The following is a 55,300-nucleotide window of genomic DNA, read 5'->3' as shown; positions in this document are numbered from 1 at the left end:
TCCTTGATCGCCTGGTCGCGCAGCGTCGCGTAGTCCGGGATCGACGCCGCTCCGAGCTGCGACGGCGCGACCTGCCCCTCGAGCAGCTTCGTCCAGCCGCCGCCCTTGCTGACCGACAGCGTGTAGTACTGGCGGAACAGCAGGTTCTCGTCGTCCAGGCCGGTCACCGGACCGTTGTTGTAGAGGAACGTGTCGTTGCCCCGCCGGTCCTCCGTGCGGAACGTGAGCCGGTAACCGACGTCGGGCTTCGCGTTGCCGTCGGTGTCGATGTTGATGTCGTAGTTCGCGTCGGTGGCCCACGGGTAGAACGTGGGGCCGCCGTTGGGCTCCTGGAGCCCGAACCAGTTGGCGACGAACGTCACCGTGTCCGGTTGGTCGGGGCTGACGAACGCGTAGACGTCCGTGTTGTCCACGGCCGGGTCCGCGGCGATCAGGGGTGCCTCGCGGTGGCTCGAGGCAACCGCCGGACCTGCGCCGACGCCGGCCAGCAGCGCGGCGAGCACCACCGTGCCGGTTGCTGCGAACGCAGCTGATCTGCGACCTCGTGGTCGGGATGGACGGGACATGCGCTTCCCTCCATGGGCAGCACGGGACGACCGGGCACGACACGTCGTCCCGGTTGTCGGATGGGCGAGACCACACCGCCGGCAGCCGGCCCGCGCCGTGCGGGTCCGGGTCGTGCCGGTCTGCCCACGCCTTCGCACGACCCCCCGCGTGCGGTTCGCCGCCGTCAGGACGAGGTGATCCAGAAGCGCTGCGTAGGGTGGCTTCGTGGGAACCATCGTCTCCTTCCATGCGCACCCCGACGACGAGTCGATCGCTTCCGCCGGCACCCTCGCCAGGGCGGCCGCCGCGGGTCACCGGGTCGTCCTGGTCTTCGGCACCCGCGGTGAGCTCGGCGAGCCCGTCCCGGGTGTGCTGGAGCCAGGGGAGCAGCTGTCCATGCGCCGGTCCGCGGAGTGCTACGCGTCGGCCGCGGCGATCGGGGCCAAGCGCGTGGAGTTCCTCGGCTACACCGACTCCGGGATGATGGGCGAGCCGAGCAACGCCGCTCCGTTCTGCTTCTGGCAGGCCGACGTCGAGCACGCGGCCCGCCGCCTCGCGGTGATCCTCGACGAGGAGGAGCCGGACGTCCTCACCACCTACGACGACAACGGCGGCTACGGCCACCCGGACCACATCCAGGTGCACCGGGTCGGCAAGCGCGCCGCCGAGCTGTCGGCGGTCCCGGTCGTGGCGCAGCACACGATCAACCGCGACTGGATGATCCGAGGGATGCGCGGGATGGCCGAGTCCGGCCAGCTGCCGGAGGGCTGGCAGGGGCCGAGCCTCGAAGCGCCGACGTTCGGCAAGCCGGAGGCGGAGATCACCCACCGCGTCGAGGCCGTCGACTTCGTCGAGCAGAAGCGCGCCTCGATGCGGGCGCACGCGAGCCAGATGTCGCCGGAGCACTTCCTGCTCGCGATGCCCGACCCGGTCTTCGCGCTGGGGATGGGCACGGAGTTCTACATCGTCGACCCGGCGCCCAGCCCGGCGGCGGCGCCGGAGCTGTTCGAGGAGCTGTTCACGCCGCTCCGATAGGCGGCCTGCGCACCATCCCGCGGCACACCAGCTCGAGCATCAGCGCCACCGCCACCGTCTCGACGGCCAGCAGGAGCACCAGCACGAGCAGCTGCACGGCGCCGGCCTGCACCGGCGTGGCGCCGCCCAGCAGCATGCCGACGAACGCTCCGGGCAGCGTGACCAGCCCGACCGTGCGGGTCTGGTCGAGCGCAGGCACGAGTGCCTGACCCGCGCTCGGCCGGGCGATCTCCAATGCGGCGTCGCGCGGGAGGAAGCCGAGCGAGAGCGCGGCCTCCACCTCGCCGCGGCGCGCCGCCAGCTCGTCGAGCGTGCGCCGGCCTGCGAGCGACGTGGCGGTCATCGTGCCGCCGATGAGGATGCCGGCCATCGGGATCACCGCGACGCCGACCGGCGGCACGACGCCCGAGACCACGAGCAGGGCCGTGACCGGGAGCGGGGCCACCGCGATCGGCAGCACCGCCCACCAACCGCTGCGGTGCGGGGTGATGCGCCGCGCGGAGGTCCACGCCGCCACGGCCACCATCACCAGCACGAATGCGGCACTGAGCAGCACCGAGCCGACGATCGCGCCGATCAGCAGCGAGACCGCGCCGAGCTGGAGCGCCGCTCGCACACCGGCGAAGACGGTCGCACGGGCGGTGCCGAGGCTCGCCGCCGCTGCAAGCGCGGCCGCCGCGAGCACGCCCAGCGCACCGGCCACGGCCAGCGCCGGCCCGATGACCACCGTCGTCGACCCCATGGGGGGATCATCGCGCCCGGCCGCACCGCGTGTCCGCGCACGCACCGCGTGTCCTCCGGACGTGGGGCCCGCCACCCGGGCGCCGCCTTCGACGGCGGGTAGAGCTAACATCGCGAGCTGGGCCACCCGGCCCGCCGCTCTTGAAGTCGGCAGTTCCAGGAGGACCAGTGACCGCCGTCGCCCCCAAGCCGATCGCGCCGGAGTACCCGGCACGACAGTCGCCCAAGGGCTCGACCTTCCTGAAGATGCTGCGGACGACGGACCCCAAGGACATCGCGATCCTGTACATGGTCACGTCGTTCGGGTTCTTCCTGGCCGGCGGTGCGATGGCGCTGCTGATCCGCGGCGAGCTGGCCGTGCCGGGGATGCAGTTCCTGTCCACCGAGCAGTACAACCAGCTGTTCACCATGCACGGCACGATCATGCTGCTGCTGTACGCGACGCCGATCCTGTTCGGCTTCGCGAACTACATCGTGCCGCTGCAGATCGGGGCGCCCGACGTCGCGTTCCCGCGGCTGAACGCCTTCTCCTACTGGCTGTTCCTGTTCGGCGGGCTCACGGTGCTGTCCGGGTTCCTCACCCCGGGCGGTGCCGCCGACTTCGGCTGGTTCGCCTACACCCCGCTGTCGGACGCCATCCGCTCGCCGGGGGCCGGGGCCGACCTGTGGATCGTCGGCCTGGTCGTCTCCGGTCTCGGCACGATCCTCGGTGGCGTCAACTTCATCACCACGATCGTCTGCATGCGCGCGCCCGGCATGACGATGTTCCGGATGCCGATCTTCACCTGGAACATCCTCGTCACGGCGATCCTGATCCTCATCGCGTTCCCGGTGCTCACCGCCGCGCTGCTGGGCCTGCTGGCCGACCGCCACTTCGGCGCCCACGTCTTCGACCCCGCCAACGGCGGCGTGATCCTCTGGCAGCACCTGTTCTGGTTCTTCGGGCACCCCGAGGTCTACATCGTGGCGCTGCCGTTCTTCGGCATCGTCAGCGAGATCTTCCCGGTGTTCAGCCGCAAGCCGATCTTCGGCTACAAGACGCTGATCTACGCGACGATCGCGATCGCCGCCCTGTCGGTGGCCGTGTGGGCGCACCACATGTACGCCACGGGCGCGGTGCTGCTGGCGTTCTTCTCCTTCACCACCTTCCTCATCGCGGTGCCCACGGGCGTGAAGTTCGTGAACTGGATCGGCACCATGTGGAAGGGCAGGCTGACGTTCGAGACCCCGATGCTGTTCAGCGTCGGCTTCCTCGCCACGTTCCTGTTCGGCGGGCTGACCGGCATCCTGCTGGCCTCGCCGCCGCTGGACTTCCACGTCTCCGACACCTACTTCGTGGTGGCGCACTTCCACTACGTGCTGTTCGGCACGATCGTGTTCGCCACCTACGCCGGCATCTACTTCTGGTTCCCGAAGATGACCGGCCGGATGCTGGACGAGACCTGGGGCAAGGTCCACTTCTGGCTCACGTTCGTCGGGTTCCACCTGACGTTCCTGGTGCAGCACTGGCTGGGCAACGAGGGCTTCCCGCGCCGCTACGCCGACTACCTGCCGATCGACGGCTTCAACGTGCTGAACGCGGTCTCCTCGATCGGCGCGTTCGTGCTGGGCGCGTCCACCCTGCCGTTCCTGTGGAACGTGTTCCGCAGCTACCGCTACGGGCGCGTGGTCACCGTCGACGACCCGTGGGGCTTCGGCAACTCCCTGGAGTGGGCCACGTCCTGCCCGCCGCCTCGGCACAACTTCACCGAGCTGCCGCGGATCCGGTCCGAGCGCCCCGCGTTCGAGCTGCACTACCCGCACCTCGTGGAGCGCTTCCGCGCGGAGGCGCACCTCGGGCACGCCGACCCCGGCGAGCTGATCACGCAGGGCGTGGGCCGGGAGACGCAGCCGAACGACGATCCCAAGTCGCGCTGAGAAGATCGAGACAGCCACCTCCATGACCGGCACGGGCACCAGCGTCCTCATCACGGTCACGGGCCCGGACCGGCCCGGCGTGAGCTCCGTGCTGTTCGCGGCGCTCACCCGGCACGGGGTCGACCTGGTCGACGTCGAGCAGGTGGTGATCCGCGGGCGGCTCACCCTCGGGGTGGTCGTCGAGACCCACCGCGATCCGGAGGGCCTGCAGGAGGCCGTCGAGCAGGCGATGGCGAGCATCGCGATGCAGGTGCACACCACGCTCGAGGTGCGTGACGACCCGGCCGTCCGGCGGCACTCCACGCACGTCGTGGTGGTGCTCGGCCGGCCGATCACGGCACGGGCGTTCGGCGCCGTGGCGGCGGCGCTCGCCGACGCCGGTGCCAACATCGACTCGATCCGCCGGGTCGCCGACTACCCGGTCACCGGGCTGGAGCTGATGGTCTCCCCCGAGCCCGGTCGCGGGAGCGAGCACTACCCGCCCGGCACCCTGCGCGCGCGGCTCGTGGAGGTGGCCCGCACCGCGGGCGTCGACGTCGCCGTCGAGCGGGCCGGGCTCGGCCGACGCGGCAAGCGGTTGATCGTCTTCGACGTCGACTCGACGCTCGTGCAGGGCGAGGTCATCGAGATGCTCGCGGCGCACGCGGGCGCGGAGGCCGAGGTCCGGGCCGTCACCGAGGCGGCGATGCGCGGCGAGCTGGACTTCGCGGAGTCGCTGCGCCGCCGTGTGGCGGTGCTCGCCGGACTGCCCGAGACCGTGCTCGACGAGGTGGCCGCCCAGCTGGAGCTCACCCCGGGCGCCCGCACCACGATCCGCACGCTGAAGCGGCTCGGCTTCCGCTGTGGGGTCGTGTCCGGCGGGTTCACGCGGGTGATCAAGGGCCTCGTGGACGAGCTGGGGCTGGACTTCTGCGCCGCCAACGAGCTGGAGATCGTCGACGGCCGGCTCACCGGCGAGGTCGTCGGTGAGATCGTGGACCGGCCGGGCAAGTCGGTGGCGCTGCGCCGGTTCGCCGACGGCTTCGGCGTTCCACTGGAGCAGTGCGTGGCCGTCGGCGACGGCGCCAACGACATCGACATGCTCTCCACGGCCGGGCTCGGCATCGCCTTCAACGCCAAGCCGGCGCTGCGCGAGGTCGCCGACACCGCGCTCAGCCACCCCTATCTGGACGTCGTCCTGTTCGTCCTGGGCATCACCCGCGACGAGGTCGAGCGCGCGGATGCCGCCGAGGGCCTCCTGCGCCGGGTGCCGATCGCATGACGGGCGGGCACTGATCGTGGCCCGGTCCCGGCAGCGGCTCCTGGTCGGTCGCGGGGCGCCCGAACCGCCTGCCGAGAGCACCGAGGAAGCGCGGTTCGAGGCGGTCTGGACCGCCTACCGCGAGGTGGTGCGGGAACAGGTGGTGGTCGGCCACGAGGAGCTGATGCGGCTCCTCTCCGCCCGGGTGGGGCTCGACCTCTCGGATCCCGGCACGGAGCGGCTCGTCGACGAGGCCGAGGAAGACGTCCTGGACGACCCGACCGGTCCGGTGACGATGCTCGTCCCCGACGTCCTGGTGCACGCGCCCGCGCTGACCGACGGCATCGTGCTCACCCACCGGCTCTCCGCCGCCGAGCTGGCCGACGAGCACCTCGACCTCGACACCGACCTCGCCGGGTTCCTGCGCTGCCCCGACCCGCACGTCGACGGCGGGCCGCTGCACGTGGACGAGCCGGACGGCGACGAGCCGGCCCGGTGGGGCGGGCCGCCCGACTGGCTGGCGGGGTTGACCGCCGGTGCGCTGCTCGCCGTGCGGGCCACGCAGGGCGGCGCCGTGACGATCTCGGCGCTGGACGACGAGCCGGCCGCACCGGCGGAGCTCGTGGCGGCGCTGCGGGCGGTGTACGAGGCCGAGCTGGAGGAACCCGGTCTCCCGGTGCGGGCGGAGACGCTCGTCCTCGGCCTGCTGCACGGCGACCGCGCGGCCTTCGCCGAACCCCGCCCGCCCCTCACCGAGCTGGCCGCGGCGGCGGGCCTGCTGCGGCGCGGCGACGAGTTCGCCCACGACGAGTCGGTGTGGACGGAGGCGGAGGCGGTCGACCAGGCGTTCCGGTTGGTCAGCCGGGTCGAGACCGAGGAGCAGGGGGAGGCGGCGGTCCGGGCGTTCGCGCTGCTCGCCGACGCGCACGATCCGGCCGCGCTGCGGGAGGCGCTCGGCCTCATGCAGGACCCGGACGTCGTCGAATCCGTCGTCGAGGAGCTGCTGCGCGAACCCGACGACGACGGGGAGCGGGTGCGGGCCGCCGTCGCGCTCGCCGGCCGACTGGTCACCGTCGCCGGTCGGTCCCCCCGGGAGGCCGTGGCGCGGTGGGTCGCCGCGGTCGCCGCGGAGCGGGACGGCCGGGTGCAGGACGCAGAGTCGCACCTGCGGGCCGCGGCCGTCGCGGCGCCGGGCTGGCCGCTCGTGGAGGACCGGTTGGCCTGGTACGAGTCGGACCGCGGCGACGCCGCGGCCGCTGCCGCCAGGTGGACGGCGATCGAGGTGCCCGCCGACGATCCGGATCTCGCCGCCGTCCGGCCCTTCGCCGCCCCTGCCGGCCCCGAACCCGGCCGCAACGACCCGTGCTGGTGCGGATCGGGCCGCAAGTACAAGCAGTGCCACCTCGGCCGGCCCGCCCATGCCGAGCTTCCGGCGCGGGCCGGCTGGCTCTACCGCAAGGCGGTGATGTTCCTGGAGCGCCGCGGGGGCGCCGCCACTGCCGACCTGGCCTGGTGGGCCGACACGCTCGACGTCGACTGGGATGCGCCCGAGGTCGTGGACGCGGCGCTGGACGAGGGCGGCTGGGGCGAGAGGTTCCTCGCCGAGCGCGGGCCCCTGCTCCCGGCCGACGAGGCCGAGCTGGCGGCCTCGTGGGCGACCGTGGTGCCCGGCCTGTACGAGGTGGAGCGGGTCCACTTCGGCGAGGGCGTGACGTTGCGGGACCTCCGCGGCGACGGCCGGGCCGACGTCCGGCCCACCACCGGGGTGAGCCCGGGCATGGGCGAGCTGGTCTTCGCCAGGGCGCTGCCGGACGGCTCGGGGTCGGGTCATCTGCTCGTTGGAGCGGTGGCGGTGCCGCGGGGCGCCGAGCGCGAGCTGCTGGCGCAGCTCGGAGATCTCTGAGGGTCCCGCGGAAGCGGAGCAGGGGCGGATGCGTTGGTCCCGGGCGTGACCGAGGAACTGTCCGGGACCGGGCTCGCCGACCGGCCGGCCGTTGGTGTGCTCGCGCCGCTCGCGGCCCGCTACGCCGGGGGAGGAGCGCCGGTGTCGGACGGCATCGTGCGCGCGATGCCGGTCATCCTGCGTCTGGAACGCCCACCGGCCGCCCGCACGCCGGTGCTGGAGGCGGCGGCCGCCGCGGCGCTCGCCGTGTGCCTCGACCCGCGCACGCAGCCGGGGGGCGAGTGGCACGAGACCGTCGCGATCTGGGTGAGCACCCAGATCCGCAAGATCGCCCGCCGGGCCCGTGGCGCGCACTGGGCCGCCGTGCAGGAGCTGCCGGGCGTGACGTGGGAGGTGGACGGCGCGCAGGCGCGGGCCCTGCTCCCCGGCCCGGTCGACGACGTGCCGCGCGTGGTGTCGCGGCTGCAGATCGGCGGCACCGAGCTCGAACCCGACGAGCCGGGCCCGCCCCCGCAGGGCGTCCCGGTGATCTGGGTGAACGCCGGCCTGAACCTGACGGTCGGGAAGGCGGCCGCGCAGGTCGGGCACGCCTCGATGCTCTACGCCGCCGCCCACGGCCTCGCCGACGTGCCCCGCTTCGCGGTGCGGGACGCCGACGGCGACCGCTGGGCGCAGCTGTGCGCCGCGGTCGGGCGCGGCGAGGCGGTCGCCGTCCGGGACGCGGGCTTCACCGAGGTGGCGCCGGGCACGATCACCTGCATCGCGACACCTGGCTGAGGTTAGGCTCACCGCACTTTCTCCGAGGAGGGTGACGGTGAGGCTCGAGATCTCCGGGATCGTGGCGGCGCTGCTCGTGGTGGTGGGCTGCTCCGCGCCGTCGGACACCACGGCGCCCGCGGGAGCCGGACCCGCCCCCGGGTTCCCGGTCACGATCGAGCACGCGCTCGGCACCACCACGATCCCCGCCCCGCCCGCCCGGGTCGTCGCGCTCTCCTTCGAGGAGGACGTGCTCAGCCAGGTGGGCGTGAGCGTGGTCGGGCGCACCGAGAACTTCTACGCCTCCGGCTCGCTCTACCCGTGGCAGGAGGGCGAGGTCGATCCCGGTGTCGTCCCGCTGGGTGGGCCGGACGGGCTCGACCTGGAGCAGGTGGCGTCGCTGCAACCGGACCTCATCCTGGCCACCAACTACTACGGCCTCGAGAGCGAGTACGCGGGCCTGAGCGCCATCGCCCCGACCGTCGGGTACCGGACGGGCTGGGGGGAGGACACCTGGCAGGACACGGCTCGTGTGGTCGGCCGCGCGGTCGGCCGGGAGGCCGATGTCGAGCGGCGGATCGGCGAGGTCGACGGGTCGGTGGCCGCGCTGGCGGCCGAGCTGCCCGGCCTGTCCGGGAAGACGTTCAGCTCGGTCTTCCACCACGACGCCGGGCAGTTCAGCGTGGACACCAACCCCGATGGGCACACCGCGAAGTTGCTCGGCCAGCTCGGCATGGTGATGTCCCCGCGGGTCGTCGCCGAGGTCGTGAACCGCTCCCTCGGAGCCGAGCAGGTCGGTCTGATCGACGCCGACCTCGTGCGGCTCGGCTACGCCTCGGACGAGCTGCGCGCGCAGCTCGCCGCGAGCCCGCTGTTCCGGGCCGTGCCCGCGGTGCGCGACGGCCGGGTGTTCGAGTCCGACGTCTTCGGCGCGACGGCCGGCAACAACCCCACCCTGCTCAACGTGCCCTGGCAGCTGGAACAGCAGCGGGCCGTGCTGGAGCGGGTGGCGGTGTCCTAGTGTTCCGCCCGCGCGAGCACCGCCGCACGCGTGCCGGTGAGCTCCTCGGAGACCGCCCACAGACGTCTGGCGAGGTCCCGATCGTCGGCGGGCGGGCGCACCGGAAGGCGGGTGACGCGCATGGGTCCGCGGAACTCGGTGCGCGGCCCGACGAACGTGCCGCCATCGAGCTCCGGCACGGTCGCGGCGTACAGGATGGGCAGGGCGGCGTCCTCGGGGGCGCGGGCCACGACGCCGGCGACCGGCGAGATGAGGCGGTCGAGCAGCGTGTGGCAGCGGTCGGTGTTCATCGGGGTGCTGGCCATCCCGGGATGTGCGAGCACGCTGCGGACGGGGGAGCACGTCTCGCGCAACCTGCGGTCGAGCTCCAGCCCGAACAGCATGTTGGCGAGCTTCGAGCGCGCGTAGGCGCGCATGGGGGAGTAGCGCCGCCCGCCGGTCAGGTGGTCGTCGCGGTCCAGGTCGAGCTTCCCGTAGCGGTAGACCGCCGAGGCGACCGTGACCACGCGCGGCTCCCACCCGCGGCCGAGGGCGTCGAGCAGGAGCGTGGTGAGGGCGAAGTGCCCGAGGTGGTTCGTTGCGAACTGGCTCTCCCAGCCCTGCGCGGTGTGGCGCAGCGGCGTGCCCGCGATGCCGGCCACGTTGAGCAGCGCGTCGACCGGCTCGGCCGTGACGGCGGCGGCGAAGGCCCGGATGGATGCGGGGTCCATGAGGTCGAGCGGCAGGACGTCCACCGTGGCCGCCGGGTGCTCGGCCAGCAGTTCCGCGCGGTGCCGGCCGGCCTTGACGACGTCGCGGGCCGCCATCACCACGCGCGCTCCGCGCTTCGCGAGCTCGCGGGCGACGACGAGGCCGAGCCCGCTGCCGGCTCCGGTGACGACGACGCGCCTTCCCTGCTGATCGGGAACGTCGCTCAGGTCCCAGGCGCCCACAGGATCCCCCATCCTTGAGTAGCTCAAGGGTATGCTTGAGCTACTCAAAGAGATTGTCAAGGTTTACGCTGTGATCATGTCCGGTCCCCAGCCCGCTCCCCCGCTCGTCGAGCAGGTGATGGCGGTGGCCATGGCGATCGTGCAGGAGCTCAAGGAAGCCGTGCGCGAGCTCGGACTGGGCGAGTCGGTCGCCCACCTCGTCTGGGTGCTCGACCCCGATGCCGAGCCGGTGCCGCTGCGACAGGTCGCCGAGCGGTTGCGCTGCGACCCGTCCAACGTCACGCTGCTCAGCGACCAGCTGGAGAAGAAGGGCCTCGCCGAGCGCCGCCCTCACCCGGCCGACAGACGCGTCCGCACGCTCGTGCTCACCCCGGCGGGTGTTGCCGCCCGTCGCAAGCTCCTCGAGCACGTCCAGGAGCGCTCCCCGCTCGCGGCGCTCACCGAGCAGCAGCAACGGCAGCTGCGGGAACTGCTGGCGGTGGCCCTGGAGGGCCGCAAGAGCAGCTGATCAGGCTCCCCGCAGCCGACGCAGCGCGCCGTGCACCTTCTCGCGGTCGTCGGTGGCCCAGAACGGGGGCAGGCTCGCCCGCAGGAAGCCGCCGTAGCGGGCGGTGGCCAGGCGGGAGTCGAGGATCGCGACGACGCCGCGGTCGTCCATCCCGCGCAGCAGCCGGCCTGCGCCCTGGGCGAGCAGCAGCGCAGCGTGGGTGGCCGAGACCGACAGGAAGCCGTTGCCGCCGCGGGCGTCGGTGGCGCGCTGGCGGGCCGCGACGAGCGGGTCGTCGGGGCGCGGGAACGGGATCCGGTCGATGATCACGCACGACAGCGACGGGCCCGGCACGTCGACGCCCTGCCACAGCGAGAGGGTGCCGAAGAGCGACGTGGCCTCGTCGGCGGCGAACTTCTCGACGAGCTGCATCGTGGAGTCATCGCCCTGGCACAGCACCGGGGTTTCCAGCCGGCCCCGCATCGCCTCGGTGGCCTGTTTGGCCGCCCGCATCGAGGAGAACAGCCCGAGCGTGCGCCCGCCCGCGGCCTCGACGAGCCCGGCGATCTCGTCGAGGTAGGAGGGTGGCAGGCCGTCGCGGCCGGGCGGGGGCAGCCGCTTGGCGACGTACAGGATGCCGCTCTTGGCGTGGGCGAACGGCGAGCCGACGTCGAGGCCGGACCACTTCGGGGCGTCCGGGTCGGGCACGGGGTCGTCGGTCTTCTCCGCCGCCACCTTCTCCGGGGGCAGGCCCCACTGCCGGGCCAGCGCGTCGAAGTTGCCGCCGAGCGCGAGCGTGGCCGACGTCAGCACCACGGTGGAGCGGCCGAAGAGCCGCTCCCGCAGCAACCCGCCCACCCACAGCGGGGCCGCGTGCAGCGACTTGTGCCGCGTGGCGTCCGGCCCCTGCTGCGCTGATCCGCGTTCCGCTGACGCTCCACGCTCTGCGAGCCAGACGACGTCGTGCCGCTTGGCCGGGTCGGGCTCGTCGAACGCGCCGAGCAGCCGTACCGCCGTGTCGGCGACCTCGTCGAGGGAGGCCTGGGCGATCTTGCGGCCGGCTGCCGCCTCGGGGTCCTCCCTGCGGTCGGCGCCGAGGGCCTGCTTGCAGGCGCCCGCCGCGTCGCGGACGGCGGAGAGGGCCCCCGCCGCGGCCCGGGGCAGGGACTCCCAACGGCCCGGCGGCAGGTCGTCCAGCACGAGGCCGAGGCCCTCGCCCGCCTCGGCGAGCCGGTCGGCGACGGCCTGGTCCACGAGCTTGCCGAGCCGTCGGGCGGTGGCGGCGATCATGCCCGCGGTGAGCTCGGCCGTGGCCACGCCGGTGACGCGGTCGACCAGCTCGTGCGCCTCGTCGACGACCACGACGTCGTGCTCGGGCAGCACCGGGCGCCCTTCGAGCGCGTCGATCGCGAGCAGGGCGTGGTTGGTGACGACGATGTCGGCCTGGCCGGCGACGCCGCGCGCCTTCTCCGCGAAGCAGTCCTCGCCGACGGGGCACTTGGCCACCCCGAGGCATTCGCGCGCGGTGACCGAGACCTGGCGCCACACGGAGTCCTGCACACCGGGCACGAGCTCGTCGCGGTCGCCGGTCTCGGTGGTGTCGGCCCACTCGTGGATCCGCTTGACCGCCCGACCCATCGCCGAGATCGCGAACGGGTCGAACAGCTCGTCGCCCGGGTCGGTGTCGTCGCCGCCGTGCAGCTTGTTGAGGCACAGGTAGTTGCGCCTGCCCTTGAGGATCGCGAACGTGGGCGCGCGGCCCAGCATCGGCTTGAGTGCCTTCGCGAGGCGGGGCAGGTCGCGGTCGACCAGCTGGCGCTGCAGCGCGATCGTGGCCGTGGAGACGACGACCGTGGCGCCCCTCCCGACCGCGTGGTGGATGGCCGGTACGAGGTAGGCGAGCGACTTGCCGGTGCCCGTGCCGGCCTGCACGGCCACGTGCTCGCCGCTGACGAGCGCCTTGCGGACGGCCTGCGCCATCGCGTCCTGCCCATCGCGGCGCGCGCCCCCGACGGCGGTGACCGCGGCTTCCAGCAGCTCCGCAACTCCCGGGAGATCCGTCTCCTTCTTGCGGGTCGCGGTAGGCACCGGGCGAGGTTACCGGGCGACCCCGACGCCCCGGGGCGGAACGCCGCGATCCACCGTTGCGCGGTTCACACGTGATGAACAACTTCGCGTAACCCGCGGCCGCGGTCGCGGCGCCATCATGGGTGGGGTGACATCCACGCAAGTTCTGCTCCCCCCGACGTCCTACCCCGTGCTGCTCGAGCACGACGCCCGCTACAGCGACCTGGACCCGAGCCGCCGCATCGGCCGGGACGCGCTCGTGAGGTGGTTCGAGGACGCCCGTGTCGCCGTGGAGCGCACCCGCTTCGGCGCCGACCTGACCGGCCGCATGCGCCTGCTGCTCGCCTCCGTGCGCGTCGACGTGCTCGCTCCCCTGCGCGTCACCGGGAGCTACCGCATCGGCCTCGGTGTGACGCACGTCGGCACCTCGTCCTTCGCGTACTCCTACGGCGTCTTCGCCGACGACGAGTGCGTCGCGGCCGGTGAGTCGGTCAGCGTCCACGCCTCCGGTGGCCGGCCGGCCCCGCTGCCCGCGTCCGTCCGCGCCGCGCTCGAGGAGCTGCGGGTCGACGGGCCGCGCGTCGAGCGCCCCGAGCTCGACCCGGCCCGGCGCGTGCGCGAGGCCTACCCGTTCCGGCTCGACGTGCGCACCCGCTTCGGCGACCTCGACACCAACCGCCACGTGAACAACGTCCGGCTCGCGGGCTGGTACCTCGACGGCCTCGCCGAGCTGCACCTCGACGTGCTCGGCTACCCCACCGGCGGCCCGCTCGACGGCCTCGCGCCGAGCACCCTGTCCGTGCAGTACCTCGACGAGGTGCACTACCCGGGCATCTACCAGCTCCGGGTCGGGGTGGTGGACCTCGACGACACCACCGCGCGCTACGCCTGCGGCCTGTTCGACGGCCCCCGCTGCATCGGCCTGGCCGACGCGGTGGGCAACCACCGCGTGCTCGACGAGAACGGTGTGGTGGGAGACCTGGGCGCCCTCCTGGAACCGTTCCGGATGCGGCGGGTCTGACCCAGCGCCACTTCACACACCACCTGCCCGCTTCACACAAGGCCCGCCCTGTGTGAAGCGGGCACTGGGTGTGTGAAGTCCCTCAGGTCAGCTGGACGCCTGCCGCCTGCATCTCCTTCAGCGCGCGCTCCGTCGTCGCCGGGGACACGCCTGCGCACAGGTCGAGCAGCACCGTCGTCGTGAAGCCCGCCTTCGCGGCGTCCAGGGCGGTGGCGCGGACGCAGTGGTCCGTGGCGATCCCGACCACGTCCACGCTGTCCACGCCGCGGGCGCGCAGCCAGTCGGTCAGGCCGCTGCCGCCCGGCTCGGCGCCCTCGAACCCGGAGTAGGCGGCGGCGTGCTCACCCTTGCTGAACACGGCCTCGATCGGGGCCACGTCCAGTCCGGGGTGGAACGACGCCCCCGGCGTGCCTGCGCGGCAGTGCGGAGGCCAGCTGGCGACGAAGTCGGGGGTGGCCGAGAAGTGGGCGCCGGGGTCGACGTGGTGGTCGCGGGTGGCGACGACGTGGTCGTAGGAGGCGGTGCGCATGTGGCCGGAGATCGCGGCTGCGACCGCAGCACCCCCGTCGACGGCCAGCGAACCGCCTTCGCAGAAGTCGTTCTGCACGTCGACGACGACAAGGGCACGCATCGTCAGACCCCCTCGAACACGGTGGGAAGGGCGGGCTCGCCGCGGGAGAGCTTGAGGCCCTCCCACGGCACGGACACGAGCGCGGCGCGCAGGTGCTCGCGGGACTCCTCGAGGGTGGGCAGCCCTGCCACCTGCTCGCCATCCCGGACCAGCGGGATCGGCACGACGCGGTCGTGCGGCCCGATCCCCGGTGGCGTCGAGGCCAGGTGCACGACCTCCTCGATCGCGGTTCCCGTCGGCTTGTACCGGCGAACGGCCGACTTGCGCCCGCCGTGCGACTCCTTCGACTCGCTGCGCTTGGCGACCGGCCTGCCGTCGACCTCGACCAGCTTGTAGACCATCCCGGCGGTGGGCGCGCCCGAGCCGGTGACGACCGAGGTGCCGACCCCGTAGGAGTCGACGGGCTCGGCCCGCAGCGAGGCGATCGCGTACTCGTCGAGGTCGCCGGAGAGCACGATCTTCGTCTCGGTGGCGCCGAGCGCGTCGAGCTGGTCGCGGGCCTGGCGGGCGAGCTCGCCGAGGTCGCCCGAGTCGATCCGGATGGCGCCGAGGCCGGTGCCGGCGGCCTCGACCGCGAGCTCCACGCCGCGGCGGATGTCGTAGGTGTCCACGAGCAGGGTGGTGTCCGGGCCCAACGACTTCACCTGGCTGGTGAACGCCGACAGCTCGTCGTCGTGCAGCAGCACCCAGGCGTGCGCGGCCGTTCCGGCGGTGGGGATGCCGTGCCTGCGCTGGGCCTCCAAGTTGGAGGTGGTGGTGAACCCGGCGAGGTAGGTGGCCCGCGCGGACGCCACCGCCGCGGCCTCGTGGGTGCGGCGCGACCCCATCTCGATGATGGGCCGCCCCGCGGCGGCGGTGACCATGCGCGCCGCGGCCGAGGCTACGGCGCTGTCGTGGTTGAGGATCGAGAGCACGAGCGTCTCGAGCAGCACGGCGTCGACGAACGTGCCCGTGACGGTGAGGATCGGCGATCCGGGGAAGTACAGCTCGCCCTCGGGGTAACCGTCGATGTCGCCGGAGAAGCGGTACTCGGCCAGCCACGAGAGCGTGGCGTCGTCGACGACGCCCTCGAGCATCGCGAGCTCCTGTTCGCCGAACCGGAACCGCTCGATCGACTCGAGCAGGCGACCGGTGCCCGCCACCACCCCGTAGCGGCGTCCCTCCGGCAGCCGGCGCGCGAAGACCTCGAACACGCAGTGCCGCTGCGCGGTGCCGTCGGCGAGCGAGGCGGCCGCCATGGTCAGCTCGTACCGGTCGGTGAACAGGGCGGTGGACACACCGGCCGACGACGGACTGCCAGTCATGGATCGAGAGCCTATGTGCCGTGCGAGCCGAATGGGGGAGGTGTCACCATGGAGACCATGGCCGCCCCGCTACCCGCACCCACTCGCCAGGTGGAGCCGGACCTCGCCGAGGACACGACGGCCGACGTCCCCTGGCAGGCGATCGTCTGGAACGATCCCGTGAACCTGATGTCCTACGTCACATACGTGTTGCAGAAGCTGTTCGGCTACCCGGAGCCGAAGGCCACCGCCCTGATGCTCGACGTGCACCACAAGGGCAAGGCGGCGGTGTCGTCCGGGGACAAGGACAAGATCGAGACGGACGTCGCGAAGCTGCACGCCGCCGGTCTCTGGGCCACGATGCAGAAGGCATGAACGGCGAGCGGCAGTGAACGGCTGGAAGAAGGCGGGCCGCGGCGCCAAGGCGCGGCTCGCCGGCACGTTCGATCCCCAGGAGGCCGCGGTCCTGCGCGGCCTCGTGGCCGAGATCCGGCAGATGCTCGCCGGGCGCTCCGCCGACAACCCCGCCGACGAGCTGGCCGTCCTCACCGGGATGCGCACCGGCCCGTCCACCCGGCCCGACGACCGGGTGCTCGCCCGGCTGCTCCCGGACTTCTCCACCGACGACGCCGACCTCTCGGCGGGCATGCGCTCCCTGCACGAGCCCGAGCTGATCGAGGCCAAGGACGCCGCGGCAGTGCTGATGCTCGACACCCTCCCCGAGGCCGGGGGGCGCGTCGAGCTCACCCCGGATCAGGCCGACAGCTGGCTCACCGCCCTCAACGACGTGCGGCTCGCGCTGGGCACCGCGCTCGACGTCAGCGAGGACATGCCGGAGGACCTCCCGATCGACGACCCGCGGGCCGCGCACCTCGGCGTCTACCACTGGCTCACGTACGTGCAGGACTCGCTGGTGCAGGCACGGATGCAGGTGCGCGGCTAACGGCGGTCCGAGTGGCCGAGGCTGCGGTCGGGAGCCACGCGGTCGCGCACGAGCTGCTTGAGCCGCGACAGCTCGGGGAATCCGCCCTCGGTGGCGCGGTCCCAGAGCATGTCGTCGTCGAGCCGCACCTGGAAGACCCCGCCGGTGCCGGGCACCAGCGCGACCTCGCCGAGGTCGCCGGGGAACGTCGTGAGCAGCTCCTGCGCCGTCCATCCGGCGCGCAGCAGCCAGCGGCACTGCGTGCAGTAGGTGATCTCGAGGCGGGGGGCGGGCACGCAGGCGAGTCTGGCAGAGATGTGAGCCGCGCCCGGGGAAGTGCGTTCGCCCGTATCCGGAACGTAGGCTGGACGGGTGCTGGTGATCCGACGCGATCTCGTGGACGAGATCGTCTCCCACGCCCGCCGGGACCACCCCGACGAGGCGTGTGGCGTCATCGCCGGCCCAGAGGGATCCGACCGCCCCGAGCGGTTCATCCCGATGCTCAACGCCGCCCGCTCGCCCACGTTCTACGAGTTCGACTCGGGCGACCTGCTGCGGCTCTACCGCGACATGGACTCCCGTGGCGAGGTGCCCGTGGTGATCTACCACTCGCACACGTCCACGGAGGCCTACCCGTCGCGCACCGACATCTCCTACGCCTCAGAGCCCTACGCGCACTACGTGCTCGTCTCGACGCGCGAGCCCGCTGCGACGAACAGGACGGGCCATGAGTTCCGGTCGTTCCGGATCGTGGACGGCGTGGTCACCGAGGAAGACGTCGAGGTCGTGGAGAGTTACATGTTCTCGCACACGGGTGCTGACGACGTCCCGGACCACGCCTGACGTCCGTCCGCGTCCCGACCCACGACCGAACCACCTTGGAGCATCCGCATGGCCGTCACCGTGTCCGTCCCGACCATCCTGCGCACCCACACCGGCGGCGAGAAGGCCGTCGAGGCGAAGGGGAGCACCGTCGCCGAGGTGATCGACGACCTCGAGTCCCGCCACAGCGGGATCGCGGGGCGGTTGGTCAAGGACGGCAAGCTGCACCGCTTCGTCAACATCTACGTCGACGACGAGGACGTGCGCTTCGCCGGCGGCCTCGAGGCGCCGGTGGGCGAGAACTCCACCGTGACGATCCTGCCCGCCGTCGCAGGTGGCATGCGCTGACCCGAGCGCTACCCCAGGAGGCGTCATGGCCCGGTACGACTCCCTGCTGCAGGCGGTTGGCGACACCCCGCTGGTAGGCCTGCCGTCGCTCTCGCCCGCTCCGCACGTGCGGCTGTGGGCCAAGCTGGAGGACCGCAACCCCACCGGATCCATCAAGGACCGCCCGGCCCTCGCGATGATCGAGAAGGCCGAGGCGGACGGGTTGCTGACGCCCGGCTGCACGGTGCTGGAGCCGACGTCCGGAAACACGGGCATCTCGCTCGCGATGGCCTGCAAGCTCAAGGGCTACCAGCTGGTCTGCGTGATGCCGGAGAACACGTCCCTCGAGCGCCGCCAGCTCCTGGAGATGTACGGCGCGCAGATCATCTCCTCGCCCGCGGCAGGTGGCTCCAACCAGGCCGTCGCCATGGCGAAGGAGCTGGCCGCGGAGCACCCGGACTGGGTCATGCTCTACCAGTACGGCAACCCGGCCAACGCCGACGCGCACTACCGCACCACCGGTCCGGAGATCCTGCGCGACCTGCCGACCGTCACCCACTTCGTCGCAGGGCTCGGCACCACCGGCACGCTCGTCGGCACCGGCCGCTACCTGCGCGAGCACAAGCCCGACATCCAGATCGTGGCCGCCGAGCCGCGCTACGGCGAGCTGGTCTACGGCCTGCGCAACCTCGACGAGGGCTTCGTCCCCGAGTTGTACGACCCCGAGGTGCTCACCGCCCGCTACTCCGTCGGCAGCCGCGACGCCCTGCGCCGCACCCGCCAGCTCGTGGAGCAGGAGGGCATCTTCGCCGGCATCTCCAGCGGCGGCATCCTGCACGCCGCGCTCGCCGTGGCGGAGAAGGCGGCCGGAGCGGGCGAGACCGCCGACATCGTGATCATCATCGCGGACGCGGGGTGGAAGTACCTGTCCACCGGCGCCTACGCGGGCGAGCTGGACGACGCGGCCGAGGGCATCGAGGGCCACCTCTGGGCGTGAGCTGCCCGTATCAGCCCACGGCCGCGCAGGTCGAAGGGTCGACCTGCACCGGGGGTCGTCGCGCGTGACGTCCTGCAGGGGCTCGGTCACCGCCGGGTGTGCCACCCCGTCGGCGATGGTGCAGGGCCCCGCCGTGCCGTCGTAGTGGGGCGTGCCGCCCGTGGACGCGGCCTCGTCGAGCCTGGCTTGCACGTCGCGGAGCTGACGGCTGGGCGTGCCGGGCACGCACCCGTACTCACCGATGGCGGACACCCCGCCGCCCTCGTAGAGCCGCCACGGTGCGCCGCTCGAAGTGACGTGGCCCACATCGGTCGCGTCCGGACTCCACCTGCGTAACCTCGATGGCATGGCCGCCCCTGCGCCCGCCCCTCGCCGGACCGCCCGCGTGCTGCCGCGCACCCCGGTCACCTCGGCACTGTTCATGCTGCTGTTCACGGCCGGGCTGTACGTCGTCGAGGCGTTCGACGTCGTCAGCGGCCACATGCTCGATCGGAACTACGGCATCGAGCCGCTCGAGGCCGACGGGCTCGACGGAGTGCTGTTCGCCCCCCTGCTGCACGCCGACTGGGGCCACCTGGTCGCCAACACGGTGCCGTTCCTCGTGCTCGGGTTCCTGGCCATGGCCGGCGGCGTCCGCCAGTTCGTGGTGGTGACGGCCACGATCTGGATCCTGGGCGGGCTCGGGGTGTGGCTCACCGGCGGCTACGGCTCCGGCTACCACATCGGGGCATCCGGGTTGATCTTCGGCTGGCTGGTCTTCCTGCTCACCCGGGGTTTCTTCGCCCGCAGCGGCCTCCAGATCCTCCTCGCGGTGGGGCTGTTCCTCGTCTGGGGCGGCATCCTGTTCGGCGTGCTGCCGGGGCAGCCGGGCATCTCGTGGCAGGCCCACCTGTTCGGGGCGCTCGCCGGGCTGCTGGCGGCCCGGCTCGCCGCCCGCGCCGACCGCCGCGCCTAGACTTCCCGCGTGCCCCCCGGTCCCGACGCCCCGATCGGCATCTTCGACTCCGGCGTCGGTGGCCTCACCGTGGCGAGGTCGCTGATCGACCAGCTGCCCGCCGAGCAGGTCGTGTACGTCGGCGACACCGCCCACGGGCCGTACGGGCCGCTGCGCATCGCCGACGTGCGCCGCCACGCCCTCGCCGTCGGCGACGCGCTGATGGAGCGGGGGGTCAAGGCGCTGGTCGTCGCCTGCAACACCGCCACCGCCGCCTGCCTGCCCGACATCCGCGAGCGCTACCCGGTGCCGGTCGTGGAGGTGTTGCGGCCCGCGGTGCGCCGGGCCGTCGCCACCACCCGGAGCGGGCGGATCGGGGTGATCGGCACCAGCGCGACGATCGCATCGGGCGCCTACCAGGACGCCTTCGCCGCCGCACCCGGCGCGGAGGTCACGGCCGTCGCCTGCCCGCGTTTCGTCGACTTCGTCGAGCGCGGCATGACGAGCGGCCGCCAGGTGCTCGGGCTCGTGCAGAGCTACCTGGAGCCGCTGCAGCGGGCGCGGATCGACACGCTGGTGCTCGGCTGCACGCACTACCCGCTGCTCGCAGGCGTGCTCCAGATCGTCGCCGGGCCGGACGTCACGCTCGTCTCCAGCGCGGACGAGACGGCCAAGGACGTCGTGCGCGTGCTCATGGAGCACGACCTCGCCCGCGACCCCGCCGGCCCGCCGCCCGCTGCACACCGCTTCCTCGCCACGGGCGACCCGGAGCCGTTCCGCCGCCTGGGCCGCCGCTTCCTCGGCCCGGAGATCGGCGCGGTCGCAGGCCTCCGCACCCTTCCGACGAGCGGCGCGTTCGTCGGAACCTAGGCGACGAACGCGCCGCTCGTCGGATTACTCGGCTCGGGTAGCGTCGCGGCGTGATCGGCGCTCTCGTCGTCGTGGTTCAGGTCGCGCTCCTGGCGCTCGCGGTCTACGGCGTTGTCCTCACCGTGCTGAACCGGCCTCCGGACGTGTGGACCAAGCGCGCGGCGGGCGCCGTGGTCGCGCTGCTCGTGCTGCAGGCCGCGATCGGCGCGGTGCAGGTCTTCTCCGGTACCGCGCTGCCCGAGACCACCACGTTCCTCATCTACCTCGTCGTGTCCGTGTGCGTGCTCCCGATCGCCACGCAGTTCGCCACCGCCGAGCCGACGCGATGGGGCGGGGCCGTCGTGGCCGTGGGGGCGATCGCCACGGCCGTCGCGGTCTGGCGGTTGCAGGGACTGTGGGTGCCCGTTGCCTGAGCCCGCCCGCGCCACGTCGTCCGGGCCGGGGCGGGTGCTGATCGCCGTCTACGGGGTGTTCGCGCTCTCGGCCACGGCGCGCGCAGGCGTGCAGATCGCCACCCGGTTCGGCGAGGCGCCCGTGCCGTACCTGCTGTCGGCGCTCGCCGGTGTCGTCTACATCCTCGCGACGATCGGGCTCGCCGGTCACGGGCCCGCCGCTCGGCGGCTCGCCTGGGGAGCCGTGGTGTTCGAGCTCGTCGGCGTGCTCGCCGTCGGCACGCTGACGGTGTTCGACAACGGCGACTTCCCCGATGACACGGTCTGGTCGGTGTACGGGCGCGGCTACGGCTTCGTGCCGCTCGTGCTCCCGCTCATCGGCCTGTGGTGGCTGCGGCACACACGCGCGCGTTAGCTTCTCAAGCATGCGGCTGATCGTGCTCGGGTGTTCGGGCAGCGGGCCGGGGCCGGACGCACCGGCCTCCGGCTACCTCGTCGACACGGGGGACGCACGGCTCGTGCTCGACCTGGGCAACGGCACGTTCGGCGCCCTGCAGCGCCACCTCGACCCGTGGGAGCTCGACGCCGTCGCCTTCTCCCACCTGCACCCGGACCACTGCGCCGACTTCACCTCGCTCGTGGTGCACCGCCGCTACCACCCGCGCCCGCCGTACGACCCCGCCGCGCGCCCGCTGCCGGTGCACGCCCCGGCCGAGGCGCCCGACCGGTTCGCCGCCGCGTACGCGCCCTCCGCCGCCGAGCGGGCCGAGACCGACCTCACCGACGTGTTCACCTTCCACGCGCTCTCCGACGGCGGCACGTCCGACGTCGGGGCCGCCACGCTCACGGCTCGGCGCGTCGACCACCTCTGCGAGGCCTACGGGCTGCGCGTGGAGGCGGGTGGGCGGAGCCTCGTCTACAGCGGTGACACCGGCCCGTGCACCGCGCTCGTGGAACTCGCCCGCGACGCGGACGTGCTGCTGTGCGAGGCCACCTGGCCGCACGTCATGCCGCAGTGGGGGGACGAGCCGCCCACCGGGGTGCACCTGTCGGGACGGCAGGCAGGCGAGCACGCCGCGGCGGCCGGGGTCGGGCGGCTGCTCATCACCCACGTGCCCGCCTGGTTCGACGGGGAGGAGCTGCTGGCCGAGGCCAAGGCCGCGTTCGGCGGGCCCGTTGAGCTGGTGATCCCCGAGGGGGCGTACGAGATCTAGCGGGACGCGGGCTACTGGCCGATCCCCTGCCAGACGGCCATGGACCCGGCGTGCCCGATCCACACGACGATGGCGGTGACGGCGAGGCCGGCGAGCGCCGCCAGCGCGGAGAGCCCGGCGGCGACGCGGTAGCGCGAGGGGCCTGCGGCGGGCGCGGCGTGCGCCCCGACCTCTGCCCGCACGGCGGCCAGCTCCGTGAGCACGGCGGCGGCCAGCAGCACGAGGAACGCGAGGGCGACCGGCAGCAGCCACGAGGCCCGCTCGGCGTGGACGTCGATCAGCGGGTTCTGCACGCGCAGGGCCGTCCACAGCTCCGTGCCGGTGGTGGTGGCCACCGGGACCGCGCCGACGCCGACCAGCGCCAGCAGCAGGACCGGGATGCCGAGCGAGCGCCGCCACGAGCGCCGCACCGCGATCACAACGGAACCCAGCGCGGCGAGCGGCAGCAGCACGACGACCGCGTGCACGACGAGAGGGTGCAGCGGGATGCCGTCGATGACCCACATGTCCTGCTCAACGTTCAACCGCCGTGTCCGGTTCATCCCCCGGGTCATAGGGTGGCCCCGTGACGCGCGCAGACGGCAGGACGGACGACGACCTCCGCCCGGTGACCATCACCCGGGGTTTCCAGAAGCATCCGGCGGGTTCGGTGCTCGTCGAGTTCGGGGACACGAAGGTGCTGTGCGCGGCGAGCGTCACGGAGGGCGTACCGCGCTGGCGCAAGGGATCGGGTCTGGGCTGGCTCACCGCGGAGTACGCGATGCTGCCGTCGGCCACGAACACCCGCAGCGACCGCGAGTCGGTGCGGGGGCGCATCGGCGGGCGCACGCACGAGATCAGCAGGCTGATCGGCCGCTCGCTGCGTGCCTGCATCGACCTCGCCGCGCTCGGCGAGAACACCATTGCCCTCGACTGCGACGTCATCCAGGCCGACGGCGGCACCCGCACCGCGGCGATCACCGGTGCCTACGTGGCGCTCGCCGACGCGGTGACCTGGCTCGGCGCGCAGGGTGCGCTCGCCGATCCGAAGCCGCTGTCGTGCCAGGTCGCCGCCGTCAGCGTCGGTGTGGTGGACGGGCGCGTGCGGCTCGACCTGCCGTACGAGGAGGACTCCCGCGCCGAGGTCGACGCGAACGTCGTCGCCACTGACACGGGCACCCTCATCGAGGTGCAGAGCACCGGCGAGGGCGCCACCTTCACCCGCAGCACGCTCGACTCGATGCTCGACATCGCGCTGGCAGGCATCCGGAAGCTGTCGGACCTGCAGGCCGAGGTGCTGGCGCAGCCCTACCCGCGTGACCTGCCGGGGCGCTCGTGAAGGTACTGCTCGCCACCCGCAACGTCGGCAAGCTCGCCGAGCTGCGCCGGATGCTCGCCGACGGACCCTTCGAGGTGCTCGGGCTCGCCGACGTGCCGGACTTCCCGGAGGCGCCCGAGACCGGCGCCACCTTCGCGGAGAACGCCCTCGCCAAGGCGCGGGACGCGGCGGCGGCTTCCGGCCTGCCGTCCGTGGCGGACGACTCGGGCCTCGCCGTCGAGGCGCTGAACGGGATGCCCGGTGTGCTGTCGGCGCGCTGGTGCGGCCGGCACGGCGACGACCTCGCCAACCTCGAGCTCCTCCTCGGCCAGCTCGCCGACGTGCCGGACGAGCGGCGGCGCGGCGCGTTCGTGTGCGCGGCGGCGCTGGTGGTGCCGGGCGGGCCGGAGACGGTGGTGCACGGGGAGTGGTCGGGCCGGATCGTGCGGGCGCCGCGCGGCACCGGCGGCTTCGGCTACGACCCGATCTTCGTGCCCGACGGCGAGGAGCGCACCTCCGCCGAGCTCAGCCCGGAGGAGAAGGACGCCGCCTCCCACCGCGGCCGCGCCATGCGCGCCCTCCTGCCCCACCTGCACGCCCTGACCTGACCAGCACCGCGCGCCGGACTCGCCGCGGTACGACGTCGGACTCGCCGTGCCGGAACGTCGGGCTCGCCATGGCAGGGCGTCGGACTCGCCGTGCCGGAACGTCGGACTCGCCGTGGCAGGGCGTCGGACTCGCCGTGCTCGGACGCAAGACTCGCGACAGGTTGCGGGACAACCCAGGCGAGTCTTGCGTTTCGACACGGTGAGTCGTGCGTTCTGGCACGGCGAGTCCTGCGTCTCGGCGCGGCGAGTCCGGCGGCGCCGCAGTGTCAGTCCGTGGGGTCGTCAGTCCGTGGGGTCGGGTTCGGCCAGGACTCGGCGGGCGACGGCGAAGGCGGAGTTGGCGGCGGGGACGCCGCAGTAGATCGCGCTCTGCAGCAGCACCTCGACGATCTCCTCGCGGGTGAGGCCGTTGCGCAGAGCCGCCCGCAGGTGCATCTCCAACTCGGCGTAGTGGCCGTGCGCGACGAGCGCGGTGAGCGTGATGGCGCTGCGCATCCGCCGGTCGAGGCCGGGGCGGGTCCAGATGCCGCCCCACGCGTACCGGGTGATCAGCTCCTGGAAGTCGGCCGTGACGGCGTCGGCGCGGGCGATGGCGGCGTCGACGTGCTTCGCCCCGAGCACCTCGCGGCGCACGGCGAGGCCGTCGGGGTCGAGGTCGAGGGTGGGCTGCTCCGTGGTCACGTCCCGCACCGTAGCCGCCGCGAAGGTGAACGGGCGGTGTCGAGCACCACCCTTCCCGACCCGCCGCTCCCGGACGCCGGTACCTTCGGTCGGGTGAGCTGGGGACGGATCGCCGCCGTGGGCATTGGTGTGCTCGTGGTCGCCGTGCTCGCGTTCCTGCTGTTCCGGACCGGCACGGACCTGCTGGACGTCCGCACCGCCGTGCAGGCGGCGGGCCTGTGGGCCCCGCTGCTGTTCGTGCTGCTGCAGGGCATGGTCACGGTCACGCCGATCCCGCGCACGGTGTTCACGGTGGCGGCGGGGGTGCTGTTCGGCGGGATCGGTGGCGTGATCCTCGCGGTGGTGGGCACCTCGCTCGCTGCGACCGTCGCGTTCTGGCTGGTCAAGCTGCTGGGCGGCCGGTTCGTTCGCCGGCACACCGACCATCGCGTCATGACGTGGGTACGCGCCCGGCTGGACCGCAACGGCCTGCTCGCGATGGTGTCGCTGCGGCTGATCCCGGCCGTGCCGTTCTCGGCGATGAACTACGCCTCGGCGCTCTCGGGTGTGCGCTTCGCGCCCTACCTGCTGGGTACGGTGCTGGGGGTCCTGCCCGGGACGATCGGGATCGTGATCCTCGGCGACGCCGCGGTGGGCGGCAACCCGCACCCGGCGATGCTGCTGGTCTCGGTGACCTCGGGCCTCGTTGGGCTCACGGGTGCGCTGATCGCGGCCCGGCGGCCGGCACCGACCGGCCAGGTTCTGCCCGACCCCGCGGACTGACGTGGGCCGGGCCCCGTAGCGGAAGTGCCGGCGATGGGATTCGAACCCACACTGTCGGCGTTCTAAGCGCCGCCTCTCTGCCGATTGGAGTACGCCGGCTTCCTGTTCCGCCCGCACCACGTATCGGTGATGGCGTGGCAGTTCGGGCACAGGATACGGAGGTTCTCCAGGCGGTTGTCGGTGTGGTCGCCATTGTGTGATCAAGATGCAGGGGCAGCAGTTGACCCCGCCATCTGGTGAGGTCGCACTCGGCGCACTTGGGCGCAAGCAGCCCTGCCTCGATGAGGGGCCTGCGCAGGTTCGAGTTGCCGCTGTACGTGGAGCCTCGGACGAGGATCTCCTCCAACGGGATCTTCGGACGTCACCGACCTCGTGCCCATCGAGTGCCGGTGAAGTGCGATGTGTCGAAGCCTGACGACCGGATGTGGCCAACGATCATGCGATGTACGCCACCGTTCGGCGTGTATCCCAGGCGCCGGCTCACCTCGGACACGGAGTCGCTCGCCGCCACGGCCTCCGCGAGATCCTCCAACGACCAGGAGCGCCGGTGTCGGCGCACACCCCCGGCGGAAAGCGGGATGTGCGACGCATCCAGCCCGAGGCGGGCGATGTGCCGTCGGAGCATGTCGTACTTGCCGGGCCGAAGGCCGAGCCGGCGGCAGACCTCGCTGAGGGTCCGGCTCGCCGCCACAGCAGCTGTCAGCTGCTCGTCCGTCCAACTCCGCGCCCGGGGCATGATCCCGACGCTATCGAACAGGTGTTCGCAAGCAGCATCGAAGATCGCGAGTTGTCCACAAGCAGTGCTAGACCAAGGGGTCGGCGAGCTCGGCCGGAGCGCGCATGCGCCAGGCGTCGAGGATCAGTTCCTCCAACCGTTCCGGTCCGACCCTGTCGAGCCACACCATCACCAGCGGCAGGCCGTCGTAGGTGGGGTGGGTGAAGAACAGCTCGGGCTCTCCGAGGAGCAGCGCCTGCTTCTCGGCCTCGTCGCCGACGTACAGCACGGCGACGTCGGTGCGGATCTCCCGCCTCCGCCCGGGCACGCGCTCCGGATAGGACCACACGAACCCCTTGTTCCCGACGCGGAAGTCGAAGCCCTCGCTGGGGATCTCCTCGACCCCCGGTAGCGCGAGCGCGATCCGGCGCACGTCGTCGTCGGTCGCCACGAAAACCCCCTCGACTCACTCCCGCACGGCGCCCTCAAGCATGCCCCGGATGAAATGGCGCTGGAGGAAGAGGTACACCACCACGACCGGCGCGGCGACGATCACCGCCCCGGCCGCGAGCAGCGTGAGGCCGGACGTGTGCTGCCCCTGGAAGAACGCGAGTCCGAGCGGTGCGGTGCGCAGGCTCTCGTCGGTGGCCATGACCAGCGGGATGAGGAACTCGTTCCAGGTCCACATGAACGTCAGCACCACCATCGTCACGATCGCGGGACGGCCCGGCGGCACCAGGATCTGCCAGAGGATGCGCCACGAGCCCGCGCCGTCGAGGCGGCCGGCCTCGATGAGCGACTGCGGGCGGGACCGGAAGTAGGCCCGCATCCAGAACGTGCCGAAGGCGACCGACTGGGCCACCTGCGGCAGGGCGATGCCCCAGAACGTGTTGGTGAGCCCGAAGGTGCGCAGGTCGAAGTACAGCGGGACGACGATGACCTCGGTGGGCACCATGAGCCCGAGCAGGAACAGCGGGAAGAGGACCGCGGCGCCGGGGACGCGCATGGTCCCGAACGCGTAGCCCGCCAGGATCGACAGCACGCCTGCCACGGCCACGACGAAGCCCGAGACGGCGATGCTGGTGAGCATCGAGCTCCCGAACCGGCCCTCCTCCCAGGCAGCCGGGAAGTTGGCGAGACCGCCCGTGCCCCCGGCGTCGTCGGGGCCGAGGGCGGTGCCGAGGATCGTGAGGATCGGCCACAGCGCGATCGCGGCGAAGAGCAGCAGGATCGCGTAGTTGGCGGACCGCTCGGTGTGGGAGATCATCGGCGCTCGCCGATCCGGGCCACCGCGAGGTTGATCGCGAAGATGATCACGGTGAGCGTGACGCCGACGGCCGCCGCCGAGCCCACCTCACCCAGCCGGAACGCCCGGTTGTAGACCTCGTACGAGGGCACCGACGTGCGGTTGCCCGGCCCGCCGCCGGTGGTGATGTAGATCAGGTCGAACGTCTTGAGCGCGGCGATCACGGTGAGCGTCAGCGCGACGGCGAGCTCGGCGCGCACCGACGGCAGCGTGATCGCGAAGAACTCCCGCACCGGGCCCGCGCCGTCCAGGCGGGCGGCCTCGTACAGCTGGTCGGGTATGCGGCTGATCCCGGCCATGAGCAGCACGGTGACGAGCCCGGTCTGCACCCAGGTGCCGATCACGCCGACGGCGGGCAACGCGAACGTGGGGTCGCCGAGCCACGCCCGGGCGACCCCGCCGAGCCCGACGATGCCGAGCAGGTCGTTGACCGAGCCGTCTGGGGCGTAGAGCTGCCGCCACGCGACGCCGACCACCACCATGGCGATCACCTGCGGCAGGAACACGACGGTGCGGAAGAACGGCAGACCGCGAACCCGCGCGCGGGTGAGCAGCGTGGCCAGCACGAGCCCGATCGCTGTGGGCAGGAGCGCGAAGAACACGATCAGGACGAGCGCGTGCCCGAACGCCGCGCGCAGGTCGCCGTCGGTGACGACGTCGAGGTAGTTGTCCAGGCCGACGAACGTGGCGAGCGTGAGCCCGTCCCAGTCGAAGAGCGACAGGTGCACGGCCCGGCCGAGGGGGTAGAGCACGAACGCCGCGTACACGACCAGTGCGGGCGCCACGTAGGCCAGCGCGTGCCACGGCGAGGGCCCGAGGTGCCCGCGGCGGGCCGGGGCGGTGGTGGTCGGCCCGGCGAGGAGCGTGTCAGCCATTCTCGTCGGCAGGCGTCATCGGTTGACGAAAGCGGCGTAGTCGGCCTCCACCGTGGAGAGGACGGCCTCGGGCGGCTGCGCGCCGGAGAGCAGGTCCTGCAGCGCCGCGCCCATCGTGTCGCCCATGGTCGGGGTGGCGTAGTCGAGGTACGGCAGCAGCTGGCCGTCGTCGGCGACGGCCGCGAACGCGGCGAAGACGTCCTGTGAGAGCCCGGCGGGCGGGGTCTGCGCCGCGGTGTCGACGACGGGCAGGTTGCCGGTCTCGGTGAGCACCCGCATCGCGTCCGAGCTGGTGATGAAGTCGAGGTAGGCCGCGGCGGCGTCGGGTGCGTCACTGGCGCTGGTGATGGCGAAGGGCAGCCCGGTGCCCCCGGTGGCCGAGACGGGACGGCCCGCGGGCGGCGGGGGCGGCATGAACCGGACGTTCTGGCCCATGGCCGCCTCCAGGTCGGCGGCGTACCAGGAGCCGCCGATGAGGAACACCGCCTCGCCCCGGGAGAACGCCTGCCACGCCTGGTTGTCGTCGATGCCGTTGACGCCCTCGTTGAAGTACCCGGCGCGGGCCCAGTCGGCCACGCGTTGCGCCGCCTGGGTGTTCTCGGGGGTGGTCCAGGAGGCCCCCGCGCGGCCGAACGCGAGGTCGGTGATCTGGTCGGCCGGCACGAGCTGGTCCTGCACCGTGCCGAACACGTGCAGGGCGGGCCAGCTCTCGACGTTGCCCAGCGCGAGCGGGGTGGCCCCGCCGGCCTTGACGGCGGCGAGCGCTGCCTCGAACTCCTCCCACGTCGTGGGGACGGCGATGCCGAGCCGCTGCAGCTCCGCGGGGTTGTAGTAGATGCCGACGACCTCACCGACCTGCGGCAGCCCGTACATCTCGCCCTCGCCGAACACCTTGCCGTCGGGGGTGTAGCTCACGTACTGCCGCACCGAGTCCGGGTAGCGCTGGTCCCAGCCGTAGGCCCGCGACCACGGCTCCAGCGGCAGCAGCTCGCCTGCCGCCACGAACGCACCCATGTCCGCGCGGCCGTTGTTGGCCTGCACGACGTCCGGCGCGTCGTTGCCGGACAGGGCCAGGCGCAGCGTGGTGGCGAGGTCGTCGAACGAGCGCGAGTCGCGCTTGATCGTGACGTTCGGGTACTGCTGCTGGAACGCGGCGTTGAGCCGCTCCATCTGCTCGTTCTGGCCGCCGCGGACCTCCTGGTCCCAGACGGTGAGCGTGACCGGCCCCAGCGAGGCGATGTCGGTCTGCACGGCGCGGTCGGTGGGTGGCGGAGCGGCCGCGTTCTCCGATCCCGGCGTGCACGCGGCGAGCAGCCCCAGCGCCCCGACGAGCGCGGCGACGGCGGCGCGACGAGTACGTGCGGGACGGCTGGTCATGGGGGCTCCTCAGGGGCGGGTGACGTCGGAGTGGCGGGCGATGGTGGCGGCGGCCCGCCGCACCCCGCAGACGTGCGTGCGGGGCACGAGGTCCTCGAGGAACCCGTAGCGGCCGGCGAGCTCGACGGACGCGGGGTTGCCCTCGGCGGCGCAGGCGCGGGTGCGGCGCCACCAGTCGCCGATGTCACCCCAGCCCGGTGCGGCGAGCGAGCCGCCGAACTCGTGGACGGCGAGCGCGGCGGAGACCCCGGCGAACCGCAGGCGGTGTTCGAGGGGCCAGCCGGCGATGGTGCCGAGCACGAGCGCCGCCCCGAAGACGTCACCGGCCCCGGTGGGGTCGAGCGCGTCCACGGGGAGCGCGGGCACCTCCGCCGTCTCGCCGGTGACGCCGTCGATCGCGATGGCACCCTCGCCGCCCAGCGTGACGACGGCGAGCGGGACGTGCTCGGCGAGCGTGCGCAGCGCGGCCTTCGGGGTGTCGGTGCGGGTGTAGTGCATGGCCTCGACCGCGTTGGGCATGAACGCGTCGCAGCCCGCGAGCGTGCGCAGCAGGGCCGGATCCCACGTGCCGGTGGGGTCCCAGCCCGCGTCGGCGAACACGAGGGCGCCATCCTGCCGGGACCGCGCCACCCACGACGGGAGGACGGGGACGCCTGCGCCCTCGCCGATGCTGGTGATCACGGCCCGGCAGCGCGGCGGCGTACCGATCAGCTCGTCGGCGCTGATGGGCAGCTCGTGGCCGTGGGTGACCATGCTGCGGTCGCGCTGCACCGCCATCGAGACGGTGACGGGGGAGTGCCACTCCGCGAAGCGCCGGGACCGGGACAGGTCCACGCGCTCCTGCTCGGCGAGGGTCTGCCAGAGGAAGTCGGCGTAGACGTCGTCGCCGAAGCCCGCGGCGAGGCTCGTGCGCAGGCCCAGCCGGGCGGTCGCGACCGCGAGGTTGGCGATCCCGCCGGGGCAGGAGGCCATGCCCGCCGCCCACACCTCGGTGCCTGCGGCGGGGGGCGACGGCAGGCCGGTGAAGACGATGTCGAGGAACACGGTGCCGGACATGAAGACGTCGACGGCGGGGGAGTCGGCGTCGCGAAGGTCGGCGAGGGGATCCCACCACACTGGCTCGTGCGGGGTCTCCACGATCGCGCTGGTCACGTGTCACCACCTGTTCGTCGGCTCGCCTGCCGGGATAGTGCCGGTGAGGTGCGCACATGGCAACCGTTTGTGCGCGATTTTGCGCAGCCGTGACGCTGACTGCGCACTCATGACTGTTCGTCTGCGCGTTCCTGCGTTACCTTGTGGCCGTGCTTCCGGCGACGCGTCACGGGGAGATCCTCCGCCTGGTGCGGTCCTCGGGCGTGGTCTCGGTGGAGGCGCTGGCCGAGAACCTCGGGGTGAGCCCGTCGACGATCCGGCGCGACCTGCAGTCGCTCGACGCCGACGGTGCGCTGCGCCGCGTCCGGGGTGGTGCAGGGTCCGTCCCGGACGACGACCCGGTGCCGTTCGCGCAGGTCGCCACCGTGGCCGCTGGCGACAAGGAATGCGTCGCGCGCGCGGCGGCCGAGTTCGTCGGTGACGGCGAGGTGGTGCTGATCGACATCGGCACCACAACCGCACGGCTGGCGAGGGCGCTGCGGGGCAAGCGGATCACGGTGATCACGAGCAGCCTCGCGGTCGTCGACGAGCTGCGCGACGACCCGGCCGTCGAGCTGCTCGTGCTCGGCGGCATCCTGCGCCGCAACTACCACTCGCTCGTCGGGATGCTCACCGAGCAGGCGCTGCGTGAGGTGCGCGCCCACCGGCTCTTCCTCGGCACGAGCGGCATCTCCCGGGATGGCGAGGTGCGCGACTCCACGCTCGTCGAGGTGCCGGTCAAGCGCGCGATGATCGAGGCGGCCGAGCAGACGGTGGTGGTGGCCGACCGCGGCAAGTTCCCCGGCACGGGGCTGCTCACCGTGTGCGGGCCCGAGCAGGTCGACGTGATCGTCACCAACGAGGGCGCCGACGCCGCCACACTCGCCGCCTGCGCCGCGGCCGGGACGGAGATCCGGCTCGCGTGAAACTCACGATCCTCGGCGGTGGCGGGTTCCGGGTGCCGCTGGTCTACCGGGCACTCGGGGACTCGTCCCCGATCAGCGAAGTGGTCCTGCACGACGTCGCGCCCGGGCGGCTCGCGGCGATCCAGGCCGTTCTCGAGCAGGTCGGGGGCGGTCCTGCGGTGCGTGCCACCACCGACCTGGACGACGCACTGGCCGGCGCCCGGTTCGTGTTCTCCGCGATACGGGTGGACGGGCTCGCCGGCCGCACCGTGGACGAGCGGGTGGCGCTGTCGTGCGGTGTGCTGGGCCAGGAGACCACCGGTCCGGGCGGGATCGCGTACGGCCTGCGGACGGTGCCGGTCGCGCTGCGCGTCGCCGAGCGGGTGGCCGCCGTGGCGCCGGATGCGTGGGTCATCAACTTCACCAACCCCGCCGGCATGATCACCGAGGCCATGCAGCGCGTGCTCGGCGAGCGCGTGGTGGGCATCTGCGACTCGCCGATCGGGCTCGCGCAGCGGGCCGCGCGGGCGCTGACCGGGCTCGGTTTCGACGTGGGCCCCGAGCCGGTGGTCGAGTACGTGGGGCTCAACCACCTGGGCTGGCTGCGGGGCCTGCGGGTGGACGGGGCGGACCGGCTGCCCGACCTGCTGGCCGACGACGCCGCGCTCGCGTCCATCGAGGAGGCGCGGCTCGTGGGTGCCGACTGGGTGCGCGCCATCGGGGCGCTGCCCAACGAGTACCTCTACTACTTCTACCGCACCCGCGAGGCGGTCGCGGCGATCGGCGGCGCCGAGAGCACGCGCGGGGAGTACCTGCTCGCCCAGCAGGAGCGGTTCTACGCCGACGCCGCCGCCGACCCGGCCCGCGCCCTGGAGCGCTGGACGCGGGCGCGCGCCGAGCGCGACGCCAGCTACATGGCCGAGAGCCGGGAGGCGAGCGGCGCGGGCGAACGCGCGGCCGAGGACGTCGCAGGCGGTGGCTACCAGCAGGTGGCGCTCGAGCTGATGGCGGCGCTGTCCGGCGGCGAGCCCCGCACGATGATCCTCGACGTCCGCAACGGCGCAGCCGTGCCCGGGCTGCCTGCCGAGGCGGTGGTGGAGGTGCCCTGCCTGGTGGGCGCGCACGGCGTCACGCCGCTGGCCACCGCCCCCCTGCCCGGCGCGATGCTGGGCCTGTTGCAGCAGGTCAAGGCAGTGGAGCAGGACACCATCGAAGCTGCCGTCACCGGGTCGGACGTGCTGGCGCTGCGCGCGTTCGCGCAGCACCCGCTCGTCGACTCGGTGGGCGTGGCGCAGCGACTCCTCGACGGCTACCGCGCGCAGCTCCCGGGAATCGCCGAGATCCTCGGGTAGCACCCCAACCTCGGCCGCCCCCAGCGGGTCGTCCCCATCGATGGGCGACACGAGGGGGGAGGGCGAGATGGGGGAGCGGGCGCGAAGGACGATCGAGAACACCGTCGGTGGGCTGCTCGGGCTCGGGCTCGGCGTCGGCGTGATGGGCCTGGGGATGAAGGCGTTGGAGGCCGTCGGCGCAGACCCGATCACGTTCGCCGTCGTCCTCGCCACCGTCGCCGGGGGGTTCGCCTACGGGTGCGTGCAGGTCGGCATCGCCGCCGTTCAGGTCGTCAGCCTGTCCGTCCGCGCCCGGCGGCACCTGCGGGCCGGCCGACTGGAGGCGCTCGCCCCACTCGTCCGCGAGATGGTGGAGTACGACGAGCTGTTCCCCGGGTTCGACCATCCGAGGACGGTCACACGGCGCCGCGCGCTGATCTTCGTCCTCGCACGCCTCGGCCGCTTCGAGGAGGCCGGCATCATCGCCGAGCGGAACGTCGGGAGCCTGTCCCGCAGGCTCGGCGCCACCCACCCGGACACGGCGGAGGCCCGGGATGTTGCACGGCTCCTCCGGGAGGCGGCCCTGGCCCCCTCGGTCGCCGAGGTCGTGCGGGAGGCGATGCGGACCAGGACCTGAGTGTCAGACCGCGAGGTCCTTGCGCAGCTTCGCGACGTGCCCGGTGGCGCGGACGTTGTAGAACGCCTGCTCGATCTTCCCGTCCGGGTCGACCACGAACGTCGACCGGATGACGCCGGTGACCGTCTTGCCGTACATCTTCTTCTCGCCGAAGGCGCCCCAGGCCGTGAGCACCTCCTTGTCGACGTCGGAGAGCAGCGTGAACGTCAGGCCCTCCGCGTCGCGGAACTTCGCGAGCTTCGCCTGCTTGTCCGGTGAGATCCCGATGACGTCGAGGCCGGCGTCGCCCAGCTCGGCGAGGTTGTCGCGGAAGTCGCAGGCCTGCTTCGTGCAGCCGGGCGTGCTCGCGGCTGGGTAGAAGTAGACGATCACCCGGCGGCCGCGGTGGTCCGACAGGGACACGGGCTTGCCGTCCGCGTCGGGAAGGGTGAAGTCGGGAGCCGTGTCGCCGGGAGCCAAACGGGTGGTCATGCCGCGATACTGACACCCCAGCCGCTGATCTACGGTGGCACCCTCCGCAAGAGAAGTCCACCCCAGCACCAGGAGGCGTCGTGCCCCGCGACCCGGACACCATCCAGCGCGAGATCGAGCAGGCGAGGGACGCGCTCGCGGTCAGCCTCGACGAGCTCTCGGAGCGGGCCCACCCGAAGCACCTGGTGGATGCCGGGAAGGAGAGCGTGCAGCACCGCCTCGCCGACCCGCGGATCCGCTACGGCCTGATGGCCATCGGCGCCCTGCTCGTGTTCGCCCTGCTCCGCAAGCTCTTCCGCTGACGCTGGGCGCGGCTCAGGAGAGCGCGGCCGCGGTGGCGCGCGCCTCCGACAGCGGGGCGCCCGCCGCCACCAGGGGCCGGTAGCGCGCCACCAGGCGGGCGGCGCCGAAGCCGGCCACCGCCACCACCCGGTCGCCCGCGACGTACGCCGCCACGGTGCCGCGCACGGGGCCGCTGTCGAGCCCGGCGCCGTGCAGCTGCACGACCTCGTCGCCCAGCTCGGGGCGGCCCAGGATCTGGATCTTGAGCCCGAACTGGTCGGACCAGCAGTAGGGCACCGCGGCCTGCGGGGGTGGGGCGCCCAGTACGTCCCGTGCCGCGATGGTGGCCTGGTCGCCCGCGCTCGTCCAGTGCTCGTGGCGGTACCGCCCGCCGGTCGCCGGGTCGTCCCACGACGCGACGTCGCCGACGGCCCAGACGCCCTCCAGGCCGTGCACCCGCCCCGTGGGTCCGCACGCGAGGCCGCCGGAGGTGTCGAGGCCGAGGCCGGCCAGCCAGTCCAGGCGTGCCACGCCGCCGATCCCGACGACGGCGGCCTCCGCGCCGATTCGCCTGCCGTCGGCGAGCTCGACCGCGACCCCGTCGGGTGCGTCCCCGAATCGGGTGATCTTGGCGCCGGTGTGCAGCGCGACGCCGCCCTCGGTGAGCAGCCGCCCCGCCACGGGACCCACGTGCGGGCCGAGCGCGTGGGCGGCGGGCACGTCGAGCGCCTCGACGACCGTGACGGCGATGCCGCGGGTTCGGGCTGAGCTCGCCACCTCGGCGCCGATGAACCCGGCGCCGACGACGAGCAGCGACGACGCCGTCTCCAGCGTGGCCCGCAGGGCGAGTGCGTCGTCGAGGGTGCGCAGGGTGTGCACGTGCGCGGGCTGGTCGGGGAGCTCCCGCGCGACCAGGCCGGTGGCGATGACGATGGCGTCGCCGTGCAGCGCGGCCCCGTCGGCAAGTTCCAGCTCGTGACCGCGGTCGCCGGGGCGCAGGGCGACGGCCGGGTTGCCGAGGTGGGTGCGCACGCCGAGCTCGTCGAACGTGTCGGGCTCGGCGAGCCCGGTGCGCTCCGGGTGCCACTCGCCGGTGAGCACCTGCTTGGACAGCGGCGGCCGGTCGTAGGGCAGGTGCGACTCGGCACCGACGAGGCTGATCCGGCCCTGCAGCCCGGCGGAGCGCAGCTGCTGTGCCGTGCGCAGTCCGCCCAGCCCGGCCCCGACGATCACAACGTGTTCCGGCTGACCGGTCATGATGTGTTCCCCCTCGCCGGGATTCTGTCGCAGCGCTCAGCCGACGCGGGTCTCGGGGTCCAGCCGGGTGCGCAGCCGGTCCAGGGTCTGGGCGAGGAGCCGGGACACGTGCATCTGGGAGATGCCGACGCGGTCGGCGATCTGGGTCTGGGTCATGTTGCCGAAGAAGCGCAGCAGCACGATCGTGCGCTCCCGTTCGGCCAGCTCGGCGAGCACGGGGCGCAACGCCTGCCGGAAGTCGACGCGGTCGAGCTCGGCGTCGGCCTCGCCCACCAGCTCGCCGACGGTGGCACTGCCCTGCTCCGAGGAGAGCATCTCGTCCAGCGACGAGCTGCGGTACGCCTCGGAGGCCTCCAGGCCCTCCAGCACCTCGGAGACGGGCACCCCGAGCCGCTCGGCGATCTCGGTGGGTTTCGGCGCGCGGCCGAGGCTCTGCGACAGCTCGGACACCGCGCCGTTGATCGAGACGTGCAGGTCCTTGAGCCGCCGCGGCACGCGCATCGACCAGCCGAGGTCGCGGAAGTGGCGCCGGACCTCGCCGCTGATGGTGGGCACGGCGAACGAGAAGAAGTCGCTGCCGCGGTCGGGGGCGTAGCGGTCGATCGCGTTGATCAGACCGACGGTGGCGACCTGCACGAGGTCGTCGAGGGGCTCGCCGCGGTTGGAGAAGCGGCGAGCGATGTGCTGGGCCACCGGGAGGAACCCCCGCACGAGCTCGTCCCGCAGCTTCTCCCGGTCGGGGTGATCGGCCGGGAGGGCGGCGTAGCGTTCGAGGAGGGGCGAGAGGTGGCCGTACTCGGGATCTGCTCGGGTCACCGCATCACGTCGCCGGAGCGCTTGTCCAACCGGATGCCCACGGTGGGCCCGACGTCGTCGCGGCCGGCGTCGTGGTGGACGGTGACGTCGTCGGCGAGGGTCTGCAGCACGCGCCAGCCGAAGGTGTCGGTGGAGACCACCGCATCGGAGTGCTTCGTCTGCACCTGCGCGTGTACCTCGATGCGCTCAGGGCGCACCAGGAACGTGCAGCGCAGCCACGAGGTGGGCGCGGCGACGTCGACGAGCGTTGCGCAGGCCTCGTCCACGGCCATCCGCAGGTCGGAGATGGCGTCGAGGTCGAAGTCGGCCCGTGCGGCCAGGTCGGAGGCGACCGCGCGGATCGTCGGGATCAGCGCGGCACTCGCCGACGTCCGGACCTCCACGGTCGATGCCCCGTCGAGTGCGTCGGCGGGCGTTGGGGAGTCCAGGTCGGACACGCTGCCGGGTCTCCTTCCGGTCAGTCGGGTGCGGTCACCGCACCGGCGGCTTCATCTTGCTACCTGGTCGTTGCCGGTTCAATCGCGCCCCCCGTACGCGGACTCCACGTCGGAGTACAGGTCGAACAGCACCGCGGTGCCCGTGATCTCGAGGGGGCGGCGTACCGCGCGACTGGTGATGACCAGCCGCAACCGCGTGCCGCGGTCCTCGGCCCGGTGTGCCGCGGTGATCAGCACGGCCAGGCCGCTGGAGGCGAGGAACCGCACCTTCGTGAGGTCCATCACGAGAATCTCGCCCGATGTGGTGAGCAGATCCTCGGTGGCGGCGGTGAACGCGGGCGCGGTGAGCGTGTCGATCTCGCCGCGCACGGTGAGGACGGCGGTGTCCGGGTACGGCCGGCTCATGGCGATTTCCAGGAATTCCGGGCAGGGCTGGATCGATTCGTCCATCTCTCACCTCCGCCTCGGACGGCCGACCCTACCTCGCGCTCCCAGTGCGATTCGGCGTGTCACCCGCTTAGAGTGCGGTCGTGTCCCAGACGTCTGATGAGGTGAAGCTGGCGGCTCTTCGGGAGCGGGTGCGCGCCGAGCCGCGGCTGCTGGTCGCCTACTCCGGCGGGGTCGACTCGGCGCTCGTGGCAGCCGTCGCCGCGCAGGAGCTCGGAGAGCGGGCCGTGGCCGTCACGGCGGTGTCGGCGAGCCTGCCGCGCAGCGAGCGGGCGGCCGCGCGGGCGTTCGCCACCGCCCACGGGATCGCCCACGTGGAGGTGGCGACCGACGAGCTCGACCGGCCCGAGTACGTCGCCAACGGCGGGGACCGCTGCTACCACTGCAAGTCCGCGCTCTTCGACGCGCTCGCCCCGCTCGCTGCCCTGTCCGGGGCGCGGATCGCACTCGGCACCAACACCGACGATCTCGGCGACCACCGGCCCGGCCAGGCCGCCGCCGTCGCGCGCGGGGCGATCGCGCCACTGCTCGATGCCGGCTTCGGCAAGTCCGACGTGCGCCGCGTCAGCGCCGCACTCGGCCTCGCCACCGCCGAGAAACCGGCCGCCGCATGCCTCTCCTCGCGCGTGGCCTACGGCGACCCGGTCACGCCGGAGGTGCTGCACCGCATCGAGCTGGCCGAGGAGGCGGTGCGGGCGCTCGGCTTCGACGTCTGCCGGGTGCGCGCCCACGGTGGGGGATCGGTGGCGCGCGTCGAGGTGCCGGGCGAGGACGTGCCCCGGGCCGCTGACCTGCGTTCCGAGCTGGACCGGGCCGTTCGTGGGGCGGGTTTCGAGTTCTGCGCGCTCGACATGCAGGGCTTCGCGAGCGGGCGGATGAACGTGCTGCTCGGAATGCCGACCTCCCGATGACGGCTGAGCATGAGCTGCCGGGCGCCTCGAGGGCCCGCGAGCACGCCGGAGCGGAGCGGAGGCGATCGAGCGCTGCCTTCGAGGATCTCGGGTACGCGCGGCCCGACACCGGCCGGGAGGCACGGCTCGGCCTTCCCGAGGTCGTGTACGGGCCGGGGAAGACGGTCGATCAGATCGTGGGCGTGGTGCGATCGCTGCTCGCGGGCAACGACGGTCCGGTGCTGGTCAGCCGCATCGAAGACGGGGCCGCCGCCGAGGTGGGCGCCGCCGTCGAGGGTGGTGCCTACGACCCGGTGGCCCGGCTGCTGGTCTGGCGGCCCGCGGCGCCGCGGCCGTTCCGGGTGGTGGTGGCGTCGGCGGGCACGTCCGACTGGCCGGTGGCGGCCGAGGCGGCGGCCGTCGCCACGGCGATCGGGCTGCAGGTCGACGAGGTGCGCGACGTCGGGGTGGCCGGCGTGCACCGGCTGCTCGCCGAGAAGGAGAGGCTCGCGGCGGCCGACGCCGTGATCTGCGTGGCCGGCATGGAGGGCGCGCTGCCGAGCGTGGTCGGCGGGCTGGTCGGGTGCCCGGTCATCGCGGTGCCCACGTCCGTCGGGTACGGCGCGGTGTTCGAGGGCGTCACGCCGCTGCTCGCGATGCTCAGCTCCTGCGCGGCGGGGGTGGTGGTCGTGAACATCGACTCCGGCTTCGGGGCGGCGATCGCGGCCCACCGGATGGCCCTGGGGACAACGGCACAGCGAGCCGTCCGTTGATCCTCTGGCTCAACCCGTTCAGCGGGATCTCCGGCGACATGCTGCTGGGCGCGCTGCTCGACCTCGGCGCACCCCTCGAAGGGGTGCGGGCCGCGGTGGCGCGCACGGGGCTGGACGGATGGGAGCTGCGTGCCGAGCGCGTGACGCGCGGCGGGATCGGCGCCACCCGTGCCGTCGTCGACGTCACCGACACCGCCACCGAGCGGCACGCGGCGGAGCTGCTCGCACGCGTGGCCGACGTGCCGGTCGCGGCACGCGCCGTGCGCGAGATCGCCGAGGTGGAGGCCGGGATCCACGGCATCGACCCCGCTCGGGTGCACCTGCACGAGATCGGCGGGCACGACACCGTCGTCGACACGGTCGGTGTGGCCGCCGCGCTCGACCTGCTCGGAGTGGACGAGGTGCACTGCGGGCCGCTGACCTTGGGCTCCGGCACCGTCGCCACCCGGCACGGGGTGCTGCCGGTGCCCGCGCCTGCCACCGCGGCGCTGCTGGCGCGGGCCGGCGCGCCGGTCGTCGGGGCGGGCGAGGGTGAGACGGTGACGCCCACCGGTGCGGCGCTGCTGGTCGCGACGGGCGCGCGGTTCGGCCCGCTCCCCGCGATGACGCTGCAGGGCGTCGGCTACGGCGCAGGCGGCCGCGACCCGGCCGGCCGTGCCAACGTGCTCCAGGCGCTGCTCGGTGCTGCCGCCGGTCGCATTGAACGGATGCTGCTGCTCGAGACGAACGTCGACGACGTCACCGGGGAGGTGCTCGGCCACCTCGTCGGGCGCCTGCTCGACGCCGGCGCCGCGGACGCGTGGCTCTCGCCGATCGTGATGAAGAAGGGCAGGCCGGCCCACACCGTCCACGTGCTGGTGGCCCCCGAGCGCGCGGCGGGCTGCGAGCGGATCGTGCTGGCGGAGACCGGCAGCCTCGGCCTGCGCCGCACACCCGTCGACCGTGCCGCCCTGCCCCGGCGCACCACCACCGTGGACGTCGAGGGGCATGCGATCCGGCTCAAGCACGGCCCCTGGGGGGTCAAGCCTGAACACGACGATCTGGCGGCGGCCGCCGCGGCTCTGGATCTCCCGCTCCGCGAGGTCACCCGCCGCGCCCTAGACATCGGACGTCTGGCTGCTCACACATCAGAGGAGTTGCGTTGACCTGGTGAGCGGCCGCACATAGCCTCGGGTGACAGGCCGCGCACAAGGGGGTACGTCGTGAGCACGCATCTCGGTCCGTTCGAGGCCGTCCGGAACCTGACCTACGACGTGCCGTTCCCGCGGCTGCTGCCGGTCCGGCAGCGGTTCGACCCGGAGCAGGTGGCCGACGTCGCCGCGGCCACGGCGCAGGCGCTCGAACCGCTGCGGGCGCGCATTCGCCCCGGCATGACCGTGGCGATCACCGCGGGCAGCCGCGGCATCCACGACAAGCCGGCGGTGGTGCGCGCGGCCGGGGAGTGGCTGCGCGCTGCGGGCGCCGACCCGTTCGTGGTGCCTGCGATGGGCTCGCACGGCGGCGCCACGGCGGAGGGCCAGGTGGAGCTGCTCGCCGACCTCGGGATCACCGAGGAGAGCGTGGGCATGCCGATCCGCGCCACCATGGAGACCGTCGAGATCGACCGGTTGCCCGACGGACCGGCCGTGCACCTCGACGCCAACGCGGCGAAGGCCGACGGCATCCTCGCGATCAACCGGGTCAAGGCGCACACCGACTTCCAGGGCGACGTCGAGAGCGGCATCTCCAAGATCGTCGCCATCGGGCTGGGCAAGCAGCGGGGCGCCGAGGGCATCCACCGCTTCGGCCCGGCCAACCTGGCGGTCTGGATCCCGCGCGTGGCGCGCCGGATCGTCGACACCGGCAAGATCCTCGGCGGCCTCGCGATCGTCGAGAACGCCTACGACCGGGCCGCCCGCATCGAGCTGCTGGACGCGCCGGACATCGCGGGCCCCGCCGAGAGCGCGCTGCTCGCCGACGCCAAGCGCCGCATGGCGCGGCTCCCGTTCGACGACATCGACGTGGCCGTGATCGACGAGATGGGCAAGAACTACTCCGGTGCGGGGATGGACACCAACGTCATCGGCCGGATGATGATCCGCGGCAGCGCGGAGTTCGAGGGCCCGCGCATCCGCAACATCGCGGTGCTGGACGTGAGCGACGCCTCCCACGGCAACGCCGTCGGGCTCGGCCTGGCCGACTTCGTGCCGTTCCGGCTGCTGGAGCGGATCGACCTGCGCAGCGTCTACATCAACGCGATGACCTCGGGGCTGGGCGGTCCGCAGCGGGCGCAGATCCCGATGGCGTTCGCCACCGACCGCGACACGATCGCCGCTGCCGTCGTCACCTGTGGTGTGGCGGACGTCGGCGCGGTCACGCTCGTGCGCATGCGCAACACCCTCGACCTCGAGCACCTGCTGGTCTCGGAGTCGTTGCGGGACGCCGTCGACGCCCATCCCGCCCTCGAGACCACCGGCGATGCCGTTCCGATGGAGTTCGGCGCCGACGGGGAACTGCTCAAGTGGGACTGACGCCCTCATCCACCACAGGGGAGAACCGATGACCGCACCGTCCACCGACGATCTCGGCGTGCGCCTGCACGCCGCCGACAACGTGGTGGTCGCCGCCCGCGAGATACCCGAGGGCACGGTGGTGGGTGGTGCCCCGGCGCGGCGCGTCATCCCGCGCGGCCACAAGATCGCCGTTGCCGACATCGCGCAGGGCGAGCCGGTCCGCAAGTACAACCAGATCATCGGGTTCGCGACGAGCGCTATCGGGCCCGGTGACCACGTGCACACCCACAACGTCGAGTTCCGGGCGTTCGAGCGCGACTACGCCGTGGGCGCCGACGTCACCGAGACGCAGTTCGTGCCCGAGTCCGAGCGGGCCACGTTCCAGGGCATCGTCCGGCCCGACGGCAAGGTGGCCACGCGCAACTACCTGGGCATCCTCACGTCGGTGAACTGCTCGGCCACCGCGGCGAAGATGATCGCCGACCAGTTCCGGCGGCCAGGGCTGCTCGACGAGTTCCCCAACGTCGACGGCGTCGTGGCGCTCACCCACGGCACCGGCTGCGGGATGGCCGACGACGGCGAGGGCATCGCGGTGCTGCGCCGCACGCTCGCCGGCTACGCCGAGCACCCCAACTTCGCCGGGTTCCTCCTGCTCGGTCTGGGCTGCGAGGTCAACCAGATCCGCGGCGTGTCGGAGGGCTGGCGGCTCGACCCGTCCCGCCCCGTCGCCACGATGACGATCCAGGAGCAGGGCGGCACCGTCGCCACCGTCCGGGCGGGCGTCGAGGCGCTGAAGGCGATGCTGCCGCAGGCCAACGAGGTCACCCGCCAGACCGTCCCGGCCAGCGAGCTCGTGCTCGGCCTGAACTGCGGCGGCTCCGACGCCTACTCGGGCATCACCGCCAACCCCGCGCTGGGCGCGGCCGTCGACATCCTGGTGCGCCACGGGGGCACCGCCGTGCTCGGCGAGACCCCGGAGATCTACGGCGCCGAGCACCTGCTCACCCGGCGTGCGGTCAGCCCCGAGATCGCGGAGAAGCTCGTCGAGCGGATCCGGTGGTGGGAGGACTACACCGCGAAGAACAACGGGTCGATGGACAACAACCCGTCGCCGGGCAACAAGGCGGGCGGGCTCACCACGATCCTGGAGAAGTCGCTCGGCGCCGTCGCGAAGGGCGGCACGACGAACCTCACGGGCGTCTACAAGTACGCGGAGCGGGTCACCGCCAAGGGCTTCACGTTCATGGACACGCCGGGCTACGACCCCGTGTCGGTCACCGGGATCGTGGCAGGCGGCGCCACCGTCATGTGCTTCACCACCGGGCGCGGTTCCGTTCTGGGCACCAAGCCGACGCCCAGCATCAAGCTCGCCACCAACACCGAGATGTACGAGCGGATGTCCGGCGACATGGACGTCAACTGCGGCGTGATCCTCTCCGAGGGCGAGTCCGTTGAGGCGGTGGGGGAGCGGCTGTTCCAGTTCATCCTCGACACCGCGTCCGGGCGCAAGACCTTCAGCGAGGAGCTGGGCTTCGGACAGGAGGAGTTCGTGCCCTGGCAGCTCGGGGCGGTCATGTGATGCTCGACTTCACCGGTCAGGTCGTCCTGGTCACCGGCGCCGGCAGCGGGATCGGCGCCGCCGTCGCCGAGGGGTTCGGCCGCCACGGCGCGCAGGTCGTCGTGCACTACGGGCACAATCGCGACGGCGCCGAGAAGGTCGCGGCCACCATCCAGGAGGCGGGCGGGCAGGCGTCGGTCGTCTCGGCGGACCTCGCGCGGCCGGCCGCGGCCGCCCGGCTCGTCCACGAGGTGGTCTCGCGACACGGGCGGCTCGACGTGCTCGTGAACAACGCCGGTGACCTGCTGGGGCGCATGCCCGTCACCGAGATGTCCGACGAGCAGTTCACGCGGGTCATGGACCTCAACATGACGTCGGTGTTCGCCGCCTGCCGAGAGGCGGTGCCGGTGATGCAGCGGCAGGGTGCGGGCGCGGTCGTGAACCTCACGTCGGTCGCGGCGCGCACCGGCGGCGCGGGCGGTTCGGTCGCGTACGCCACCGCGAAGGGCGCCGTCAGCACCTTCACGCGGGGCCTCGCCAAGGAGGTCGCGCGGACCGGGATCCGCGTGAACGCCATCGCGCCCGGCATCATCGTCACGCCGTTCCACGAGCGGAACACGCCCGACGAGCAGATGGCGGCGATGGTGTCCGGCATCCCCATGGGCCGGTCCGGCACGCCCGACGAGTGCGTCGGCACCGTACTCTTCCTCGCCGATCCCGCGATGAGCGGATACGTCACCGGTCAGGTGATCGAGATCAACGGCGGCCAGCTCACCCCCTGAAAGAAGGACACGTGACTCAGGAGAGGCGCCTGCGCAGCCAGGCGTGGTTCGACAACCCCGAGAACCCCGGCATGACCTCGCTCTACATCGAGCGGTACATGAACTGGGGCCTGACGCGCGAGGAGCTGCAGTCCGGCAAGCCGATCATCGGGATCGCGCAGACCGGCTCCGACCTCTCTCCGTGCAACCGCCACCACCTCGTGCTCGCCGACCGGGTGCGCGAGGGCATCCGCGAGATGGGCGCGATCGCGTTCGAGTTCCCGGTGCACCCGATCCAGGAGACCGGCAAGCGCCCCACCGCTGCGATCGACCGCAACCTGGCCTACCTCGGGCTGGTCGAGGTGCTGCACGGCTATCCGCTCGACGGCGTGGTGCTCACCACCGGCTGCGACAAGACCACCCCGGCCTGCCTGATGGCCGCGGCCACCGTCGACATCCCGGCGATCGTGCTGTCCGGCGGGCCGATGCTCAACGGCTGGTACAACGGCGAGCGCACCGGCTCCGGCACGATCGTGTGGAAGGCCCGCGAGATGCTGGCCGCCGAGGAGATCGACCAGGCCGAGTTCGTGGAGATGGTGGCCTCCTCGGCGCCGTCCCCGGGGCACTGCAACACGATGGGCACCGCGTCCACGATGAACGCGCTCGCCGAGTCGCTCGGGATGAGCCTTCCCGGCTCGTCGGCGATCCCGGCGCCGCACCGCGACCGCGCCCGCAACGCCTACCTCACCGGCCGCCGGATCGTCGAGATGGTGCACGAGGACCTCAAGCCGTCGGACGTGATGACGCGGGAGGCCTTCGAGAACACGATCATCGTCAACTCGGCGATCGGCGGCTCCACCAACGCGCCGATCCACATCACGGCCGTTGCCCGGCACGTGGGCGTCGAACTGCCGATGGACGACTGGCAGCGGCTGGGCTTCGACGTCCCGCTGATCGTGGACCTGCAGCCGGCCGGCAAGTACCTCGGCGAGGAGTTCTACCGGGCGGGCGGCGTGCCCGCGGTCGTCCACGAGCTGATGCAGCACGGACTCATCCGCGAAGGCACCCGCACGGTCAACGGCCGCACGATCGGCGAGAACTGCCGGGACTCGGTGGCCACCGACCGCGACGTGATCCGCACCTTCGACAACGCGCTGCAGGACGACGCGGGCTTCCTCGTGCTGAAGGGCAACCTCTTCGACTGTGCGATCATGAAGACGAGCGTGATCTCGCAGGAGTTCCGGGAGCGCTACCTGTCCGACCCGGAGCACCCGAACGTCCTGGAGGGCCGCGCGGTCGTCTTCGACGGCCCCGAGGACTACCACCACCGCATCGAGGACCCCGACCTCAAGATCGACGAGGACTGCCTGCTGTTCATGCGCGGCGCGGGCCCGCTCGGGTACCCCGGCGCCGCCGAGGTCGTGAACATGCAGCCGCCCGCCGAGCTGATCAAGCGGGGCGTGCACGCGCTGCCGTGCATCGGCGACGGACGCCAGTCCGGCACGTCCGGTTCCCCGTCGATCCTCAACGCCTCCCCCGAGGCGGCGGCCGGCGGCGGCCTCGCGATCCTGCAGACCGGCGACCGCGTGCGCATCGACCTCAACGCCGGCACCGCCGACATGCTCGTGCCCGAGGCGGAACTGGCCGAGCGCCGTCGCAGGCTGGAGGAGGCGGGCGGCTACCCGATGCCCGCGTCGCAGACCCCGTGGCAGGAGATCCAGCGCAGCATGGTGGACCAGCTCTCCGGAGGCATGGTCCTGAAGCCGGCGGTGGCGTACCAGCGCGTGGCGTCGAAGGGATTGCCACGCGACAACCACTGACCGAGTCCGAAGCGACGCCCGGCTCGCACACACCCGCGTGCTCCGACACACATCTCCGGGGTGTGTGCCAGAGCCGGACGGTATGTGCGAGCCCGGATCGGTCAGGCGAGATCCACGGATCCGGCCCGCCGAGAGCGGGTACCAGCGCATGCTCTCGTCGTGGACCTGCCCGAGATGGTTCAGCGGAAGGCCCTGCGGCTCGAGGGGTACGGCGACGACGAGGTGCGCCGCCTCCTGCGGGCAGGCCGGCTGACGCCGGTCCGGCGTGGCGCCTACGTGCTCGGCACCACGCCCGATAGCCGCGAGGCCCGCCACGCGTTGGCGGTACGCGCCGAGCTCGCGCACCTCGCCGATGGCGCGGTTGTCAGCCACGCCTCGGCCGCGGTGCTGCACGGCCTGCCCACCTGGGGCATCCGGCTCGATCGCGTACACGTCACGCGGGCGCGGCGCAGCGGGGGCCGCTGCGGCCGTCACGTGCACGTCCACACAGCTCCCTTGCGCCCCGAGGATGTGGGCGCTGTCGACGGGATCCCGGTCACGTCCGTCGCGCGTACTGTCACCGACCTCGCCCGCACGATCGCGTTCGAGCCTGCGGTCGCCGTGGCCGACGCGGCATTGCACGCGGTGCTCACCGAACCGGAACGCCTCGCCGCCCTGCAGGCCGCGCTGGTTGCGGCGCTTGCTCATTGTGCGGGCTGGCGCGGCAGTCCGGACGCCCGCCGCGTCCTCGCCTTCGCCGACGCCCGAAGCGGCAGTGTCGGAGACTCGCGCAGCCGGGCGGGGATGGGATGCACTCTCCGACTTCGGCCCGATCGCCGCCCGGCTGTCGACCTACCTGCGAGCCTGACTCGTCGCACAGACCTCCCCGCCCTGGCACACACTGCCGGACGTGTGTGTCAGGTGCGGTCGGTGTGTGCGGGTTCCCGCCGGCGAGCGCGGGCGACCGGCCTCTGTGCGCGCACACAGTTCTGAATGACCCCCGTCATCCACTCCCATTTCTCCCCGCTATCGTCGCATTGTCTAAATGTGTGCGGAGGGGCTTTTCATAGCGTTTTCACAGCTCTCTCCAAGCGCATTCCAATATTGCGTGAAAGGGAATCATGGCGAGAGCGGGTGACCGGAGACTCGCGGCGGCGTTGGCGTGGGCGCGCGCGCGATGGCTGAACCTCGGGCTGCTCCTGCTGCTGGTCGTGGCGATCGTGGCCACGGTCCTGGTGATCACGAACCCCGGCGGCCAACAGCCGGTCGCGCGCACGGCGACGGTCAGTCGCGGCGACGTGACGGCGACCGTCACCGGGAGCGGCAACGCGGAGTCGTCGCTGCGCACGCCGGTCAGCTTCGAGGGGTCGGGCACCGTCACCTCCGTGGCGGTCGAGCCGGGTGACACCGTCACGCTCGGCCAGACGCTGGCCACGATCGACGACGCCGACGCCCATGCGCAGCTGCGCACCGCAGAGGCGCAGCTCGCGGGCGCGCGGGCCGCCCTCGACCAGGCGCGGGCCGGCGCGACCGACGTGCAGGCGCAGCAGGACCAGCTGGCGATCACCCAGGCCGAGCAGGCGCTCGCCAACGCACGTGCCGCGGTCACGGCCGCGGAGAAGCAGCTCGAGCTCGACCGGGTGGCGACGCAGACGGCGATCGAGAACGCGAAGACCCAGCTGGCGAACGACGACGAGGCCACCGCCACGGCGATCGAGAACGCCGAGGAGAAGCTCGAGGCCGACACCAAGACCCAGAAGACCCTCGTCGAGCAGGCCGAGGCGGAAGAGCAGGCGGCCTGCGGCGGCGGGAGCTCGATCACGGAGACGGACGAGGACTCCACCAGCTGCACGCAGGCGAAGCTCGCCACGAAGAACGCGAAGAACACCCGTGACTCGGTCCTGCTGGCCGACAAGCAGGCGACCACGACGGCGAAGCAGACCCGGGAGGCGACCCTCGACCAGGGCAGGCAGGCCGTCACGGAGGCGGAGCAGGCCAGGGCGGACACCCTGCTGAAGGGCGGGACGACGATCGACACCAACAAGCAGGCGGTGACGAAGGCGGAGGGCGACGTCACGGCGGCGAAGCTCACCGCGGAGGAGAACGAGCACCCGCAGTCGCCGGAGGAGATCGCCCAGGCACAGGCCACGGTGGACAACGCGCAGGTCGAGGTCGACACGGCCCGCCGCGCCGTGGACGAGACCGCGCTGAAGGCGCCGCAGGGCGGGCTCGTGCTCGCCGTGAACGGCGAGGTGGGCGAGTTCACGAACGGGCAGGGCTCGGGCGACTCCGGGTCGGACGGCGAGGGGGACAGCGGCGGGGACGGCGACTCGGCGGCGTCGGACGCCGCGACGTCGGCGGGCGACGGCTTCGTCGTCATCGCCAACGTCAGCGAGCTCGCCGTGACCGCGGACATCCCCGAGGCCGACGCGGCGAAGCTCGAGCTCGGCCAGCAGGCGACGATCTCGTTCCCGGCGACGGGGACCACCGCCAACGGCACGGTCACCCGGAAGGACCCGCAGAGCACCGTGTCGAACGACGTCGTGCTCTACCCGGTCACGATCTCGCTGACGACGGCTCCGCTCGGTGTCGGCGTCGGGGCAACCGCCAACCTGTCGATCACGACGGGCACCGCAACCGCAGTGCTGAAGGCGCCGACGCAGGCGATCACGACGACCGGCAACCGGAGCACGGTGACGGTGCGCCGGGGCGGCGCCGACACGGTCGTCCCCGTCCGGATCGGGGTGTCCGGGCCGGCCGAGACCGAGATCATCAGCGGTGTATCGGAGGGCGACGTGCTGGTGCTGCCGACGCCGAACGTCGCGACCGGCGGTTCCGGCGCGGGCTTCCCACGGCAGGGCGGTGGCGGGTGATGCGGCCGGTCATCGAGCTGCGCGACGTCGCGAAGATCTACGGCAGCGGCGACACGGTGGTACGGGCGGTCGACGGGGTCGACCTCGTCGTCGGGCGCGGCGACTACGTCGCGGTGATGGGGGCGTCGGGTTCCGGGAAGTCGACGCTGATGAACATCATCGGCTGCCTGGACCTCCCGTCCCGGGGCCGCTACGCCCTCGACGGCGTCGACACCCGGCGGCTCGACGAACGCCAGCAGGCCCTGATCCGCAACCGGAAGATCGGGTTCGTCTTCCAGTCGTTCAACCTGATCCCGCGCACCACGGCCTTGCGCAACGTCGAGCTGCCGATGGCCTACGCCCGCGTCCGCAAGGCGGAGCGGCGCAGCCGGGCGTTGCGGGCGCTGGAGCAGGTGGGGCTCGGCGACCGGGTCCACCACCGCCCGTCGGAGCTGTCCGGCGGGCAGCAGCAGCGGGTGGCCATCGCCCGGGCGATCGCGACCGATCCCGTCCTCCTGCTGGCCGACGAGCCGACCGGCGCCCTCGACAGCCGCAGCACCGACGAGGTGCTGGCGCTCTTCGACGACCTCAACTCCGACGGCCGGACCCTCGTGGTGATCACCCACGAGGAGCAGGTGGCGCGGCGTGCGAAGCGCGTGCTCCACATGCGCGACGGCCGGATCGTCTCGGATGAACGCGTGGTCCCGGCGGTGGCGTCGTGAACCTCGGGCAGAGCCTGCAGTTCGCCGTCGCCGGGGTGCTGGCGAACAAGATGCGCTCGGTGCTGACGATGTCGGGGATCGTCATCGGCGTCGCCGCGGTGATCATCCTCGTCGCCGCGGGTACTGGCGCGAGCGCCGCCACCACGGCGTCGATCAGCGCGCTGGGCAGCAACACGCTGACGATCACGCCCGAGACCGGCCAGGGCTCCGGTGGCCGCGGCGGCGGTGTCCGCATCGGCGGTGGCTTCCTCGGAGGTGGCGGGCCCCGCCCCGTCGGGCCGCCGGGCGCCGCGGCCCAGCCCTCCGAGGACGACCGCGGCACCGAGATCCGCGCGGTCCAGCTGACCCTGGAGGACGCCGAGGCGCTCGTGGACCCGGCGTTGGCCCCGACCGTCGCGTCGGTGGCGCCGGTGGTCACCGCGAGCTCGGTGACGGCCACCTACCAGGGCGCGTCGCACGAGGTCGCCACGCTGACCGGGACGACTCCGAGCTATCTCGCCAACCACGACGACACGGTGCAGGAGGGCGAGGCGATCACCGACTCCGACTACCTCGCGCGCAGCCGGGTGGCGCTCGTCGGGGCCACGGTCGCCATCGCGCTGGCCGGCGGCGACGGGCGCGCGATCGTCGGGCAGCCGATCCAGCTGAACGGCGTGGCGTTCCAGGTGGTCGGCCTGCTGACCGCCAAGGGCAGCAGCGGGCCGCAGGACCAGGACGACCGCGTGCTCGCACCGATGACCGCGGTGCAGGACACCCTCACGGGCTACGGGCCGCTCTCCAGCATCTCGGTGAAGGCCACATCGGCGGAGGGTGTCCCGACGGCCACGGCGGAGGTCACCGCCATCCTGACCGCGCGCCACGGCACGAAGGTCCCGGACTTCTCGATCTCCAGCCCGACGTCCATCCTGGAGGCGGTGTCCGAGGTCAACGCGACCTTCACGTTGCTGCTCGGAGCCGTGGCCGGCATCTCGCTCCTGGTGGGCGGGATCGGCGTCATGAACATCATGCTCGTTACCGTCACGGAACGGACGCGCGAGATCGGCATCCGGAAAGCCGTGGGCGCGCAGAAGTCCGACATCGTCGGGCAGTTCCTGCTCGAGGCCACGATGCTCTCCGTCGCGGGCGGCCTGCTCGGGATCGGCATCGGCGTCGTGGTCGGCTCGCTGTCGATCGGCGGGTTCCAGCTCATCGTCGCGCCGTTCTCCGTGCTGCTCGCCTTCGTCGTGTCCGTGGCGATCGGACTGTTCTTCGGCATCCATCCCGCGAACAAGGCGGCGAACCTGCGTCCGATCCACGCCCTCAGATACGAGTGATGCCGATGGAATCTCATGACGACCTGCTGGATCTGGAGTGGGAGCGGCCGAAGCGGACCAGCAGGCTCACGGTCGCGCTGGTCGCCGCCCTGATCTTCGTGCTGGGGTTCGCCGGTGGCGTGCTGACCGAGCGGGCACTCACCCCGGACGCGCCCACGATGGTCACCGGAGGGCAGGGCGGGGCACCGCCCGCAGGGGGCGTCCGCCGCGCCGGGCCGTCGGGCCCTTGACCCTCACCCGGCTTCACGGTCGAGCCTCGGGTCATGCCGACCTCAGCAACCTCCGTGGCGGACCGATTCGCGTCCGCGTTCAACGCCGGCGACGTCGACGGGGTGCTCGCCTGCTTCGCCCCGGACGCCACCTACCGGGACCTGTTCTACGGAACGTTCTCCGGTCACGACCCGATCCGCTCGCTGTTCGAGCGGATGTACGCCGAGGGCGACCGCCACGAGTGGACCATGACCCGCGTCGTGGCGGACCCGGACTGCACCATCGGCGAGTGGACCTTCGCCTTCACCGTCAGCGCGGCGGTGCCGCCGAGTGCCGGGCGCACGCTCACCTTCAGCGGGGTGTCGGTGTTCGAGACCGCGGACGGGACGTGCCACGCCTACCGCGAGCACTTCGACCGGGGCGCCGCGCTCCTCGCACTCGGCATCCGGCCGGCGGCGGTCGCAGCGATCGTCGCTCGCCGTCCGACGGTCGACGTGACGATGCCGATATCCACCATGCTGCAGGCATGAACGAGCTGATGATCGGCGAGTTCGCGCGCCGGTGCCGGCTGCCGGTCTCGACGCTGCGGTACTACGACCGGATCCGGCTGCTCGTTCCGGCGGTCGTCGACCCGGGCAGCGGCTACCGGCGCTACACGATCGATCAGCTACCGGTCGCCGTCCTGATCTCGCGGCTCCGGTCGCTCGGCGTCACGCCGGACCGGATCGGCCGCGTCCTCGCGGGCGGACCCGCCGCGTCGGCCGTGCTCGCAGGCGAGCGCAGGCGCGTCGCGGCCGAGATCGAGCTCCGCAGGGAGCGGTTGCGCGGCCTCGACGAGCTCCTCTCCGAGAGCCCGCCCGCCGACCACGAGGTGGACGTCGTCGGCCTCGCCGACCGCGAGGTGGTCGCGCTGCCCTTCCTGCTCCCGCTCGACGAGCTCGAAGCCGGTGTGACCCGCAGGATCGCGAGCCTTCGCTCGGTGCTGCGCCGGGCCGGCCACGAGCGCTCGGGTCCGTGGGGTGCGACGTTCCCGCTCGACCTGTCCGACGAGGTCAGCGGGTTCGTGTTCGCTCCGATCGCCGGCGAGCCGCGCGACGACCTCGACACGGCATGGCTGCCGACCGGTCGCGCCGTGGCGGCCGTGCACCGCGGAAACCCCGCGGGCTTGCCGATGGCCTACCGTGCCGCCTTCGCCGTGGTCGACGACCTCGGCGTCGCCGCGGCCGGTCCCGTGATCGAGGAGTACTCGCCGGGATCGATCCGGGTGCTCGTCCCGCTCAGCCGTTGACCGGGGTGAGGGCGCGGCCGTCGGTGAACCAGGAGGTCAGGTTGTCGACCACCAGCCTGCCCATGGCCCGGCGGGTGGGCTTGCTCGCCGACCCGACGTGGGGGAGCAGCACGGCGTTGTCGAGGTCGATCAGCTCCCGTGGGACGTTCGGCTCGTCCTCGTAGACGTCGAGGCCCGCCGCGCGGATCGTGCGCGTCTTCAACGCCCCGATGAGCGCGGCCTCGTCCACCACCGTGCCGCGCCCGATGTTGACGAGCACGCCGTCCGGGCCGAGCGCCTCGAGCACCTCGGCGTCGACCAGGTGGCGGGTGGCGGCGCTGCCCGGCACGACGACCAGCAGCGTGTCCACGTCGCGCGCCATCTCCAGCAGCGACGGGTAGTAGCGGTACGGGACGTCCTTCTCGCTGCGGTTGTGGTAGCCCACCGTCATCCGGAAGGTCTCGGCGCGCTTCGCGATCGCCTCACCGATCCGGCCCAGCCCGAGGATCCCGAGCTTGCGGCCCGTCATCGTCAGATCCGTGAGCGGGTAGTGCCCCTCGGCCGCCCACCGCCCGGCGCGCAGGTACCGCTCGGCCTGCCCCAGCTCGCGCACGGTCATCAGCAGCAGCGCGAGCGCGGTGTCGGCGACCTCGTCGTCCAGCACGCCGGGGGTGTTGGTGACGACCACGCCGCGCTCGGTGGCCGCATCGACGTCCACGCTGTCGTACCCGACGCCGAAGTTGGCGACGATCTGCAGGTTCGGCAGCTTGTCGAGCAGGGCGGCGTCGACCGGGTGGTGGCCGCCGGTGGCGAGGCCACGCACGTCGGCGCCGCGCTCGGCGAGCAGCGCGTCCGGGTCGGTGGCCTCCCACAGCCGGACGAGCTCGAAGCGTTCGGCGCAGCCGTCGACGACGACATCGTGCATGCGGGCGGGCATCAGGACGGTCGGACGGGTCATGACCGCAACTCTCCTAAACGCTGCCGGTGGGAGCAGCACCGGCCCGGACTATCCGGATCGCGAATACTGCTAGCCGCAGATGGTGATTGACCCGGTCTGCGGCGGATGTCCATCATGCGGGCACGCACCGTCACCGTGGACTGGAGCTGTCACCCATGCCGTTGACCCGTCGCCTCCGCCTCGCCGTCCTGCCGGTTGCGCTGAGTCTGGTGCTGGCAGCCTGTGGGGGTGGGGCGAGCTCGAACGCACCCGCGTCGCCGTGCGACACCGCTCCCGACTTCCCGCGCAGGCCGATCGAGATGATCGTGCCGTGGGCAGCGGGCGGTGGCACCGACAGCGTCGCCCGGTTCATCGGCACCCAGCTGGCCGAGCGGCTCGGCACGCAGGTCAACGTCGTCAACCGGACGGGCGGCGGCGGGGTCGTGGGCCACAGCGCCATCGCCACCGCGCGGCCCGACGGCACGACGATCGGGATGGCCACGGTCGAGATCACGATGATGCACTGGCAGGGGCTGACGGAGCTCACCTACGAGCAGCTCACCCCGATCGGGCTGGTCAACTCCGACCCGGCGGGCGTCACCGTGCGCAGCGACGCGCCATGGGCCGATGTGAAGCAGCTGCTCGCCGAGGCCGGCGCCCAGCCGGGGGCGACCACGGCGTCCGGCACCGGGCGGGGCGGGATCTGGGACCTCGCGCGGGCCGGGATGCTGCTGGAGGCGGGGCTGCCCGCCGACGCGATCCGCTGGGTGCCCAGCGAGGGCGCGGCGCCTGCGCTGCAGGAGCTGGTGGCAGGCGGCGTCCACGTCTCCACGGCGAGCCTCGTGGAGAACCAGACGATGATCCAGGCCGGGCGGGCCAAGGCCCTCGCCGTGATGGCCGAGGAGCGCCTGCCGAACTTCCCGGACGTGCCCACGCTGCGCGAGCAGGGCCTCGACTTCACGATGGCGGCCTGGCGGGGCATCACCGGGCCGGCCGACCTGCCCGAGGACGTGGTCGGCGAGCTGAGCTGCCACCTCGACGCCATCGTGCACAGCCCCGCCTACGAGGAGTTCATGGGCACGGCGGGCTTCGGCATCGTCTGGCGCAACGCGCAGGAGTTCGGCGCGTACCTCGCGGAGCAGGACGCCGAGAAGGGCGAGATCATGCGCGCCGCCGGGCTGGCGGCGTGACCGAGCTCGCGAGGTCACCATCCAACACAGCACGGCCCGTCGCGGCGCCGACGAGCGCCAGCGAGGAGGTCCCGTGACGGTCGAACCCACGTCCGCGCCGACCACCGGCGTCCCCTGGCGCCACGACCTCGTCGGCGGGTTGCTGGCCGCCGCCCTCGGCGCCGCTGTCGTGTTGCACGTCCGCACGTTCCCCGAGCTCCCGGACGGCCAGCCCGGCCCCGCGCTCTTCCCGGGCATCGTCGGTTCGCTCCTCGTGCTCTTCGGGCTGGTGCTCGTGGTGCGGGGGGCGCTGGACAGGAACCGGGTCTCGGCCGACCCGGACGCCGGGGTCACGGTGCAGGGCCGGTTGCGTGCGCTCGCCGTGCTCGGCCTCGTCGTCGGCTATCTGCTGCTGGCCGAGACGCTCGGGTTCGCCCTGACGATGGGCGTGCTGCTGTTCCTGCTGATGTGGCTGCTCGGGGTCCGCCCGCTGGTCGCGGTGCTCGCCGCGGCGGCCACCACCGGGTTCATCCTGCTGGTGTTCGGGGAGCTGCTGCTCGTCCCGCTGCCGCAAGGGTTTCTGGGGTAGTGACCGACCTCGCGACGGCGCTGGGGATGCTCGCCGACCCCACCCTCATCATCGTGGTGCTCGCCTCGGCGGTGTACGGCCTGTTCATCGGGGCCATCCCGGGGCTCTCGGCGACCCTCGCCACGGCACTGCTGGTGCCGTTCGTGTTCTTCCTCGACCCGCTGCCGGCCATGGCGGCGGTCATCACGATGTCGGCGATGGCGATCTTCGCAGGCGACCTGCCCTCGGCGTTGGTGCGCATGCCGGGCACGCCGGCGAGCGCGGCCTACACCGAGGACGCCTACCTGCAGACCCGGGCAGGCCACGGTGCGAGGGCGCTCGGCGTGGCGCTGCTCGGGTCGGTGATCGGTGGGATCGTCGGCGCGGTCGTGCTGATGGTCGCAGCCCCGTTGCTCGCCGAGTTCGCGCTGCAGTTCACCTCGTACGAGTACTTCTGGGTGGCGGTGCTCGGCCTCACCGCCTCGGTGGTCATCTCCGAGGGCTCCCAGGTGAAGGGGGCGATCTCGCTGCTCATCGGGCTGCTCCTGGCCACGGTCGGGATCGACATCGCCCTGGGCTACGCGCGGTTCACGTTC

The 55,300-nt window shown here is 72.7% G+C and carries 62 protein-coding genes and 1 tRNA gene (2 of these 63 running past the window's edge); 42 read left to right on the top strand and 21 right to left on the bottom strand.

The annotated features are described in order from the left end of the window. On the bottom strand, positions 1-566 hold the start of the coding sequence (locus tag FHX44_RS09855) for a DUF4331 domain-containing protein (RefSeq protein ID WP_147255203.1). 1,114 nt of this gene lie to the left of the window's left edge; the window shows 566 of its 1,680 coding nt (coding positions 1-566); the start codon lies at positions 564-566; its stop codon lies off the left edge, out of view. Between the two features lie 205 nt (positions 567-771). Here FHX44_RS09855 and FHX44_RS09850 point away from each other — a divergent pair, with 205 nt between their 5' ends. Then, positions 772-1,581: a PIG-L family deacetylase gene (locus FHX44_RS09850; protein WP_147255202.1), complete on the top strand. Its 810-nt coding sequence runs from the start codon at positions 772-774 to the stop codon at positions 1,579-1,581. Here FHX44_RS09850 and FHX44_RS09845 read toward each other — a convergent pair. Further along, complete coding sequence (locus FHX44_RS09845; protein ID WP_147255201.1) at positions 1,565-2,323, bottom strand: ABC transporter permease; 759 nt, start codon at positions 2,321-2,323, stop codon at positions 1,565-1,567. The genes FHX44_RS09850 and FHX44_RS09845 overlap by 17 nt on opposite strands. A 167-nt stretch (positions 2,324-2,490) precedes the next feature. On the opposite strand from FHX44_RS09845, the gene ctaD reads away from it, so the two are divergent. Genes ctaD through FHX44_RS09820 form a run of 5 tightly spaced genes read left to right on the top strand, consistent with a single transcriptional unit; the run spans position 2,491 to position 9,159 of the window. Then, on the top strand, positions 2,491-4,239 hold the full coding sequence (gene ctaD, locus FHX44_RS09840; RefSeq protein WP_147255200.1) for an aa3-type cytochrome oxidase subunit I: 1,749 nt from the start codon (positions 2,491-2,493) through the stop codon (positions 4,237-4,239). A 22-nt stretch (positions 4,240-4,261) separates the two neighbouring features. Then, positions 4,262-5,500, top strand: a complete 1,239-nt coding sequence (gene serB / locus FHX44_RS09835) for a phosphoserine phosphatase SerB (protein ID WP_147255199.1) — start codon at positions 4,262-4,264, stop codon at positions 5,498-5,500. 16 nt (positions 5,501-5,516) lie between these two features. After that, positions 5,517-7,382, top strand: coding sequence for an SEC-C metal-binding domain-containing protein (locus tag FHX44_RS09830; RefSeq protein WP_147255198.1), 1,866 nt, complete (start codon positions 5,517-5,519; stop codon positions 7,380-7,382). A gap of 45 nt (positions 7,383-7,427) precedes the next feature. Then, positions 7,428-8,159: a peptidyl-tRNA hydrolase gene (locus FHX44_RS09825; RefSeq protein ID WP_425469123.1), complete on the top strand. Its 732-nt coding sequence runs from the start codon at positions 7,428-7,430 to the stop codon at positions 8,157-8,159. 37 nt (positions 8,160-8,196) lie between these two features. Continuing rightward, positions 8,197-9,159, top strand: coding sequence for an ABC transporter substrate-binding protein (locus FHX44_RS09820; protein ID WP_170308859.1), 963 nt, complete (start codon positions 8,197-8,199; stop codon positions 9,157-9,159). Here FHX44_RS09820 and FHX44_RS09815 read toward each other — a convergent pair. Continuing rightward, the gene (locus FHX44_RS09815) at positions 9,156-10,091 is read right to left on the bottom strand and encodes an SDR family NAD(P)-dependent oxidoreductase (protein WP_246170290.1); all 936 of its coding nucleotides are present in this window, start codon (positions 10,089-10,091) and stop codon (positions 9,156-9,158) included. The two genes, FHX44_RS09820 and FHX44_RS09815, sit on opposite strands and share 4 nt — an antisense overlap. Before the next feature lie 76 nt (positions 10,092-10,167). Here FHX44_RS09815 and FHX44_RS09810 point away from each other — a divergent pair, with 76 nt between their 5' ends. Continuing rightward, positions 10,168-10,599: a MarR family winged helix-turn-helix transcriptional regulator gene (locus FHX44_RS09810; protein WP_170308858.1), complete on the top strand. Its 432-nt coding sequence runs from the start codon at positions 10,168-10,170 to the stop codon at positions 10,597-10,599. Here the strand turns inward: FHX44_RS09810 and FHX44_RS09805 are convergent, their stop codons facing one another. Further along, complete coding sequence (locus tag FHX44_RS09805; RefSeq protein WP_147255194.1) at positions 10,600-12,666, bottom strand: ATP-dependent DNA helicase; 2,067 nt, start codon at positions 12,664-12,666, stop codon at positions 10,600-10,602. It abuts the gene before it with no gap. Between the two features lie 127 nt (positions 12,667-12,793). Here FHX44_RS09805 and FHX44_RS09800 point away from each other — a divergent pair, with 127 nt between their 5' ends. Continuing rightward, positions 12,794-13,666, top strand: coding sequence for a thioesterase family protein (locus FHX44_RS09800; RefSeq protein ID WP_147255193.1), 873 nt, complete (start codon positions 12,794-12,796; stop codon positions 13,664-13,666). Between the two features lie 82 nt (positions 13,667-13,748). On the opposite strand, the gene FHX44_RS09795 is transcribed toward FHX44_RS09800, so the two are convergent. After that, positions 13,749-14,297, bottom strand: coding sequence for a nicotinamidase (locus FHX44_RS09795; protein WP_147255192.1), 549 nt, complete (start codon positions 14,295-14,297; stop codon positions 13,749-13,751). A gap of 2 nt (positions 14,298-14,299) precedes the next feature. Then, positions 14,300-15,601 carry a nicotinate phosphoribosyltransferase gene (locus FHX44_RS09790; protein ID WP_147255191.1) on the bottom strand — a complete coding sequence of 434 codons (1,302 nt, stop codon included), beginning with the start codon at positions 15,599-15,601 and terminating at the stop codon, positions 14,300-14,302. Between the two features lie 57 nt (positions 15,602-15,658). Between FHX44_RS09790 and clpS the strand changes: the two genes are divergently transcribed. Then, entirely contained in the window at positions 15,659-15,955 is a 297-nt protein-coding gene (clpS, locus tag FHX44_RS09785) for an ATP-dependent Clp protease adapter ClpS (protein ID WP_147261045.1), read from the top strand. A gap of 13 nt (positions 15,956-15,968) precedes the next feature. After that, positions 15,969-16,523, top strand: coding sequence for a DUF2017 domain-containing protein (locus FHX44_RS09780; RefSeq protein WP_147255190.1), 555 nt, complete (start codon positions 15,969-15,971; stop codon positions 16,521-16,523). Here FHX44_RS09780 and FHX44_RS43165 read toward each other — a convergent pair. Then, entirely contained in the window at positions 16,520-16,798 is a 279-nt protein-coding gene (locus FHX44_RS43165) for an Rdx family protein (RefSeq protein WP_246170289.1), read from the bottom strand. The genes FHX44_RS09780 and FHX44_RS43165 overlap by 4 nt on opposite strands. 76 nt (positions 16,799-16,874) lie before the next feature. Between FHX44_RS43165 and FHX44_RS09770 the strand changes: the two genes are divergently transcribed. From FHX44_RS09770 to FHX44_RS09735, 8 genes are all read left to right on the top strand, one after another. After that, positions 16,875-17,345 (top strand): M67 family metallopeptidase, encoded by a 471-nt coding sequence (locus FHX44_RS09770; protein ID WP_147255188.1) that lies wholly within the window; start codon positions 16,875-16,877, stop codon positions 17,343-17,345. Between the two features lie 48 nt (positions 17,346-17,393). Continuing rightward, positions 17,394-17,672: a MoaD/ThiS family protein gene (locus FHX44_RS09765; RefSeq protein ID WP_147255187.1), complete on the top strand. Its 279-nt coding sequence runs from the start codon at positions 17,394-17,396 to the stop codon at positions 17,670-17,672. A gap of 25 nt (positions 17,673-17,697) precedes the next feature. Beyond that, complete coding sequence (locus tag FHX44_RS09760; protein WP_147255186.1) at positions 17,698-18,648, top strand: PLP-dependent cysteine synthase family protein; 951 nt, start codon at positions 17,698-17,700, stop codon at positions 18,646-18,648. Positions 18,649-18,994: 346 nt separating this feature from the next. Beyond that, entirely contained in the window at positions 18,995-19,603 is a 609-nt protein-coding gene (locus FHX44_RS09755) for a rhomboid family intramembrane serine protease (RefSeq protein WP_170308857.1), read from the top strand. A gap of 9 nt (positions 19,604-19,612) precedes the next feature. Continuing rightward, a complete protein-coding gene (gene murI, locus FHX44_RS09750) occupies positions 19,613-20,452 on the top strand; it encodes a glutamate racemase (protein ID WP_147255185.1) in 840 nt (279 codons plus the stop codon). Between the two features lie 50 nt (positions 20,453-20,502). Continuing rightward, positions 20,503-20,865, top strand: coding sequence for a hypothetical protein (locus FHX44_RS09745; protein ID WP_147255184.1), 363 nt, complete (start codon positions 20,503-20,505; stop codon positions 20,863-20,865). Next, positions 20,858-21,259 (top strand): hypothetical protein, encoded by a 402-nt coding sequence (locus tag FHX44_RS09740; RefSeq protein ID WP_170308856.1) that lies wholly within the window; start codon positions 20,858-20,860, stop codon positions 21,257-21,259. Before FHX44_RS09745 ends, FHX44_RS09740 begins: the two co-directional genes overlap by 8 nt. Before the next feature lie 10 nt (positions 21,260-21,269). Further along, positions 21,270-22,058 carry an MBL fold metallo-hydrolase gene (locus FHX44_RS09735; protein WP_147255183.1) on the top strand — a complete coding sequence of 263 codons (789 nt, stop codon included), beginning with the start codon at positions 21,270-21,272 and terminating at the stop codon, positions 22,056-22,058. 11 nt (positions 22,059-22,069) lie between these two features. On the opposite strand, the gene FHX44_RS09730 is transcribed toward FHX44_RS09735, so the two are convergent. Continuing rightward, entirely contained in the window at positions 22,070-22,600 is a 531-nt protein-coding gene (locus FHX44_RS09730) for a DUF2231 domain-containing protein (protein ID WP_170308855.1), read from the bottom strand. 23 nt (positions 22,601-22,623) lie between these two features. Here FHX44_RS09730 and rph point away from each other — a divergent pair, with 23 nt between their 5' ends. Both rph and rdgB read left to right on the top strand, forming a co-directional pair. Further along, the gene (gene rph / locus FHX44_RS09725; protein WP_147255181.1) at positions 22,624-23,376 is read left to right on the top strand and encodes a ribonuclease PH; all 753 of its coding nucleotides are present in this window, start codon (positions 22,624-22,626) and stop codon (positions 23,374-23,376) included. Beyond that, on the top strand, positions 23,373-23,963 hold the full coding sequence (rdgB, locus tag FHX44_RS09720) for an RdgB/HAM1 family non-canonical purine NTP pyrophosphatase (RefSeq protein WP_147255180.1): 591 nt from the start codon (positions 23,373-23,375) through the stop codon (positions 23,961-23,963). The genes rph and rdgB overlap by 4 nt, the downstream gene beginning before the upstream one ends. Positions 23,964-24,245: 282 nt before the next feature. On the opposite strand, the gene pcaC is transcribed toward rdgB, so the two are convergent. After that, on the bottom strand, positions 24,246-24,644 hold the full coding sequence (gene pcaC, locus FHX44_RS09715; RefSeq protein WP_147255179.1) for a 4-carboxymuconolactone decarboxylase: 399 nt from the start codon (positions 24,642-24,644) through the stop codon (positions 24,246-24,248). A 36-nt stretch (positions 24,645-24,680) separates the two neighbouring features. On the opposite strand from pcaC, the gene FHX44_RS09710 reads away from it, so the two are divergent. After that, positions 24,681-25,406, top strand: a complete 726-nt coding sequence (locus FHX44_RS09710; protein WP_246170288.1) for a TVP38/TMEM64 family protein — start codon at positions 24,681-24,683, stop codon at positions 25,404-25,406. Between the two features lie 25 nt (positions 25,407-25,431). On the opposite strand, the gene FHX44_RS09705 is transcribed toward FHX44_RS09710, so the two are convergent. The 6 genes from FHX44_RS09705 to FHX44_RS09680 form a co-directional block, all read right to left on the bottom strand. After that, positions 25,432-25,505, bottom strand: a tRNA-Leu gene (locus tag FHX44_RS09705). 704 nt (positions 25,506-26,209) lie between these two features. Beyond that, a complete protein-coding gene (locus FHX44_RS09700; protein ID WP_147255178.1) occupies positions 26,210-26,572 on the bottom strand; it encodes an MmcQ/YjbR family DNA-binding protein in 363 nt (120 codons plus the stop codon). A gap of 15 nt (positions 26,573-26,587) precedes the next feature. After that, complete coding sequence (locus tag FHX44_RS09695; RefSeq protein ID WP_147255177.1) at positions 26,588-27,388, bottom strand: carbohydrate ABC transporter permease; 801 nt, start codon at positions 27,386-27,388, stop codon at positions 26,588-26,590. Continuing rightward, a complete protein-coding gene (locus tag FHX44_RS09690) occupies positions 27,385-28,302 on the bottom strand; it encodes a carbohydrate ABC transporter permease (RefSeq protein WP_147255176.1) in 918 nt (305 codons plus the stop codon). The genes FHX44_RS09695 and FHX44_RS09690 overlap by 4 nt, the downstream gene beginning before the upstream one ends. Before the next feature lie 15 nt (positions 28,303-28,317). After that, positions 28,318-29,679, bottom strand: a complete 1,362-nt coding sequence (locus tag FHX44_RS09685; protein ID WP_147255175.1) for an extracellular solute-binding protein — start codon at positions 29,677-29,679, stop codon at positions 28,318-28,320. A 9-nt stretch (positions 29,680-29,688) separates the two neighbouring features. Continuing rightward, positions 29,689-30,735 carry a carbohydrate kinase family protein gene (locus FHX44_RS09680; RefSeq protein ID WP_147261041.1) on the bottom strand — a complete coding sequence of 349 codons (1,047 nt, stop codon included), beginning with the start codon at positions 30,733-30,735 and terminating at the stop codon, positions 29,689-29,691. A 245-nt stretch (positions 30,736-30,980) separates the two neighbouring features. Between FHX44_RS09680 and FHX44_RS09675 the strand changes: the two genes are divergently transcribed. From FHX44_RS09675 to FHX44_RS09665, 3 genes are read left to right on the top strand one after another with little or no spacing between them, the layout of a single operon-like run. Beyond that, the gene (locus tag FHX44_RS09675) at positions 30,981-31,736 is read left to right on the top strand and encodes a DeoR/GlpR family DNA-binding transcription regulator (protein WP_147255174.1); all 756 of its coding nucleotides are present in this window, start codon (positions 30,981-30,983) and stop codon (positions 31,734-31,736) included. After that, positions 31,733-33,067 carry a 6-phospho-beta-glucosidase gene (locus FHX44_RS09670; RefSeq protein ID WP_147255173.1) on the top strand — a complete coding sequence of 445 codons (1,335 nt, stop codon included), beginning with the start codon at positions 31,733-31,735 and terminating at the stop codon, positions 33,065-33,067. Before FHX44_RS09675 ends, FHX44_RS09670 begins: the two co-directional genes overlap by 4 nt. Positions 33,068-33,107: 40 nt before the next feature. Then, positions 33,108-33,683: a hypothetical protein gene (locus FHX44_RS09665; RefSeq protein WP_147255172.1), complete on the top strand. Its 576-nt coding sequence runs from the start codon at positions 33,108-33,110 to the stop codon at positions 33,681-33,683. A 3-nt stretch (positions 33,684-33,686) separates the two neighbouring features. Here FHX44_RS09665 and bcp read toward each other — a convergent pair whose 3' ends face one another. Further along, complete coding sequence (gene bcp / locus FHX44_RS09660; RefSeq protein WP_147255171.1) at positions 33,687-34,154, bottom strand: thioredoxin-dependent thiol peroxidase; 468 nt, start codon at positions 34,152-34,154, stop codon at positions 33,687-33,689. Between the two features lie 80 nt (positions 34,155-34,234). Between bcp and FHX44_RS09655 the strand changes: the two genes are divergently transcribed. Continuing rightward, positions 34,235-34,456, top strand: coding sequence for a DUF3618 domain-containing protein (locus FHX44_RS09655; protein ID WP_147255170.1), 222 nt, complete (start codon positions 34,235-34,237; stop codon positions 34,454-34,456). A 13-nt stretch (positions 34,457-34,469) separates the two neighbouring features. Here FHX44_RS09655 and FHX44_RS09650 read toward each other — a convergent pair whose 3' ends face one another. From FHX44_RS09650 to FHX44_RS09635, 4 genes are all read right to left on the bottom strand, one after another. After that, positions 34,470-35,693: an NAD(P)/FAD-dependent oxidoreductase gene (locus FHX44_RS09650; protein WP_147255169.1), complete on the bottom strand. Its 1,224-nt coding sequence runs from the start codon at positions 35,691-35,693 to the stop codon at positions 34,470-34,472. Positions 35,694-35,729: 36 nt separating this feature from the next. After that, positions 35,730-36,509 carry a SigB/SigF/SigG family RNA polymerase sigma factor gene (locus FHX44_RS09645; protein ID WP_147255168.1) on the bottom strand — a complete coding sequence of 260 codons (780 nt, stop codon included), beginning with the start codon at positions 36,507-36,509 and terminating at the stop codon, positions 35,730-35,732. Further along, positions 36,506-36,946 carry an ATP-binding protein gene (locus FHX44_RS09640; protein ID WP_147255167.1) on the bottom strand — a complete coding sequence of 147 codons (441 nt, stop codon included), beginning with the start codon at positions 36,944-36,946 and terminating at the stop codon, positions 36,506-36,508. Before FHX44_RS09640 ends, FHX44_RS09645 begins: the two co-directional genes overlap by 4 nt. A gap of 78 nt (positions 36,947-37,024) precedes the next feature. Beyond that, the gene (locus FHX44_RS09635) at positions 37,025-37,396 is read right to left on the bottom strand and encodes an STAS domain-containing protein (protein ID WP_147255166.1); all 372 of its coding nucleotides are present in this window, start codon (positions 37,394-37,396) and stop codon (positions 37,025-37,027) included. A gap of 80 nt (positions 37,397-37,476) precedes the next feature. Here FHX44_RS09635 and larE point away from each other — a divergent pair, with 80 nt between their 5' ends. From larE to FHX44_RS42710, 14 genes are all read left to right on the top strand, one after another. Further along, positions 37,477-38,304, top strand: coding sequence for an ATP-dependent sacrificial sulfur transferase LarE (gene larE, locus FHX44_RS09630; protein ID WP_147255165.1), 828 nt, complete (start codon positions 37,477-37,479; stop codon positions 38,302-38,304). Beyond that, positions 38,301-39,056, top strand: coding sequence for a nickel pincer cofactor biosynthesis protein LarB (gene larB / locus FHX44_RS09625; RefSeq protein ID WP_147255164.1), 756 nt, complete (start codon positions 38,301-38,303; stop codon positions 39,054-39,056). The genes larE and larB overlap by 4 nt, the downstream gene beginning before the upstream one ends. Then, a complete protein-coding gene (gene larC / locus FHX44_RS09620) occupies positions 39,053-40,201 on the top strand; it encodes a nickel pincer cofactor biosynthesis protein LarC (protein WP_147255163.1) in 1,149 nt (382 codons plus the stop codon). The genes larB and larC overlap by 4 nt, the downstream gene beginning before the upstream one ends. 57 nt (positions 40,202-40,258) lie before the next feature. After that, complete coding sequence (locus tag FHX44_RS09615) at positions 40,259-41,566, top strand: nickel pincer cofactor-dependent isomerase, group 22 (RefSeq protein WP_147255162.1); 1,308 nt, start codon at positions 40,259-40,261, stop codon at positions 41,564-41,566. A gap of 28 nt (positions 41,567-41,594) precedes the next feature. After that, positions 41,595-43,127 carry a UxaA family hydrolase gene (locus FHX44_RS09610; RefSeq protein WP_147255161.1) on the top strand — a complete coding sequence of 511 codons (1,533 nt, stop codon included), beginning with the start codon at positions 41,595-41,597 and terminating at the stop codon, positions 43,125-43,127. Beyond that, entirely contained in the window at positions 43,127-43,888 is a 762-nt protein-coding gene (locus tag FHX44_RS09605) for an SDR family NAD(P)-dependent oxidoreductase (protein ID WP_147255160.1), read from the top strand. Before FHX44_RS09610 ends, FHX44_RS09605 begins: the two co-directional genes overlap by 1 nt. Before the next feature lie 11 nt (positions 43,889-43,899). After that, positions 43,900-45,687: an IlvD/Edd family dehydratase gene (locus FHX44_RS09600; RefSeq protein ID WP_281287883.1), complete on the top strand. Its 1,788-nt coding sequence runs from the start codon at positions 43,900-43,902 to the stop codon at positions 45,685-45,687. Positions 45,688-45,846: 159 nt separating this feature from the next. Beyond that, a complete protein-coding gene (locus FHX44_RS09595; protein WP_147255159.1) occupies positions 45,847-46,659 on the top strand; it encodes a type IV toxin-antitoxin system AbiEi family antitoxin domain-containing protein in 813 nt (270 codons plus the stop codon). A 128-nt stretch (positions 46,660-46,787) separates the two neighbouring features. Next, a complete protein-coding gene (locus FHX44_RS09590; protein ID WP_147255158.1) occupies positions 46,788-48,539 on the top strand; it encodes an HlyD family efflux transporter periplasmic adaptor subunit in 1,752 nt (583 codons plus the stop codon). Next, the gene (locus tag FHX44_RS09585) at positions 48,539-49,240 is read left to right on the top strand and encodes an ABC transporter ATP-binding protein (protein ID WP_147255157.1); all 702 of its coding nucleotides are present in this window, start codon (positions 48,539-48,541) and stop codon (positions 49,238-49,240) included. Before FHX44_RS09590 ends, FHX44_RS09585 begins: the two co-directional genes overlap by 1 nt. Further along, on the top strand, positions 49,237-50,553 hold the full coding sequence (locus tag FHX44_RS09580) for an ABC transporter permease (protein ID WP_147255156.1): 1,317 nt from the start codon (positions 49,237-49,239) through the stop codon (positions 50,551-50,553). The genes FHX44_RS09585 and FHX44_RS09580 overlap by 4 nt, the downstream gene beginning before the upstream one ends. Positions 50,554-50,558: 5 nt before the next feature. Beyond that, the gene (locus tag FHX44_RS09575; RefSeq protein ID WP_212612399.1) at positions 50,559-50,783 is read left to right on the top strand and encodes a hypothetical protein; all 225 of its coding nucleotides are present in this window, start codon (positions 50,559-50,561) and stop codon (positions 50,781-50,783) included. 33 nt (positions 50,784-50,816) lie between these two features. Continuing rightward, positions 50,817-51,293, top strand: a complete 477-nt coding sequence (locus FHX44_RS09570; RefSeq protein ID WP_147255154.1) for a nuclear transport factor 2 family protein — start codon at positions 50,817-50,819, stop codon at positions 51,291-51,293. Continuing rightward, entirely contained in the window at positions 51,290-52,051 is a 762-nt protein-coding gene (locus tag FHX44_RS42710; protein WP_147255153.1) for a MerR family transcriptional regulator, read from the top strand. Before FHX44_RS09570 ends, FHX44_RS42710 begins: the two co-directional genes overlap by 4 nt. Here FHX44_RS42710 and FHX44_RS09560 read toward each other — a convergent pair. Next, a complete protein-coding gene (locus FHX44_RS09560) occupies positions 52,041-52,988 on the bottom strand; it encodes a 2-hydroxyacid dehydrogenase (RefSeq protein ID WP_147255152.1) in 948 nt (315 codons plus the stop codon). The two genes, FHX44_RS42710 and FHX44_RS09560, sit on opposite strands and share 11 nt — an antisense overlap. A gap of 155 nt (positions 52,989-53,143) precedes the next feature. On the opposite strand from FHX44_RS09560, the gene FHX44_RS09555 reads away from it, so the two are divergent. From FHX44_RS09555 to FHX44_RS09545, 3 genes are all read left to right on the top strand, one after another. After that, complete coding sequence (locus FHX44_RS09555; RefSeq protein WP_147255151.1) at positions 53,144-54,157, top strand: Bug family tripartite tricarboxylate transporter substrate binding protein; 1,014 nt, start codon at positions 53,144-53,146, stop codon at positions 54,155-54,157. A gap of 73 nt (positions 54,158-54,230) precedes the next feature. Next, positions 54,231-54,725: a tripartite tricarboxylate transporter TctB family protein gene (locus tag FHX44_RS09550; RefSeq protein WP_170308854.1), complete on the top strand. Its 495-nt coding sequence runs from the start codon at positions 54,231-54,233 to the stop codon at positions 54,723-54,725. Beyond that, positions 54,725-55,300, top strand: partial view of a tripartite tricarboxylate transporter permease gene (locus FHX44_RS09545; protein ID WP_212612398.1) — the beginning only. Its footprint extends 930 nt past the window's final position; the window shows 576 of its 1,506 coding nt (coding positions 1-576); the start codon lies at positions 54,725-54,727; the stop codon falls past the right edge of the window. The genes FHX44_RS09550 and FHX44_RS09545 overlap by 1 nt, the downstream gene beginning before the upstream one ends.

The sequence above is a fragment of the Pseudonocardia hierapolitana genome, from assembly GCF_007994075.1.
Lineage (GTDB): Bacteria > Actinomycetota > Actinomycetes > Mycobacteriales > Pseudonocardiaceae > Pseudonocardia > Pseudonocardia hierapolitana.
The sequence above is the reverse complement of the archived record's forward strand: the minus strand, read 5'-3'. Positions and strand labels throughout refer to the sequence as shown.

Bases quoted from the DNA above. Each gene is read 5' to 3' on its own strand.
- FHX44_RS09845 (WP_147255201.1), bottom strand. From the start codon at position 2,323: ATGGGGTCGACGACGGTGGTCATCGGGCCGGCGCTGGCCGTGGCCGGT.
- FHX44_RS42710 (WP_147255153.1), top strand. From the start codon at position 51,290: ATGAACGAGCTGATGATCGGCGAGTTCGCGCGCCGGTGCCGGCTGCCG.
- FHX44_RS09765 (WP_147255187.1), top strand. From the start codon at position 17,394: ATGGCCGTCACCGTGTCCGTCCCGACCATCCTGCGCACCCACACCGGC.
- FHX44_RS09560 (WP_147255152.1), bottom strand. From the start codon at position 52,988: ATGACCCGTCCGACCGTCCTGATGCCCGCCCGCATGCACGATGTCGTC.
- FHX44_RS09790 (WP_147255191.1), bottom strand. From the start codon at position 15,601: ATGACTGGCAGTCCGTCGTCGGCCGGTGTGTCCACCGCCCTGTTCACC.
- FHX44_RS09605 (WP_147255160.1), top strand. From the start codon at position 43,127: ATGCTCGACTTCACCGGTCAGGTCGTCCTGGTCACCGGCGCCGGCAGC.
- FHX44_RS09610 (WP_147255161.1), top strand. From the start codon at position 41,595: ATGACCGCACCGTCCACCGACGATCTCGGCGTGCGCCTGCACGCCGCC.
- FHX44_RS09795 (WP_147255192.1), bottom strand. From the start codon at position 14,297: ATGCGTGCCCTTGTCGTCGTCGACGTGCAGAACGACTTCTGCGAAGGC.
- FHX44_RS09650 (WP_147255169.1), bottom strand. From the start codon at position 35,693: ATGACCGGTCAGCCGGAACACGTTGTGATCGTCGGGGCCGGGCTGGGC.
- FHX44_RS09810 (WP_170308858.1), top strand. From the start codon at position 10,168: ATGTCCGGTCCCCAGCCCGCTCCCCCGCTCGTCGAGCAGGTGATGGCG.
- bcp (WP_147255171.1), bottom strand. From the start codon at position 34,154: ATGACCACCCGTTTGGCTCCCGGCGACACGGCTCCCGACTTCACCCTT.
- serB (WP_147255199.1), top strand. From the start codon at position 4,262: ATGACCGGCACGGGCACCAGCGTCCTCATCACGGTCACGGGCCCGGAC.
- FHX44_RS09575 (WP_212612399.1), top strand. From the start codon at position 50,559: ATGGAATCTCATGACGACCTGCTGGATCTGGAGTGGGAGCGGCCGAAG.
- larB (WP_147255164.1), top strand. From the start codon at position 38,301: ATGACGGCTGAGCATGAGCTGCCGGGCGCCTCGAGGGCCCGCGAGCAC.
- FHX44_RS09680 (WP_147261041.1), bottom strand. From the start codon at position 30,735: ATGTCCGGCACCGTGTTCCTCGACATCGTCTTCACCGGCCTGCCGTCG.
- FHX44_RS09695 (WP_147255177.1), bottom strand. From the start codon at position 27,388: ATGATCTCCCACACCGAGCGGTCCGCCAACTACGCGATCCTGCTGCTC.
- FHX44_RS09735 (WP_147255183.1), top strand. From the start codon at position 21,270: ATGCGGCTGATCGTGCTCGGGTGTTCGGGCAGCGGGCCGGGGCCGGAC.
- FHX44_RS09690 (WP_147255176.1), bottom strand. From the start codon at position 28,302: ATGGCTGACACGCTCCTCGCCGGGCCGACCACCACCGCCCCGGCCCGC.
- FHX44_RS09570 (WP_147255154.1), top strand. From the start codon at position 50,817: ATGCCGACCTCAGCAACCTCCGTGGCGGACCGATTCGCGTCCGCGTTC.
- FHX44_RS09555 (WP_147255151.1), top strand. From the start codon at position 53,144: ATGCCGTTGACCCGTCGCCTCCGCCTCGCCGTCCTGCCGGTTGCGCTG.
- FHX44_RS09730 (WP_170308855.1), bottom strand. From the start codon at position 22,600: ATGAACCGGACACGGCGGTTGAACGTTGAGCAGGACATGTGGGTCATC.
- FHX44_RS09760 (WP_147255186.1), top strand. From the start codon at position 17,698: ATGGCCCGGTACGACTCCCTGCTGCAGGCGGTTGGCGACACCCCGCTG.
- FHX44_RS09685 (WP_147255175.1), bottom strand. From the start codon at position 29,679: ATGACCAGCCGTCCCGCACGTACTCGTCGCGCCGCCGTCGCCGCGCTC.
- FHX44_RS09635 (WP_147255166.1), bottom strand. From the start codon at position 37,396: ATGGACGAATCGATCCAGCCCTGCCCGGAATTCCTGGAAATCGCCATG.
- clpS (WP_147261045.1), top strand. From the start codon at position 15,659: ATGGCCGCCCCGCTACCCGCACCCACTCGCCAGGTGGAGCCGGACCTC.
- FHX44_RS09755 (WP_170308857.1), top strand. From the start codon at position 18,995: ATGGCCGCCCCTGCGCCCGCCCCTCGCCGGACCGCCCGCGTGCTGCCG.
- FHX44_RS09590 (WP_147255158.1), top strand. From the start codon at position 46,788: ATGGCGAGAGCGGGTGACCGGAGACTCGCGGCGGCGTTGGCGTGGGCG.
- FHX44_RS09665 (WP_147255172.1), top strand. From the start codon at position 33,108: ATGGGCGACACGAGGGGGGAGGGCGAGATGGGGGAGCGGGCGCGAAGG.
- FHX44_RS09585 (WP_147255157.1), top strand. From the start codon at position 48,539: ATGCGGCCGGTCATCGAGCTGCGCGACGTCGCGAAGATCTACGGCAGC.